This window comes from Pseudomonas sp. 3JA, from assembly GCF_036961705.1.
Taxonomy (GTDB): domain Bacteria; phylum Pseudomonadota; class Gammaproteobacteria; order Pseudomonadales; family Pseudomonadaceae; genus Aquipseudomonas; species Aquipseudomonas fluorescens_Q.
On sequence record NZ_JBAMDJ010000016.1, the window covers coordinates 57,672 to 115,342 of the forward strand.

50 protein-coding genes and 1 tRNA gene (2 of these 51 cut by a window edge) are annotated in these 57,671 nt (G+C 61.3%); 31 read left to right on the forward strand and 20 right to left on the reverse strand.

The genetic code is table 11. The annotated features are described in order from the left end of the window. Nucleotides 1–1,056, forward strand: partial view of a bifunctional diguanylate cyclase/phosphodiesterase gene (locus tag V7773_RS14635; protein ID WP_336073978.1) — the 3' portion only. It extends 2,688 nt beyond the left edge of the window; the window shows 1,056 of its 3,744 coding nt (coding positions 2,689–3,744); its start codon lies beyond the left edge, outside the window; the stop codon is at nucleotides 1,054–1,056. Between the two features lie 15 nt (nucleotides 1,057–1,071). Beyond that, nucleotides 1,072–1,148, forward strand: a tRNA-Ile gene (locus V7773_RS14640). Between the two features lie 182 nt (nucleotides 1,149–1,330). On the opposite strand, the gene V7773_RS14645 is transcribed toward V7773_RS14640, so the two are convergent. Further along, a complete protein-coding gene (locus V7773_RS14645; RefSeq protein ID WP_336073979.1) occupies nucleotides 1,331–1,582 on the reverse strand; it encodes a helix-turn-helix transcriptional regulator in 252 nt (83 codons plus the stop codon). 263 nt (nucleotides 1,583–1,845) lie between these two features. Here V7773_RS14645 and V7773_RS14650 point away from each other — a divergent pair, with 263 nt between their 5' ends. The 11 genes from V7773_RS14650 (at nucleotide 1,846) to V7773_RS14700 (ending at nucleotide 15,248) form a co-directional block, all read left to right on the forward strand. Continuing rightward, entirely contained in the window at nucleotides 1,846–4,281 is a 2,436-nt protein-coding gene (locus V7773_RS14650) for a hypothetical protein (RefSeq protein ID WP_442963487.1), read from the forward strand. Nucleotides 4,282–4,317: 36 nt separating this feature from the next. Then, nucleotides 4,318–4,779, forward strand: coding sequence for an Lrp/AsnC family transcriptional regulator (locus tag V7773_RS14655; RefSeq protein ID WP_018607342.1), 462 nt, complete (start codon nucleotides 4,318–4,320; stop codon nucleotides 4,777–4,779). A 267-nt stretch (nucleotides 4,780–5,046) separates the two neighbouring features. Then, the gene (locus tag V7773_RS14660; protein WP_063324094.1) at nucleotides 5,047–6,729 is read left to right on the forward strand and encodes a flavin monoamine oxidase family protein; all 1,683 of its coding nucleotides are present in this window, start codon (nucleotides 5,047–5,049) and stop codon (nucleotides 6,727–6,729) included. A 12-nt stretch (nucleotides 6,730–6,741) separates the two neighbouring features. Next, complete coding sequence (locus tag V7773_RS14665; RefSeq protein ID WP_063324093.1) at nucleotides 6,742–7,536, forward strand: carbon-nitrogen hydrolase family protein; 795 nt, start codon at nucleotides 6,742–6,744, stop codon at nucleotides 7,534–7,536. Nucleotides 7,537–7,598: 62 nt separating this feature from the next. Then, the gene (gene pqqF, locus V7773_RS14670; RefSeq protein ID WP_336073981.1) at nucleotides 7,599–10,040 is read left to right on the forward strand and encodes a pyrroloquinoline quinone biosynthesis protein PqqF; all 2,442 of its coding nucleotides are present in this window, start codon (nucleotides 7,599–7,601) and stop codon (nucleotides 10,038–10,040) included. Between the two features lie 169 nt (nucleotides 10,041–10,209). Beyond that, on the forward strand, nucleotides 10,210–10,284 hold the full coding sequence (gene pqqA / locus V7773_RS14675; RefSeq protein ID WP_003177660.1) for a pyrroloquinoline quinone precursor peptide PqqA: 75 nt from the start codon (nucleotides 10,210–10,212) through the stop codon (nucleotides 10,282–10,284). An 80-nt stretch (nucleotides 10,285–10,364) separates the two neighbouring features. After that, complete coding sequence (pqqB, locus tag V7773_RS14680; protein WP_336073982.1) at nucleotides 10,365–11,276, forward strand: pyrroloquinoline quinone biosynthesis protein PqqB; 912 nt, start codon at nucleotides 10,365–10,367, stop codon at nucleotides 11,274–11,276. A gap of 11 nt (nucleotides 11,277–11,287) precedes the next feature. Then, a complete protein-coding gene (pqqC, locus tag V7773_RS14685; protein WP_336073983.1) occupies nucleotides 11,288–12,040 on the forward strand; it encodes a pyrroloquinoline-quinone synthase PqqC in 753 nt (250 codons plus the stop codon). Next, nucleotides 12,037–12,312, forward strand: coding sequence for a pyrroloquinoline quinone biosynthesis peptide chaperone PqqD (pqqD, locus tag V7773_RS14690; RefSeq protein WP_336073984.1), 276 nt, complete (start codon nucleotides 12,037–12,039; stop codon nucleotides 12,310–12,312). Before pqqC ends, pqqD begins: the two co-directional genes overlap by 4 nt. Continuing rightward, the gene (gene pqqE / locus V7773_RS14695; protein WP_092146383.1) at nucleotides 12,284–13,453 is read left to right on the forward strand and encodes a pyrroloquinoline quinone biosynthesis protein PqqE; all 1,170 of its coding nucleotides are present in this window, start codon (nucleotides 12,284–12,286) and stop codon (nucleotides 13,451–13,453) included. Before pqqD ends, pqqE begins: the two co-directional genes overlap by 29 nt. Next, on the forward strand, nucleotides 13,419–15,248 hold the full coding sequence (locus tag V7773_RS14700; protein WP_336073985.1) for a S9 family peptidase: 1,830 nt from the start codon (nucleotides 13,419–13,421) through the stop codon (nucleotides 15,246–15,248). Before pqqE ends, V7773_RS14700 begins: the two co-directional genes overlap by 35 nt. A 127-nt stretch (nucleotides 15,249–15,375) precedes the next feature. On the opposite strand, the gene V7773_RS14705 is transcribed toward V7773_RS14700, so the two are convergent. The 5 genes from V7773_RS14705 to V7773_RS14725 all read right to left on the reverse strand — a co-directional run bounded on the left by V7773_RS14705 (nucleotide 15,376) and on the right by V7773_RS14725 (nucleotide 23,164). Continuing rightward, the gene (locus tag V7773_RS14705; RefSeq protein ID WP_003177654.1) at nucleotides 15,376–15,534 is read right to left on the reverse strand and encodes a YqaE/Pmp3 family membrane protein; all 159 of its coding nucleotides are present in this window, start codon (nucleotides 15,532–15,534) and stop codon (nucleotides 15,376–15,378) included. Between the two features lie 345 nt (nucleotides 15,535–15,879). Further along, nucleotides 15,880–17,658, reverse strand: a complete 1,779-nt coding sequence (locus V7773_RS14710) for an acyl-CoA dehydrogenase C-terminal domain-containing protein (protein ID WP_336073986.1) — start codon at nucleotides 17,656–17,658, stop codon at nucleotides 15,880–15,882. A 244-nt stretch (nucleotides 17,659–17,902) separates the two neighbouring features. Further along, on the reverse strand, nucleotides 17,903–19,699 hold the full coding sequence (locus tag V7773_RS14715) for an acyl-CoA dehydrogenase C-terminal domain-containing protein (protein ID WP_336073987.1): 1,797 nt from the start codon (nucleotides 19,697–19,699) through the stop codon (nucleotides 17,903–17,905). A gap of 91 nt (nucleotides 19,700–19,790) precedes the next feature. After that, entirely contained in the window at nucleotides 19,791–21,080 is a 1,290-nt protein-coding gene (locus V7773_RS14720; protein WP_092345332.1) for a GGDEF domain-containing protein, read from the reverse strand. Between the two features lie 278 nt (nucleotides 21,081–21,358). After that, nucleotides 21,359–23,164 carry a phenylacyl-CoA dehydrogenase gene (locus V7773_RS14725; protein ID WP_003206230.1) on the reverse strand — a complete coding sequence of 602 codons (1,806 nt, stop codon included), beginning with the start codon at nucleotides 23,162–23,164 and terminating at the stop codon, nucleotides 21,359–21,361. Between the two features lie 279 nt (nucleotides 23,165–23,443). On the opposite strand from V7773_RS14725, the gene V7773_RS14730 reads away from it, so the two are divergent. Further along, on the forward strand, nucleotides 23,444–24,709 hold the full coding sequence (locus V7773_RS14730) for a hypothetical protein (protein ID WP_092146371.1): 1,266 nt from the start codon (nucleotides 23,444–23,446) through the stop codon (nucleotides 24,707–24,709). Between the two features lie 59 nt (nucleotides 24,710–24,768). Here the strand turns inward: V7773_RS14730 and V7773_RS14735 are convergent, their stop codons facing one another. From V7773_RS14735 to bioB, 6 genes are all read right to left on the reverse strand, one after another. Then, nucleotides 24,769–25,065 (reverse strand): hypothetical protein, encoded by a 297-nt coding sequence (locus V7773_RS14735; protein WP_063324082.1) that lies wholly within the window; start codon nucleotides 25,063–25,065, stop codon nucleotides 24,769–24,771. A gap of 118 nt (nucleotides 25,066–25,183) precedes the next feature. Continuing rightward, nucleotides 25,184–25,864 carry a dethiobiotin synthase gene (bioD, locus tag V7773_RS14740; protein WP_063324081.1) on the reverse strand — a complete coding sequence of 227 codons (681 nt, stop codon included), beginning with the start codon at nucleotides 25,862–25,864 and terminating at the stop codon, nucleotides 25,184–25,186. Continuing rightward, nucleotides 25,861–26,673 (reverse strand): malonyl-ACP O-methyltransferase BioC, encoded by an 813-nt coding sequence (gene bioC / locus V7773_RS14745; RefSeq protein WP_336073988.1) that lies wholly within the window; start codon nucleotides 26,671–26,673, stop codon nucleotides 25,861–25,863. The genes bioD and bioC overlap by 4 nt, the downstream gene beginning before the upstream one ends. Next, a complete protein-coding gene (locus tag V7773_RS14750; protein WP_092345326.1) occupies nucleotides 26,666–27,397 on the reverse strand; it encodes an alpha/beta fold hydrolase in 732 nt (243 codons plus the stop codon). Before V7773_RS14750 ends, bioC begins: the two co-directional genes overlap by 8 nt. After that, a complete protein-coding gene (gene bioF / locus V7773_RS14755) occupies nucleotides 27,390–28,568 on the reverse strand; it encodes an 8-amino-7-oxononanoate synthase (protein WP_092146365.1) in 1,179 nt (392 codons plus the stop codon). Before bioF ends, V7773_RS14750 begins: the two co-directional genes overlap by 8 nt. A 161-nt stretch (nucleotides 28,569–28,729) precedes the next feature. Next, the gene (bioB, locus tag V7773_RS14760) at nucleotides 28,730–29,785 is read right to left on the reverse strand and encodes a biotin synthase BioB (RefSeq protein ID WP_063324077.1); all 1,056 of its coding nucleotides are present in this window, start codon (nucleotides 29,783–29,785) and stop codon (nucleotides 28,730–28,732) included. A gap of 91 nt (nucleotides 29,786–29,876) precedes the next feature. Here bioB and V7773_RS14765 point away from each other — a divergent pair, with 91 nt between their 5' ends. From V7773_RS14765 to rarD, 5 genes are all read left to right on the forward strand, one after another. Next, nucleotides 29,877–30,617 (forward strand): ComF family protein, encoded by a 741-nt coding sequence (locus tag V7773_RS14765; RefSeq protein WP_336073990.1) that lies wholly within the window; start codon nucleotides 29,877–29,879, stop codon nucleotides 30,615–30,617. A gap of 57 nt (nucleotides 30,618–30,674) precedes the next feature. Next, nucleotides 30,675–31,439 carry a TOBE domain-containing protein gene (locus tag V7773_RS14770; protein WP_336073991.1) on the forward strand — a complete coding sequence of 255 codons (765 nt, stop codon included), beginning with the start codon at nucleotides 30,675–30,677 and terminating at the stop codon, nucleotides 31,437–31,439. Between the two features lie 66 nt (nucleotides 31,440–31,505). Continuing rightward, entirely contained in the window at nucleotides 31,506–33,401 is a 1,896-nt protein-coding gene (locus V7773_RS14775; protein WP_336073992.1) for a PhoX family protein, read from the forward strand. A gap of 211 nt (nucleotides 33,402–33,612) precedes the next feature. Continuing rightward, nucleotides 33,613–34,587, forward strand: a complete 975-nt coding sequence (locus tag V7773_RS14780) for a serine/threonine protein kinase (protein WP_092221515.1) — start codon at nucleotides 33,613–33,615, stop codon at nucleotides 34,585–34,587. Nucleotides 34,588–34,791: 204 nt separating this feature from the next. Then, complete coding sequence (gene rarD / locus V7773_RS14785; protein WP_336073993.1) at nucleotides 34,792–35,679, forward strand: EamA family transporter RarD; 888 nt, start codon at nucleotides 34,792–34,794, stop codon at nucleotides 35,677–35,679. Between the two features lie 217 nt (nucleotides 35,680–35,896). Here rarD and V7773_RS14790 read toward each other — a convergent pair whose 3' ends face one another. Further along, nucleotides 35,897–36,415 carry a glycine cleavage system protein R gene (locus V7773_RS14790; RefSeq protein ID WP_336073995.1) on the reverse strand — a complete coding sequence of 173 codons (519 nt, stop codon included), beginning with the start codon at nucleotides 36,413–36,415 and terminating at the stop codon, nucleotides 35,897–35,899. Between the two features lie 514 nt (nucleotides 36,416–36,929). Between V7773_RS14790 and V7773_RS14795 the strand changes: the two genes are divergently transcribed. Then, a complete protein-coding gene (locus V7773_RS14795) occupies nucleotides 36,930–39,107 on the forward strand; it encodes a malate synthase G (RefSeq protein WP_092345320.1) in 2,178 nt (725 codons plus the stop codon). A gap of 228 nt (nucleotides 39,108–39,335) precedes the next feature. On the opposite strand, the gene V7773_RS14800 is transcribed toward V7773_RS14795, so the two are convergent. Next, complete coding sequence (locus V7773_RS14800) at nucleotides 39,336–39,782, reverse strand: response regulator (RefSeq protein ID WP_003206256.1); 447 nt, start codon at nucleotides 39,780–39,782, stop codon at nucleotides 39,336–39,338. Between the two features lie 258 nt (nucleotides 39,783–40,040). Here V7773_RS14800 and V7773_RS14805 point away from each other — a divergent pair, with 258 nt between their 5' ends. The 8 genes from V7773_RS14805 (at nucleotide 40,041) to V7773_RS14840 (ending at nucleotide 49,201) form a co-directional block, all read left to right on the forward strand. Next, the gene (locus V7773_RS14805; RefSeq protein WP_305882106.1) at nucleotides 40,041–41,975 is read left to right on the forward strand and encodes a putative nucleotidyltransferase substrate binding domain-containing protein; all 1,935 of its coding nucleotides are present in this window, start codon (nucleotides 40,041–40,043) and stop codon (nucleotides 41,973–41,975) included. After that, on the forward strand, nucleotides 41,972–42,679 hold the full coding sequence (locus V7773_RS14810) for a 3'-5' exonuclease (protein WP_092146351.1): 708 nt from the start codon (nucleotides 41,972–41,974) through the stop codon (nucleotides 42,677–42,679). The genes V7773_RS14805 and V7773_RS14810 overlap by 4 nt, the downstream gene beginning before the upstream one ends. Nucleotides 42,680–42,849: 170 nt before the next feature. Then, nucleotides 42,850–43,368, forward strand: a complete 519-nt coding sequence (locus V7773_RS14815) for an RNA polymerase sigma factor (RefSeq protein ID WP_046064522.1) — start codon at nucleotides 42,850–42,852, stop codon at nucleotides 43,366–43,368. Next, nucleotides 43,365–44,339 carry a FecR family protein gene (locus V7773_RS14820; RefSeq protein ID WP_336073996.1) on the forward strand — a complete coding sequence of 325 codons (975 nt, stop codon included), beginning with the start codon at nucleotides 43,365–43,367 and terminating at the stop codon, nucleotides 44,337–44,339. The genes V7773_RS14815 and V7773_RS14820 overlap by 4 nt, the downstream gene beginning before the upstream one ends. Nucleotides 44,340–44,516: 177 nt before the next feature. Then, nucleotides 44,517–46,955, forward strand: a complete 2,439-nt coding sequence (locus V7773_RS14825) for a TonB-dependent siderophore receptor (RefSeq protein ID WP_336073997.1) — start codon at nucleotides 44,517–44,519, stop codon at nucleotides 46,953–46,955. A 229-nt stretch (nucleotides 46,956–47,184) separates the two neighbouring features. Then, nucleotides 47,185–48,315 carry a PepSY-associated TM helix domain-containing protein gene (locus V7773_RS14830; RefSeq protein WP_092146345.1) on the forward strand — a complete coding sequence of 377 codons (1,131 nt, stop codon included), beginning with the start codon at nucleotides 47,185–47,187 and terminating at the stop codon, nucleotides 48,313–48,315. Continuing rightward, entirely contained in the window at nucleotides 48,312–48,491 is a 180-nt protein-coding gene (locus tag V7773_RS14835) for a hypothetical protein (RefSeq protein ID WP_063324064.1), read from the forward strand. The genes V7773_RS14830 and V7773_RS14835 overlap by 4 nt, the downstream gene beginning before the upstream one ends. Before the next feature lie 80 nt (nucleotides 48,492–48,571). Continuing rightward, nucleotides 48,572–49,201 (forward strand): glutathione S-transferase, encoded by a 630-nt coding sequence (locus V7773_RS14840; protein ID WP_336073998.1) that lies wholly within the window; start codon nucleotides 48,572–48,574, stop codon nucleotides 49,199–49,201. A 43-nt stretch (nucleotides 49,202–49,244) separates the two neighbouring features. On the opposite strand, the gene V7773_RS14845 is transcribed toward V7773_RS14840, so the two are convergent. The 5 genes from V7773_RS14845 to creB all read right to left on the reverse strand — a co-directional run bounded on the left by V7773_RS14845 (nucleotide 49,245) and on the right by creB (nucleotide 54,057). Beyond that, nucleotides 49,245–49,388 carry a hypothetical protein gene (locus V7773_RS14845; protein WP_336073999.1) on the reverse strand — a complete coding sequence of 48 codons (144 nt, stop codon included), beginning with the start codon at nucleotides 49,386–49,388 and terminating at the stop codon, nucleotides 49,245–49,247. Beyond that, nucleotides 49,385–50,758: a cell envelope integrity protein CreD gene (creD, locus tag V7773_RS14850; protein ID WP_336074000.1), complete on the reverse strand. Its 1,374-nt coding sequence runs from the start codon at nucleotides 50,756–50,758 to the stop codon at nucleotides 49,385–49,387. Before creD ends, V7773_RS14845 begins: the two co-directional genes overlap by 4 nt. Before the next feature lie 54 nt (nucleotides 50,759–50,812). Further along, nucleotides 50,813–51,787, reverse strand: coding sequence for an alpha/beta hydrolase (locus V7773_RS14855; protein ID WP_336074001.1), 975 nt, complete (start codon nucleotides 51,785–51,787; stop codon nucleotides 50,813–50,815). A 171-nt stretch (nucleotides 51,788–51,958) separates the two neighbouring features. Beyond that, a complete protein-coding gene (creC, locus tag V7773_RS14860) occupies nucleotides 51,959–53,377 on the reverse strand; it encodes a two-component system sensor histidine kinase CreC (protein WP_336074002.1) in 1,419 nt (472 codons plus the stop codon). Then, a complete protein-coding gene (creB, locus tag V7773_RS14865; protein WP_063324059.1) occupies nucleotides 53,377–54,057 on the reverse strand; it encodes a two-component system response regulator CreB in 681 nt (226 codons plus the stop codon). Before creB ends, creC begins: the two co-directional genes overlap by 1 nt. Nucleotides 54,058–54,236: 179 nt before the next feature. Between creB and V7773_RS14870 the strand changes: the two genes are divergently transcribed. Next, nucleotides 54,237–55,340, forward strand: coding sequence for an RHS repeat-associated core domain-containing protein (locus tag V7773_RS14870; RefSeq protein ID WP_336074003.1), 1,104 nt, complete (start codon nucleotides 54,237–54,239; stop codon nucleotides 55,338–55,340). Nucleotides 55,341–55,444: 104 nt separating this feature from the next. Here the strand turns inward: V7773_RS14870 and rloA2 are convergent, their stop codons facing one another. Beyond that, complete coding sequence (rloA2, locus tag V7773_RS14875; RefSeq protein WP_092146335.1) at nucleotides 55,445–55,951, reverse strand: retropepsin-like aspartic peptidase RloA2; 507 nt, start codon at nucleotides 55,949–55,951, stop codon at nucleotides 55,445–55,447. A gap of 295 nt (nucleotides 55,952–56,246) precedes the next feature. Here rloA2 and V7773_RS14880 point away from each other — a divergent pair, with 295 nt between their 5' ends. Next, on the forward strand, nucleotides 56,247–57,140 hold the full coding sequence (locus tag V7773_RS14880; RefSeq protein ID WP_336074004.1) for an acyltransferase: 894 nt from the start codon (nucleotides 56,247–56,249) through the stop codon (nucleotides 57,138–57,140). Nucleotides 57,141–57,221: 81 nt separating this feature from the next. Further along, nucleotides 57,222–57,671: the beginning of an RHS repeat-associated core domain-containing protein gene (locus V7773_RS14885; RefSeq protein WP_336074005.1), read on the forward strand. 636 nt of this gene lie beyond the right edge of the window; only the first 450 of its 1,086 coding nucleotides appear in the window; the start codon lies at nucleotides 57,222–57,224; the stop codon falls past the right edge of the window.

The following is a 57,671-nucleotide window of genomic DNA, read 5'->3' on the forward strand; positions in this document are numbered from 1 at the left end:
CTGCAACAGCCCAGCGATGCGGAGCACATCGCCCAAAAACTGTTGAACTGCTTTGCCGCTCCGTTCCAGGCCGGCGAGCACGAGTTCTTCATCAGTGCCAGCATCGGTACCAGCCTCTACCCGCAGGACGGCTGCGACGTCGCCACGCTGGTGAAGAATGCCGACGCGGCGATGTACCGTTCCAAGGCCAAGGGACGCAACCGGGTGGAAAGCTATACCCGCGACCTCACCGCCCAGGCCAGCGAACGAGTGGCCTTGGAGCATGAGCTACGGCGGGCGATTGAACGCAACGAGTTGTCATTGTCCTTCCAACCCAAAATCAGCCTCGTCGACAACCAACTGGTAGGTGCCGAAGCATTGATCCGCTGGACGCACCCCACGTTTGGCGACGTGCCGCCGGAACACTTCATCCCCCTGGCGGAAGAAAACGGCATGATCCTGCAAATCGGCGACTGGGTACTGGAGCGCGCCTGCCGGCAACTGTGTGAATGGAATGACGCCTACGACAGCCTCGGCCCTCTTTCGGTCAATCTGGCCGGAGCCCAGTTGCGTCAACCCAATCTACTGGGGCGCATCGAACAACTGCTGCGAGAGCACCAGCTCGAACCCGGCTTATTGCAACTGGAAATTACCGAAAACTTCATCATGAGCCAGGCCGAAGAGGCCCTGACAGTGCTGCACCAGCTGAAAAAACTCGGCGTGCAATTGGCCATCGACGACTTCGGCACGGGCTATTCCTCCCTGAGCTACCTCAAGCGCCTGCCACTGGACATCCTCAAGATCGACCAATCCTTCGTCCGCGGCCTGCCCGACGACCCCCACGACGCGGCCATCGTACGGGCAATCATCGCCCTGGGCCGCAGCATGCAATTCACCATCATCGCCGAGGGCGTCGAAACCCTGGCCCAACAGCAATTCCTGACCGAGGAAGGTTGCGAACAGATCCAGGGCTACATCGTCAGCCTGCCCCTGTGCGCCGAGGAATTTGCCGCAACGTTTCTTCGTGTGCGCGTATCGGATTTTTCGGATAGCACAGCCGAGAAACCGTCGCTATAATCCGCGACCTACTGAGGGCCTATAGCTCAGTTGGTTAGAGCAGAGGACTCATAATCCTTTGGTCCACGGTTCGAGTCCGTGTGGGCCCACCATACAAAAAGCCGCGCATCGCGCGGCTTTTGCGTTCTTGAGCCTGTTGACTCTTGCGCCCTAGGCGAAGGTCTTCATAAATGGCTCAGCACACTGCCTGATGGCTGCGACCACATTCGGTGCCTGTTCACAAAGTTCAGTCAAGCGGGCCAGCACTTGTTCCAGTGTTTGCAACTGGTCGTCATCAGTCGAACACTCCCTGGATTTCCTCAAGCGTAGGCATCGCAGCCGGTACCACGGCGAACTCACAATCCAGGGCCCCCAGGACTCGTGCATAGGCAAGCATCCCCACCGACGGGTCACCCTTTTCGATGGCAATGACCTTCTGCCGAGTGACACCTGCCAAGGTAGCGAGATTGGCCTGGGTCAGGCCGCGATTGCGGCGGCGCTTGCGAACCTGCTCGCCCAGACGCAGGAGGATGAGGGAATAATCCATGTTATGTATACAAGACAAATAAGATTAAATGTAACGTATACCTAACTTCTCAAAAAATCAAAGCAGATATGCCCTCGAAGTTAACGTGCTCACCTTTCACCGGAACATCCGTCCCCCGAATCGACTTCAAAAGCTCTCCGTTGCTTGACCGCGATAGCAACTTTGGCAACTGGCCGCCCCCTTTCCTTGTTCCTCGACTCACCTGGAAGTAATACTCTGGGGAATTAACGACGGGCGAGGCCCGTTCAACCTCTTCAAGCGAGATCCCCATCATCGCCAGCCCCAGCCTCTCCCGACTGTTTCTCGAACTGTTCTGGCAACTCGGCATCCTGCTGGTGCCGGCTTTTTTCGTCACGATATTGCCGCCCCCATTAGCTTTGTTGGCGGTGTTGTTCTTCGGCCTGCTGATGGGGCTTTCCGCGCGATTCGGTTTTCTGTCGGCCGGGCGAGTCTGTGGCAGGCTGATCGTCGGCGCCGTGTTCGGCCTGGGTTTCAGTGTGGGTCGGGCCTTGCCTGAGTGGTGGGGCATCCTGGCGGCCATCGCCAGCATCGGCGTCGGGCTAGCGTGTGTCAGCACCTGGGAGCGGCGCCTGGGCTTGGTGCCCGTTTCCGGCAAAGGCGCCAGTGCCTGGGGTGGAAGCGAGCCGCAACTGACGCCTGAAGGCGAGCCGATCCGGGTGTTCAACCACAGTGAAATCGCCATGGGTGGCCCCACCTATTGCGACTATCTGTTTCCCGATGGCGTGCTCCTGCAAGGCCTTGGCTCTTCGTCCATGTTCTCCCGCGACGGGCGCTATTTTGCGGCGACAGTACCGTCCCGGCAGAACTGGGGGCTGGTCGTCCTCGATCGTCAACAGCGCCAGGTGTACCGCTGTGCCGACAGCGAACTCTGGGAGTTGGACGCTTTTGATCTCGGCGTGTTGAGCGGACGCCATAGCCCGCTGGTGGACGACAGCGTTCGCGAAATCCGACTGGATGAGTTGCTCCAGACGGCCAGCGTTACCCACCTGGTCGCCTTCGCCGACCTGTGGCTGGACTCCGATTGGCATCCCGAGCAGGTTCAACATACCTTCGAGCGGCGTTCTGCGGACGGCCAGCACTGCCTGCGGGGCGACATTGCCTTACCCGCGACATTTCGCGACCTGGCCCAGCCGCTGGAACCGCTGGTTTCACCGCGCTACGCCATCAGCGTCAACGGGCAACCGTCCGGCCTGTTGATGGCGGCCGATGCGCCGCTGGTATGGAGCAGCGATCAACGCGCCCTGGTGTGTCTGGCCCAGGAACAAACCCCTCATGCAGACGGCGACCAGTATTGGCTGTGGCAGCTGGACCTGGGCTGGCGCGCCCTGCCCTCGCCTTGGGTGAAGAGCGAAACAGAACCGTCCTTCTATTGGCACGAGTTGCTGGGTCTCGACGCAAGCCATGTGCAGATCGGCTCGTACCTTGACTATCCGCGGCCGGGCTCCGGGCGTTATGGCTACCGCTTGGACAGCATCCACGGCGATACCGAGACCCAGATCGGCCACGACGCCCAAGGTCGCGTGCAGGTTGGCGAATTTGCACTGACCCGCATGACCATCGCCATGCCGTTGGACAGCCAAGGCCAGCGCGGCGATTCATCCATCGAAACGCAGCCGATGCAGGACGGGGTGCGCGCGCGGTTGACCTGGCTTGGCGATAATCCCGATGGGCTGGGCGGTTATCGCTGTCAGATCGGCGACTGGCAATTACCTGGCCGCTGGTTGTTGGACCATCGGGTCTCCGATTGCGGGCGTTACCTGGCCCTGCTGCCCTTCGACGGTGCCACGACGGTCGCAACCCACGGGGTGGTCGCCGATCTGAAGGAACGACAGCTGCTGCCGGGGCCCGCGATGTGGGTCGCCCGCCTGCTCGATTTCCGCGCCGGTCGGCTGAGCCTGGCAGTGGTTGCCGGACGTCTTGATCAAGACCTGGAGAGCAGCGCGCTGCAACGCTTCAACATCCCCGCGCCACAGAGCGATAGCGTCCCTTCGTTCTTTCAATCCGACGAACAATCCCGGCTGTTCTACAACACCGTGGAGCTGCAGGTGAGCGATACACACCTGCACAGCGTTGCCCCTTGGCGCCTGGTGGATTGTCCGCAAGTGGCCAACGCCGACGGTGACTTCATCCAGCCTGCCCCCGACCATCAGGATGCCGCCTGGCTGTTCGGCAGCGAAACGGAATATGCCGACAGTTGGGTGCGTGCACAGGCGCCCCGGCTCGGAGGCCATTTGCTGACAGCCTCAGGCTGCGCGTTGGTTGATCTGGCACCGTCGATGATCTGGTCGACGGATAGCCGTTACCTGGCCCTGACCTGCATGGCAACCGATGTGACAGAACAGTGTGGCAGTTATCGAGGCTGGCAATTGCTGCTCCTGGATGTCCAGGAACACACGTTGCGGGTGCATCCGCAGTGGCTGGGCAATCGGCCGCTGTTTGAAAGCTTCGACGACGAACAGCTGCATGTACGCTGCTTTGAGCGCGATTGGGAAGCGCAAGACGATGACGACCCAGGCTCAGTGCAGTCATTCTCACTGGATCTCTTGTTGCAGTTGCCCACCGAACAGTTGGTTTGCCAGGACGGTCTCTGGTTCAGGACTTCACAGGTACACCGGGCGTGCGCCTGGCGCGCACTGGCTTTGCCTGCCATCGACTATTTCTCACATGAGAGCCTGTAACATGCTCGCCATCGAATGCCTGCGCCGGAGCCCACTTTGACTGATACCCGCCCTCCCGTCCTCGACGAAATCGACCGGCAGCTGATTGCGGCGCTGCAAATCAACGCCCGGGAAAGCGTCGCCATGCTCGCCCGGCAATTGGGTATCGCCCGCACGACCGTGACCTCGCGGCTGGCACGCCTGGAAAAGACCAAAGTGATTACCGGATATGGCGTGCGCCTGGGCCAACGAGTGATTGACGGCGGCTTGCAGGCTTACGTCGGCATCAAGGTCCAGCCGCGTTCCGGCAAGGACGTGCTGCGACGCTTGAGCGCCATGGCCCAGGTCCAGCAACTGTGCGCGGTCAGCGGTGAGTTCGACTATGTCGCCTGGTTGCGCACGGACTCGCCGGAACAGCTGGACCAGTTGCTGGACCAGATCGGCAGCGTGGACGGTGTGGAGAAGACCACCACCTCGATCATCCTCAGCAGCAAGATCGATCGAGGCCAGCCGGTCTAAGCCCTGCGTCACTTGACCTGTGTGCGAGCTCGCTCGCGACGGCACTCAGCACCTTCATGCACTGACGCACCGCTATCGCGAGCAAGCTCGCTCCCACAGTGGACAGGTTTCGTCATTATGATTTACGGATAGATCAAAACGACTGCCATGCACTCAAAACGACGACATATTGTGTCTTATTAACGTGTTCCACCCTCCCTAAAATGGCTGGCATCTTTCCTATACTCAGACGCGAACACCGCGTCGAGTCGCCCATCAAGGTCAGCCATGAACAAGAACAATCGCCACCCAGCAGACGGTAAGAAGCCCATCACCATTTTCGGGCCGGACTTTCCTTTCGCCTTTGACGACTGGATCGAGCATCCGGCTGGCCTGGGCAGCATACCCGCCCACAACCACGGCACCGAAGTGGCGATTGTCGGGGCCGGGATCGCCGGCCTGGTGGCGGCGTACGAGCTGATGAAGCTGGGTCTCAAACCCGTGGTCTACGAGGCGTCGAAGATGGGTGGGCGCCTGCGCTCACAAGCGTTCAATGGTGCCGAAGGGGTGATCGCCGAGCTGGGCGGCATGCGTTTTCCGGTGTCCTCCACCGCGTTCTACCATTACGTCGACAAGCTGGGCCTGGAGACCAAACCATTCCCCAACCCGCTGACCCCCGCGTCCGGCAGCACGGTCATCGACCTGGAAGGCCAGACCTACTACGCACAGAAACTGGCGGACCTTCCCGCGCTGTTCCAGGAAGTCGCCGACGCCTGGGCCGATGCGCTGGAGGATGGTTCGCGCTTCGGCGACATCCAGCAGGCGATCCGCGACCGCGACGTGCCACGCCTCAAGGCGCTGTGGAACACCTTGGTGCCACTGTGGGACGACCGCACCTTCTACGACTTCGTCGCCACCTCCAAGGCCTTCGCCAAGCTCTCGTTCCAGCACCGCGAAGTGTTCGGCCAGGTCGGTTTCGGCACCGGCGGCTGGGATTCGGACTTCCCCAATTCGATGCTGGAAATCTTCCGTGTCGTGATGACCAACTGCGACGACCACCAGCACCTGGTGGTCGGCGGCGTCGAGCAGGTGCCCCACGGCATCTGGAACCACGTGCCGGAACGCTGCGCGCACTGGCCGCAAGGGACCAGCCTGAATTCGCTGCACCTGGGTGCCCCACGCAGCGGCGTGAAGCGCATCGCCCGCGCGGCTGATGGCCGATTCAGCGTGACCGACGTCTGGGACAACACCCGCGAGTACGCCGCTGTGCTGGTCACCTGCCAGAGTTGGCTGCTGACCACCCAGATCGAATGCGAAGAAGCGCTGTTCTCGCAAAAAATGTGGATGGCCCTGGACCGCACCCGCTACATGCAATCGTCGAAGACCTTCGTGATGGTCGACCGGCCATTCTGGAAGGACAAGGACCCGGAGACCGGCCGCGACCTGATGAGCATGACCCTGACCGACCGTCTTACCCGTGGCACCTACCTGTTCGACAACGGGGACGACAAGCCAGGGGTGATTTGCCTATCGTATTCCTGGATGAGCGACGCGCTGAAAATGCTCCCGCACCCGGTGGAAAAACGCGTGAAGCTGGCCCTCGATGCCCTGAAGAAAATCTATCCCAAGGTGGACATCGCCGCGCGGATCATCGGCGATCCGATTACCGTGTCCTGGGAAGCCGACCCGCATTTCCTCGGCGCGTTCAAGGGCGCCCTGCCCGGCCACTATCGCTACAACCAGCGTATGTATGCGCATTTCATGCAGGACGACATGCCGGCCGAACAACGCGGGATCTTTATCGCCGGTGATGACGTCTCATGGACACCGGCCTGGGTCGAAGGCGCGGTACAGACCTCACTCAATGCCGTGTGGGGAATCATGAAGCACTTCGGCGGTGAAACTCACGCCGAGAACCCGGGTCCTGGTGATGTGTTCCACGAGATCGGTCCGATCGCCCTGCCCGAATAAAAGGAGTTTTCGATGCGCGTAGCCCTCTACCAATGCCCACCGCTGCCACTGGATCCGGCCGGCAACCTGCACCGCCTGCACCAGGTGGCGCTGGAAGCCAGGGGCGCCGATGTGCTGGTGCTGCCGGAGATGTTCATGACCGGCTACAACATCGGCGTCGACGCGGTGAATGTATTGGCCGAGGTCTACAACGGCGAGTGGGCGCAACAGATCGCCCGCATTGCCAAGGCCGCCGGCCTGGCGATTGTCTACGGCTACCCTGAGCGCGGCGAAGACGGGCAGATCTACAACGCCGTGCAGCTGATCGACGCCCAGGGTGAGCGCCTGGCCAACTACCGCAAGAGCCACCTGTTCGGCGACCTTGATCACGCCATGTTCAGCGCCGGCGACGCCGCATTGCCCATCGTGGAGCTCAATGGCTGGAAGCTTGGCCTCCTGATCTGCTACGACCTGGAATTTCCGGAAAATGCCCGACGCCTGGCCCTGGCCGGCGCCGAGCTGATCCTGGTGCCGACCGCCAACATGCAACCTTACGAGTTCATCGCTGACGTCACCGTGCGGGCCCGGGCCATCGAGAACCAGTGTTTCGTGGCGTACGCCAACTACTGCGGCCACGAAGGTGAATTGCAGTATTGCGGCCAAAGCAGTATCGCCGCACCGAATGGCAGCCGCCCGGCGCTTGCAGGGCTGGATGAGGCCTTGATCGTCGCAGAACTGGATCGACAACTGATGGACGACTCCCGCGCGGCCTACAACTACCTGCACGATCGCCGCCCTGAGCTTTACGACGACCTGCACAAACACTGATTGAGGATTGAGAACGCGGCCTAATCCGCTAGCATGAGCGCATCTTTGTTCTGGAAGCGCTCATGCCGGCCCCCGACTCCCTCCGCCCCCACACTGAAACCCTGGCCAACGGCTTGCGGGTGACATTGCGTCACGTCCCAGGCCTCAAGCGCAGCGCTGCAGTACTGCGAGTCGCGGCTGGCAGCCATGACGCGCCCCTGGCCTGGCCGGGATTGGCGCACTTGCTCGAGCATCTGTTCTTCCTCGGCACCGAGCGTTTTCCCGCAGGGGAGAACCTGATGGCCTACGTGCAGCGCCATGGCGGCCAGGTCAATGCACGCACCAGCGAACGCACCACGGATTTTTTCTTCGAATTGCCACCCGCAACCTTCGCCGAGGGACTGGAACGGCTGTGGGACATGCTCACTCACCCACGCCTGGATGAGGCCGATCAGTTGCGCGAACGAGAAGTGCTGCACGCCGAGTTCATCGCCTGGTCCCAGGATGCAGCTGCCCAGCGGCAGCTTGCCCTGCACGACGGCCTGTCGGCGAGCCATCCGCTGCGGGGTTTTCATGCCGGCAATCGCGACAGCCTCGCGGTGGCGCAAAGCGAATTCCAAAGCGCCTTGCACGACTTCTATCGCCGCTTTTACCAGAGCGGCCAGATGACCTTGAGCCTGGCCGGCCCGCAAAGCATCGACGCCTTGAAAGCGCTGGCTGAACAGTTCGGCAGCCACCTACCTGGCGGCGAAGCGCTTGCCAGGCCGGCACCACCAAGTTTGATGGCATCGTCCCCGACAAGTTATCAACAGGCCCGCGAGGGTTGCCTTGATCTGCTGTTCGCCTTCGAAGATTTACCCGCCGCCTCGCCTCAAGCCCTGGACTTTCTCTGTATGTGGCTGAACTCCAGCAAACCGGGCGGCTTGCTCGCCACGTTGCGTCAGCGCGGCCTGGCTGACAGCCTCAAGGCCACCGCGCTGTATGAGTTTGCCGGGCAGGCGCTGCTGCACCTCGAATTCAAGCACGCCAACGCTCCGGCATCGGCGCAAATCCAGCCGTTGCTGCACGACTGGCTGGGGTTCTTTGCCGCCCAGGACGACTGGGCGCCGTTGCGCCAGGAGTTCACCGCACGGTTGCAGCGCCGGCAGGAGACAGGATCGGCCTTGCAGGTGGCCCGCTGGGACGGTGAAGGACGTGACGGGCCGCTGTTGGCAAACGACCTCGTGAGGCTCAGGGAAATCCTCAGGCAACTGCACCCCGCCGATAACGTCGTGGAACCCTGGCAGTTGCCCGCACCCAATCCGTTCCTGCAAACGCCAAGCGAAGCGCCCCGCGCCGGGCTGATACGCGGCCAGACCAGCGCCCACCGCGGCTTGCGAACCTTCGCCCAGGACCGCTCCCGGGGGCGTCGGGAACGCTCACCCATGCAGTTCAGCCAGGCGCTGCCAGACAACGGTCGTGAAGGCGCGGTGTACCTGCGCTGGCAACTGGCGACCCAGACACCGCAGGACTTTCAATCCAGGCTCGACCGGCACCTGCAGGATGTGCGAGAGGATGCTCGCCAGGCCGGCGTGGATGTCAGCTTCCAACCCTCCGGTCATCAATGGCTACTGAAACTGGTTGGCTTACAGGCACCGATACCGTTGGTGCTCGAACACGTTCTGACGAAGCTTGCGCAACCGCTGCCAATGGCCCAGGCCAGTCACGAACCCCCACCGATGCCGATTCGGCATCTGTTGAAGGCGCTGCCAGATCACTGCCGCCCCAACCGCCAAGCGTCGGCGTTGCCAATGCCCGACAGCGACCAAAGCGTGTGGACAACGGCCCGATGGGACGGGCTGTGCATCGGCCTGTCGGCGGCCACCCAAGGGTCGTTGGGCCCTGCGTTGGCCCGAGTGCCGGGCATTACCGGCGATGAAGCCAGCCTGGCGCCGGCACCTCGCGGGCAACGCCTCTGGCATACGCTCCAGACTCACGGCGAAGAACCGGCCGTGTTGCTGTTTTGCCCGACAGCCACCCCGACGCTGGCCGACGAAGCCGCCTGGCGATTGCTGGCACAGCTGTGTCAGACGCCGTTCTATCAGCGCCTGCGCGTCGAGTTGCAGTTGGGCTATGCGGTGTTCAGTGGGTTGAAGCAGATCGACGGGCAAACCGGGATATTGTTCGGCGTCCAATCGCCCAGCCTTTCGGCGACGCAACTGAGCGCCCACATCGAACAGTTCCTGGCCGAATTACCGGCGTTGCTCCAGCAACTCGATGATGTCTCCCTGACCGGCCAGCAGCAGGCGCTTGCCGCCCAACTCCAGAGCACCGCCCTGCCCTGCGCCCAGGCCGCCGAGCTGCTCTGGCAGGGCAAGCTGGCCGGCCACCCGTCGGATTATCTTGAACAACTCTCCGCCGCCATCGTGTACCTGGATCGCACGCAGCTACAAAGAGCCGCCCAACGTCTGATCGAAGCTGAAGGGGGCTGGTATTGCCTGAGCAACGGAGCCTGTCCGGGAGAGCGCTGGCAAGCGCCGCAGTGATCGTTGCAGCGGCCGTAATGAGCTTTCTTCGAGAATCGCGGCGAACGATCTGTCAGATTTAGTAACATAGCCGCCTAAGCATCTGAACATCTCCGCGCGGAGGTGGACTATATGTATAGGTCTCAACCGTTCCAACTAACGAAAGCATCCCAACCAAAGGAGTATTCCCATGTCCTGGTCCAAACCCGCATATATCGACCTGCGTATCGGTTTCGAAGTCACCATGTACTTCGCCAGCCGTTGAATGCTGCAGGCGGTTAAGCACGCAGCACTACGCCTCGGCCAGCCGAGGCGTTTTTATTTCGGTTTGCAGATGGAGCAGCCATGTTCGTCCAGATTCTAGGTTCTGCCGCCGGTGGCGGTTTCCCCCAGTGGAACTGCAACTGCGCCAATTGCGCAGGTTTTCGCGACGGCAGCCTGCGGGCCCAGGCGCGCACCCAATCGTCCATCGCCCTGTCCGATGACGGTGTGAACTGGGTGCTGTGCAACGCCTCCCCGGACATTCGCGCCCAGCTCCAGGCGTTCGCCCCGATGCAGCCGGGCCGGGCCCTGCGCGACACCGGCATTGGCGCGATCATCCTGATGGACAGCCAGATCGACCACACCACCGGCCTGCTCAGCCTGCGTGAAGGGTGCCCGCACCAGGTCTGGTGCACCGACATGGTCCATGAAGACCTGAGCACCGGTTTCCCGCTGTTCAACATGCTGACCCACTGGAACGGTGGGCTGAGCTGGAACCGTATCGAACTCGACCAATCGTTCACCATCCCGGCCTGCCCGAACCTGCGCTTCACCCCGCTGCCCCTGCGCAGCGCCGCACCGCCCTATTCACCGCACCGCTTCGACCCGCACCCGGGCGACAATATCGGGCTGATCGTCGAAGACCTTCGCACGGGAGGCAAACTGTTCTATGCCCCGGGCCTGGGCAAGGTCGACGAGTCGTTACTGGAGATCATGGCCGGCAGCGATTGTCTGCTGGTGGACGGTACGATGTGGGACGACGATGAAATGCAGCGCCGTGGCGTCGGCACCCGCACTGGCCGGGAAATGGGCCACCTGGCGCAGAATGGTCCCGGCGGGATGCTGGAAGTGCTGGAGCAACTGCCCAATCAGCGCAAGGTCCTTATCCATATCAACAACACCAACCCGATCCTCGATGAAGACTCCGCCGAGCGGGCCGAGCTGGTGCGGCGCAATGTCGAAGTGGCTTACGACGGCATGAGTATTGAACTGTAGGAGCAACCGAAATGACTGACACCCCCCTGTCCCCCGCCGAGTTCGAAGCGGCCCTGCGTGCCAAGGGCACGTATTACCACATCCATCACCCCTATCACGTGGCGATGTATGAGGGCCGCGCGACTCGCGAGCAGATCCAGGGCTGGGTCGCGAACCGTTTTTACTACCAGGTGAATATCCCGCTCAAGGATGCCGCGATCCTGGCCAACTGCCCGGACCGGGAGATCCGCCGCGAGTGGATCCAGCGCCTGCTCGATCATGACGGCGCCCCCGGCGAAGACGGCGGTATCGAAGCCTGGCTGCGGCTGGGCCAGGCGGTGGGACTGGACCCCGATCAACTGCGCTCCCAGGAATTGGTGCTGCCAGGTGTGCGTTTCGCCGTGGACGCCTACGTCAACTTCGCCCGGCGGGCCTGCTGGCAGGAAGCCGCCAGCAGCTCGCTGACCGAACTGTTCGCCCCGCAGATCCACCAGTCGCGCCTGGACAGCTGGCCGCAGCATTACCCGTGGATCGACCCAGCCGGCTATCAATACTTCCGCACCCGCCTGGGCCAAGCCCGGCGTGACGTGGAGCATGGCCTGGCGATCACCTTGCAGCACTACACCACCCGCGCAGGGCAAGAGCGAATGCTGGAGATTCTCCAGTTCAAACTGGACATCCTCTGGAGCATGCTCGACGCCATGAGCATGGCCTATGAATTGAACCGCCCGCCCTATCACAGCGTGACCGACCAACGGGTTTGGCACAAAGGAATTACCTTATGAGTTTCGACCGCAGCCAAACCCCACGCTGGCGCCCCGGCTATCGTTTCCAGTACGAACCGGCCCAGAAAGGCCATGTGCTGCTCTATCCTGAAGGCATGATCAAGCTGAACGACAGCGCTGCGCTGATCGGCGGGCTGATCGACGGTGAACGGGATGTCGCGGCCATCGTCGGCGAGTTGGCGAAGCAGTTTCCCGACGTGCCGGAACTCGGTGACGACATCGAGCAATTCATGGAGGTCGCCCGTGCACAGCACTGGATCGAACTTGTCTGAGACCAACGGGCTGCCGCCCAAGCCTGAAGTCGGCCTGCCGCTGTGGCTGCTGGCCGAGCTGACCTACCGTTGTCCGCTGCAATGCCCGTACTGCTCCAACCCGCTGGACTTCGCCGAACAGGGCCAGGAGCTGAGCACCGAGCAGTGGTTCAAGGTCTTTCGCGAAGCCCGCGAGATGGGCGCCGCGCAGCTGGGCTTTTCCGGCGGCGAACCGTTGGTGCGCCAGGACCTGGCCGAGTTGATCGGCGAGGCGCGCCGGCTGGGTTTCTATACCAACCTGATCACTTCCGGCATCGGCCTGACCGAGCAGAAAATCAGCGACTTCAAGAAGGCCGGCCTCGACCATATCCAGATCAGTTTCCAGGCCAGCGACGAGCAGGTGAACAACCTCCTGGCCGGCTCGAAGAAAGCCTTCGCGCAAAAACTGGAAATGGCCCGGGCGGTGAAAGCCCACGGCTACCCGATGGTGCTGAACTTCGTGACCCATCGGCACAACATCGACAAGATCGATCGCATCATCGAACTGTGCATCGCTCTGGAGGCCGACTTCGTCGAGCTTGCCACGTGCCAGTTCTATGGCTGGGCGCAGCTCAACCGCGTCGGCCTGCTGCCCACTCGGGAACAACTGGTGCGTGCCGAGCGCGTCACCAACGAATACCGCGCCAAGCTGGAAGCGCAAGGCAATCCATGCAAGCTGATCTTCGTCACGCCGGACTACTACGAAGAACGCCCCAAGGGCTGCATGAACGGCTGGGGCAGCATTTTCCTCACCGTCACGCCGGACGGCACGGCATTGCCCTGTCACGGTGCCCGCCAGTTGCCGGTGCAATTTCCCAACGTGCGCGACCACAGCATGCAGCACATCTGGTACGACTCATTCGGCTTCAACCGCTTCCGCGGTTATGACTGGATGCCCGAACCGTGCCGCTCCTGCGATGAAAAAGAAAAGGACTTCGGCGGCTGCCGCTGCCAGGCGTTCATGCTCACCGGCGACGCCAGCAACGCCGACCCGGTGTGCAGCAAATCCGAACATCACGGGGTGATCCTGCAGGCGCGTGAAGACGCCGAGCACGCCACGCAAACCATCGAACAATTGGCCTTTCGCAATGAACGAAACTCGCGCCTCATCGCAAAAGGCTGAGCCTTTCAGCGCCGCCCAGGCCGTTGCCGCCGGCACCGACTTCGCCGAACTGCAGCTCGGGCCTTTGGGCCTGTTCTGGAATGAATACCGCCCCGCAGACGGTGCCTGCCGGATCTGGCATTGGCAAGACGCCATGCCCCGCTGCCTGACACCGGACGGGTTCAGCGCGCGCAGCCGGGTCTATGAATACGGCGGTGGATCATTCTGCCTGAGCCATTACGGTGTGCTGTTCGTCAATGAGGCCGACCAGCAGCTGTACCACCAATCCCTGAACGACGAACGCCCCATAGCGCTGACCTCGGGTGACTGCCGTTATGGGGATCTGAGCTTCGCCGACGGCCAGGTACTGGCGGTGGAAGAACAGGCCAACCAGCATCGCCTGGTGTCGATCGGGCTGGTGGATCATCAGCGACATCTGCTGGCCGAAGGTGCGGATTTCTACGCGTCACCCACCGTGAGCCCGGACGGCCAGCGGCTCGCCTGGATTGAATGGAGCCGCCCGCATCAACCCTGGACCGCAACGCGCTTGATGCTGGCCGAGCGCAACACCGCGGGTTGGGGTGCGCCGCGCTGTGTCGCGGGCAACGGTGAAGAAGAGTCCATCCAGCAACCGCGCTTCGATGCGGCCAGTCGTCTTTATTGCCTGACTGATCGCGGGGGTTATTGGCAGCCTTGGGTGGAGTCGGCCCAGGGCCTGGAACCGCTGCCTGCCGCTCAAGCCGATCATGCCCCAGCGCCGTGGCAACTGGGTGGCTGCACCTGGCTGCCGCTGGACCAACACACGTACCTAGCCAGTTGGACCGAAGCGGGCTTTGGACGCCTGGGCCTGTGCCACGTTGACGATGTCGATGAGGACTTCACCGGCACCCACACCCGCTTTCGCAGCCTGGCGTTGGATGAGCGGTTCATCTACGCGATTGCCGCCTCGCCGACCGGCCCATCGGCGGTCATTGCCATCGAGCGGCATAGTCATGAAGTGGCGGTGCTGGCCGGCGGCGTCGCGCCATTGCCCGTCGAACAGATCAGTCGGCCCCGCACCCTGCGATACCCCTCAGGCTCAAGCGAAGCCCATGGGTTCTTTTATCCGGCCATGACTGCCATCGAGAAACCGCCGCTGGTGGTGTTTATCCACGGTGGACCGACCTCAGCCTGCTACCCCATCTTTGATCCGCGTATCCAATACTGGACCCAACGCGGTTTCGCCGTCGCCGACCTCAATTATCGAGGCAGCAGTGGTTATGGCCGGGCGTATCGACAGGCGCTGCACTTGAACTGGGGGGGGGTGGATGTCGAGGATGCTTGCGCGGTGGTCGCGTATCTGGACGAGCGAGGCTTGATCGATGGTCGCTGCGCATTCATTCGGGGCGGCAGTGCCGGTGGATATACAACCCTGTGCGCCCTGGCGTTCCATGAGGTGTTCCGGGCCGGCGCCAGCCTCTATGGCGTCAGCGACCCCGTCGCCCTCGGCCGCACGACGCACAAGTTCGAAGGGGATTACCTGGACTGGCTGATCGGCGACCCGCAACACGATGCCGAACGCTACCGCGCCCGGACGCCGCTGCTGCATGCCGGGCGGATTCGCGTACCGGTGATCTTCTTTCAAGGCGAGCTGGACGCCGTGGTCGTGCCACAGCAGACCCGGGACATGGTCAGGGTTTTGGAGCAGAACCGCGTTACGGTCGAAGCGCACTACTACCCGGATGAGCGTCATGGTTTTCGCAAGGCGGCGAACCAGGCCCATGCGCTGGAGCATGAGTGGTTGTTTTATCGCAGGGTGATCGATTGCGGTCTATGACAACGGCGCTCATTGTGGCGAGGGAGCTTGCTCCCGCTCGATTGCGCAGCAATCGCAAAAACATTGGGACCGCTGCGCGCTCCAGCGGGAGCAAGCTCCCTCGCCACAGATAAATCCCCTCATGGCCTCAGCGCTTGGCGATGATGTACACCGCATGCACGATGCCAGGGATATAACCCAGCAGCGTCAGCAGGATATTCAGCCAGAAAGCCCCGCCAAAACCCACCTGCAGAAACACCCCCAATGGCGGCAGCAGGATGGCGATAATGATACGAATGAAATCCATGGATGACTCCCTGATCGACGATGGCCAAATTGCCATATAGCTCATTGACCCCAGGCCGCTCGCCAGGGTTCAGTGAAACGCAACCACAAGCAGCTCCGATGGAGGGCGCCTGCCAGGAACAAAAAACGCAGGCAAAAGAAAACCCCGCCGAAGCGGGGCTTTGCAGACTGTTTCCCTGACATCCATTTCACTCCGCCTTCCTGGCAGAATCCTACGTGTCCGTGTTGTTACTTTTGCGCATCCTGCGCGGCGTCCATGTGAAGTAGATTAGCCTTGGATCCAACCTGCCGATAGAGGGAAAACGCCAGCACATTGTGTAAGCGTTTGCTTACACAATGTCAGTTTTTAGAACTGTCCGGGCTCCAGCAAGAACAGCGACTCGCTCCCTGCCTTCACCGAAGCACTCAAAGAGTGAATACGCGGCAGCAGACGGGCGAAATAGAACCGCGCCGTGCCCAATTTGCTCGCGTAGAAATCATCCTGGCCTTCTTTGCCCAAGGCCGCCCTGGCCATCAGAGCCCACATGTAGGCATACGCGGTGTAGCCAAACGCCTGGAGATACTCCACCGACGCCGCGCCGATTTCGTTCGGGTTGCTTTTCGCTCGGTCCAACAACCATTCGGTCAGCTCATCCAGCGTACCGACCGCATCGTTCAGCGGCTTGGTGAACTCCGCCAGGTCGCTGCTCGCGGTGGCAGTGAAGTGCCGGATTTCATCGGCAAACAACTTGTAGAACGCACCGCCGCTGCCGACGATCTTGCGCCCCACCAGGTCCAGCGCCTGGATACCGTTGGTGCCTTCGTAGATCTGGGTGATACGCACATCGCGCACCAGTTGCTCCTGGCCCCATTCACGAATGTAACCGTGGCCGCCGAACACCTGTTGACCATGGACTGTGGTTTCCAGGCCCAGGTCGGTCAGGAAGGCCTTCGCCACCGGTGTCAGCAACGCCACCAGGTCTTCGGCGCGCTTGCGCGTGACTGGATCTTCGCTGAACTTGGCGGTGTCCAGTTGCATCGCCACGTAGGTGGAAAATGCCCGGCCGCCTTCGTTCGAGGCTTTCATGGTCAGCAGCATCCGACGCACGTCGGGGTGGACGATGATCGGGTCGGCGACCTTGTCCTTGTTCTGCGCACCGGTTGGCGAACGACTTTGCAGGCGGTCACGGGCGTATTCGATGGCGTTCTGGTAGGAACGCTCACCCGAGGCCAGGCCTTGGATGCCGACGCCCAGACGTTCGTAGTTCATCATGGTGAACATCGCCGCCAGGCCCTTGTTCGGCTCGCCTACCAGATAACCCACGGCTTCGTCGAAGTTCATCACGCAGGTGGCGGATGCCTGGATGCCCATCTTGTGTTCGATCGAGCCGCAGTTGGCCGCGTTGCGCGCGCCCAGGCTGCCGTCGGCATTGACCATGAACTTGGGCACCAGGAACAGCGAAATCCCCTTGGGGCCTGCCGGCGCGTCCGGCAGTTTCGCCAGCACCAGGTGAATGATGTTCTCGGTGAGGTCGTGCTCACCGCCAGTGATGAAAATTTTCGTGCCGCTGACCTTGTAGGAACCGTCGGCCTGGGGTTCGGCCTTGGTGCGGATGATCCCCAGGTCCGTACCGGCATGAGGCTCGGTCAGGCACATGGAACCGGCCCAGACGCCGGCGTACATGTTCGGCAGGTACGCTGCTTTCAATTCTTCACTGGCGTGGGCATTGATCGACAGGCAGGCGCCGGCGGTCAGCATCGGGTACAGGCCGAAGGACAGGCTGGCGGAGTTGACCATTTCCTCGACCTGGGCCGAAACGGCCTTGGGCATGCCCATGCCGCCGTACACCGGGTCACCGCCGACACCGACCCAACCGCCTTCAGCGTAAGTCTTGTAGGCCTGTGGGAAACCTGCCGGCGTGGTGACGGCACCGTCGGCCCAGTGGCAACCTTCTTCGTCAGCGGCGCGGCTGAGGGGCGCGATGCTTTTGCTGGTGACTTTGCCGGCTTCTTCAAGGATCGCTTCGACCGTTTCGGCATCCACGGTATCGGCCAACACCGGCAATTGGGCCCAGAGTTTCGCGACCTCGAACACTTCATTGAGGACGAAGCGCATATCGCGCAGGGGCGCTTTGTAGTCAGCCATGGCAAACCTCGCAGGATCTAAACAGTTGGTTCGTGAGAAAACGGTTTTTACATGGATCGGAGTGTACCTCAACAACTTTTGCGACACATAGGGTCAACCTATGACTGTTTTGTTATTTTTAGTCAGCATGTAGGCTTGAATGTGATGGTGGCTAGGGAGCTTGCTTCCGCTTGAGTGCGCAGCACTCACAAAAAGGGGCTGCTGCGCAGCCCAGCGGGAGCAAGCTCCCTCGCCACAGGTTCAGTCAGAGGGCAAACAACTCTGCAGGTAGCGTCATCAGGCAGTCGCTCCCGGCCTCGACCGCAGCCCGATGGGCGGTCGTACGCGGCAGCAGGCGCTTGAAGTAGAACTCGCAGGTCGCCAGTTTGGCCTGGCAGAAATCGCCGTCACCGTTGCCGCTGTCGAGTTGCGACTGAGCCACCAAGGCCATGCGCAACCACAGGTAGGCCAGGATGATGTAACCGCTGTACATCAAATAATCCACGGAGGCGGCGCCGACCTCATCTGGATTCTTCATGGCGGCCATGCCAACCCGAGTGGTCAGCTCGCCCCACTGCTGGTTGAGCCCGTCGAGTTGCGCGACGTACGCCTTGAGCTGCGGGTGTTCGGCATTGGCCACGCAGAATTTATGGACGATTTTGGCGAAACCTCGCAGCAATCTGCCCTGGCTGCCCAGCACCTTGCGTCCCAGCAGATCCAGGGCCTGGATTCCATTAGTGCCCTCGTAGATCGGCGCGATGCGGCAATCTCGCACCAACTGCTCCATGCCCCACTCACGAATGAAGCCGTGACCGCCAAACACTTGCATGCCGTGGTTGGTCACCTCCAGCCCGGTGTCGGTCATGAAAGCCTTGCAGATCGGCGTGAGGAACGCCAGCAGGTCCTCGGCCTCCTGGCGGGCGGTTTCGTCCGGGCTCAGGTGCGCGGTATCGAGCAATTGCGCGGTGAAATAGGTCAGCGCCCGATTGCCTTCGTTGAAGGCTTTCATGGTCAGCAGCATCCTGCGCACATCGGGATGGACGATGATCGGGTCGGCGACTTTTTCCGGCGCCTTGGGGCCGGTCAGCGCGCGCATCTGCAAACGGTCGTTGGCGTACCTGATGGCGCCCTGGAAGCTCGCCTCGCCCAGGCACAGGCCCTGCATGCCAGTGCCGAGCCGGGCGTGGTTCATCATGGTGAACATGCAATTGAGGCCCTTGTTCGGCTCGCCGATGAGGAACCCCTTGGCCCCATCGAAATTCAGCACACAGGTGGCCGATGCCTTGATGCCCATCTTGTGTTCAATCGAACCACAGGACACGCCATTGCGCGCCCCTGCCTCACCCCTGGCGTCGGGCAGGAACTTGGGCACGATGAACAGCGAGATGCCCTTGGTCCCGGCGGGAGCGTCCGGCAACTTGGCCAGCACCAGGTGGATGATGTTATCGCTCATGTCGTGTTCGCCGGCGGAAATGAAGATCTTGCTGCCGGAGATCGCATGGCTGCCGTCGGCCTGGGGCACGGCGCGGGTCTTGATGATGCCCAGGTCGGTGCCGCAGTGGGCTTCGGTCAGGCACATGGTGCCTGTCCACTGGCCGGCGGTGAGTTTGCTCAGGTAGGTCTGTTTCTGTTCTGCCGTGCCGTGGGCATGGATCGCCGACATGGCGCCATGAGTCAGGCCCGGGTACATGCCCCAAGACGTGTTGCTGGAGCCGATCATCTCGCTGATGACCAGGCCCAGGGAGCTAGGCAGGCCCTGGCCGCCATACGCCGGGTCCGCCGCCAGCCCATGCCAGCCGCCCTCCACGTACTGTGCGAAAGCCTGCTTGAAGCCTGTCGGCGTGGTGACTACACCGTTGTCGAAATGGCAACCCTCTTCATCACCGGAGCGATTGAGCGGCGCCAGCACGTTCTCACAGAACCTGGCAGCTTCTTCGAGGATCGCGCTGACCATGTCCGGGCTGGCGTCGCTGGCGCCCAGCTCGGCATAGCGGCCATGGAAATCGAAGACGTGATCGATCAGAAAGCGCATGTCGCGCAGTGGGGCTTTGTACTCGGGCATGGTGGTTTTCTCCGGTAGCAGATCGTTTCAACCTACTGCCGGCCACCCAGGCCCACAATCACAGTCCAGACGCTGAATGCGCCGTCATCACTCAACCCGCGGCAGTCTCCATGCGCACCGCACCGCGGCGGTTCTGCCCGAAGGCAATCACACAGTTACGCCCCGCGCCCTTGGCGTTATAGAGCGCCTGGTCGGCGGACTTGAGCACTTCTTCAGGCGTGCGTTGCTCGAGACGTTCCGCGACACCGATGCTGACCGTCACCGAGACGCTGGACGCACCGGCACCGGAGCGACGCTGGCGGCCTTGTTGGTCGTCCTGGGGACGACTGTCAGGGTTGCGCAGTTGGATGGCGTACGTCTCGATGGACTGGCGAATGACTTCCAGATGGGGCATGCATTCGTCGATGGTCTTGCCTGCGAACACCAGGGCAAATTCCTCACCGCCGTAGCGATACGCCCTACCGCCACCGCCGATTTTCGACAATTTGCTGGCCACCAGGCGCAGGACTTGGTCACCCACATCGTGGCCGTGGGTGTCGTTGAATTTCTTGAAGTGGTCCACGTCGCTCATCGCCAGCACATAATTGCGCCCCAGGCGCTGCATGCGTTCGTTCAGCGCCCGACGGCCCGGCAGGCCGGTGAGTTCGTCACGGAAGGCCATTTGATAGGCCTCATGGGCGACCGCCGCAGCGATCATCAACATCACCTGGCTGCACATGATGTTCAGGGTGAACGGCAGGATGAAGGTTTTCGGCAACATCCAGAACAACCCCAGCACCCCCACCAATTGCGCAGCATGCAGTGGCCGGGGGTTGCGCCAATATTGCCAGGCCAGCAGCAGGAACGCGGCGGCGAACATCGGGTAAGACAATTGAATCAGGCTCATCCAGGCACCGTGCAACGCCGGCCAGCGGATCTCCGAAAGCCACAACAGCAAGGCCTGGGGGAAACTCTGCTCCAGGGCCAGCGCCACGCTGCCAAAGACCAGCAACACCGCGAACCGCGCCACCATGTCCTGAAACAGATGGGTACGCTCCTGCCATGCGGCGAACAGCCCGAACAACAACGGCAACAACAGGCAAACGAGATGGAACACCACCGCCGCGTCTTCGCGCACCTTGCCGTTATCGCGATAGAAGTCAGTCTGGGTGTCCAGTAGGAAATAGGCGATGTACACCGTGACCATCAGAAACAGTTCACGTTGACGTCGGTAGACCGCGCAATACGCCCCACCCAGCAACAACACCAGCGTCGGGAGCACGTTGAACAGCGAGGTGAAGAAAACGTTGAGATCCTTGACGTAGGCAGCCGCAAGCCCCGCCAGCAACAGCAGCAATGACGGCAGGAAATGGCTGAAACGTACAGCGGAAGAACGCGGCAAGGGTAAAGCTCCAACCCGGCTGATCAAAGATGGCATTGTGCCTGCAACTGGAGCAGTAAGGCACGCGAGATGTGACAGATGTCACACTGCCATCGCTGTAACGGCAGAGGTGACGGTTTTCTTAGGGTCGAGTTGGATGAATATTGTTTCAGGATCCTGGTTGCCCCTGTGTGCGAGCTCGCTCCCACAAGGGCCTGCGGTGAATACAAATTTGTGGCAGGCATGAAAAAGCCGCTGCTCCCGAAGAAGCAGCGGCTTTTGGAAGAAGCGCGTGAGGCTTAGTAGCCCAGCGCGAAGTCCTCTTCCTTCATGTCCATCAGGTTGTTGGCGCCCGACAGCATGGTTGCCACGTGGGTACGGGTACGCGGCAGGATGCGCTGGAAGTAGAAGCGCGCGGTCTGCAGCTTGGCGGTGTAGAAGGCTTCTTCAGTGGTGCCGGCTGCGAGTTTTTCCGCCGCCAGGCGCGCCATGTCGGCCCAGAAATAGGCCAGGCAGGCGTAACCGGAGTACATCAGGTAGTCCACCGACGCGGCGCCGACTTCTTCGCGATCCTTCATGGCCGCCATGCCGACCTTCATGGTCAGCTCGCCCCATTCCTTGTTCAGCGCAGCCAGGGGTTCTACGAATTCCTTGACCGCTTCGTTGCCTTCGTTGCCCTGGCAGAACTTGTGGACGATCTTGGTGAAGCCCTTGAGTGCCTCGCCCTGGGTCATCAGCACTTTACGGCCCAGCAAGTCGAGTGCCTGGATGCCGGTGGTGCCTTCGTACAGCATCGAGATACGGCTGTCGCGAACGTTCTGCTCCATGCCCCACTCGGCGATGAAGCCGTGGCCGCCATAGATCTGTACGCCGTGGTTGGCCGATTCGAAACCGACTTCGGTCATGAAGGCCTTGGCGATCGGCGTCATGAACGCCAGCAGTGCATCGGCCTTTTTCTTCTCTTCTTCATCCACGCCGTACTTGACGATGTCGACCTGCTTGGCGGTGAAGTAGACCATCGCCCGGTTACCTTCGGCGAAGGCCTTCATGGTCAGCAGCATGCGACGCACGTCAGGGTGGACGATGATCGGATCAGCGGCCTTGTCTGGCGCTTTCGGGCCGGTCAGGGAACGCATTTGCAGGCGGTCGCGAGCGTATTTCAGGCCGCCCTGGAAACCGATTTCGGCGTGGGCCAGGCCTTGCAGCGCGGTGCCCAGGCGTGCGGTGTTCATGAAGGTGAACATACAGTTCAGGCCTTTGTTCGCCGGGCCGATCAGGTAACCGGTGGCCGCGTCGAAGTTCATCACGCAAGTGGCGTTGCCGTGGATGCCCATCTTGTGTTCCAAGGAACCGCAGCTCACCGCGTTGCGCTGGCCGATGGAGCCGTCGGCGTTAGGCAGGAACTTGGGAACGATGAACAGCGAAATGCCCTTGGTACCAGCCGGTGCGTCCGGCAGGCGCGCCAGCACGATGTGAACGATGTTGTCGGCCATGTCGTGTTCGCCGGCCGAAATGAAGATCTTGGTGCCGGAAACCTTGTAGGAACCATCGGCCTGAGGCTCGGCCTTGGTGCGCAGCATGCCCAGGTCAGTGCCGCAGTGTGGTTCGGTCAGGCACATGGTGCCGGTCCATTCACCGGACACCAGCTTGGTCAGGTAAGCCTCTTGTTGCTCAGGCGTACCGTGCTCGGAAATGGTGTTCATCGCGCCATGGGACAGGCCCGGGTACATGCCCCACGACCAGTTGGCTTCACCGACCATCTCGCTGACTGCCAGGCCGAGGGATTCCGGCAGGCCTTGACCGCCGTGCTCGACGTCGTGGGCCAGGCTTGGCCAGCCGCCTTCGACGAATTGCTTGTAGGCTTCCTTGAAACCAGTCGGGGTCTTCACGCCGGACTCGCTCCAGGTGCAACCTTCGATGTCGCCCACACGGTTCAGCGGAGCCAGCACCTGCTCACAAAACTTGGCGCCTTCTTCGAGAATGGCGTCAACCATGTCCGGAGTTGCGTCCTGGCAAGCCGGAAGGCTCTGATAATGCGCTTCGTAGCCAAGCAGTTCGTCACGAACGAAGCGAATATCACGCAAGGGGGCCTTGTAGTCAGGCATAGCGATAAACCTCTGCTGATGTAACCGGGAATGAACGACCGCGTGGATTTGTTGTAGCGATCAAACAGTTGTTTGAAACATACGTTTACGCCGAAATCTTGTCAAGCACCGATCCGTTACCACTCGTCCCTCGTCTTGAAATTGATCGCGCTTGGCGCGGACCAACGCCACGACTGTCAACCTTTACAGGTTCGGCTTTGCGAGAAAACTGGTGTACTGACTCCGAGGCACAGAACAGCGCCGTTTCGGTCCAGACTAGTTCCCAATGGAGGAAAGCACATGGCCACTCAATCCGCAGGAGACAGTTCGAATCGCATACCAGGCGAACTGGACCGGAAATTTGGTACAGATGGCTATATTCAATTCAATGAACGAGGTAGCGCCACCACGATTGCTCACGACAGGGAAGCCAAATTGGTCTTTGCCTTGCAACTCCAGGATCATTTTGCACTGACGCGCTACCTGCCTAACGGGACCAGGGACGAGGCGTTCCAGGAAATTGGTTGGAATTTCCGGGATGGCGACAAGAGCTGGCCGACACGCGTATTGCTGCAAGAGGATGAGAAAATCCTGCTCATCGGAGCTTCGTCAAAAAACAGCGAGTGGAACCCGGCGGCGGTGCGTTTTCTTGCAAATGGCGGTCATGACATCGTGTTCGGTCGTAGGAGCCTCCCTGGCCCCGTCAATGCAAACCATGGGTCGATATGGAATGACAAACTCGTAGATGGATGCCTGCAAAAAAATCAAAAAATATTGATCTGCGCCACTTACTTCCTTTTTCCTGACGAAGAAAAACCAGAAGCATCGCTTAGTCGCCTGTTTTGCCTGCAACCCAACGGGGAACTTGATACTGGCTTCGGCGCAGGCCGCGGCTTCATCGATATCCGATTCCATGACCACGCAAGCTTCGCCTGTAATGTGCAGGTACAAAGGGATAGCAAGATCATTGTGGCTGGCAGTTGGCGACGCCTGGACGAAACCCTGAGGACGCGAACCGTTGCTCGCTACATGCCGACAGGCGAATTGGACCTTAGCTTTGGTAATAACGGTTTCGCCGATATCGTTGTTGAAGGAGAGGCCGCGCAATTGCTGCCTGCAGAGCGCTTTAAGCCGGAGATCGTTACCCGCGTGCTGGTCCAGAATGACGACAAGATTCTCGTCGCCGGCTACGCCAACGCTCCAGACGACCTGCAAAGCGGCTTACTTGTCAGATTGGAAGCGAACGGTGAAATGGATGGAAGTTTCAATAACGGTGAACCGCTACTGATTTCTCGCACTTTAAACAAACTGAGCCACAACTCGATGACTCTGCAACTGGACGGCAGAATCGTGGTGGTAGGTACCGCCGTCTCGGCAGGTGTAAACCTGAGGCAGTACGAGCGCGTGACTCAGAGCGGACAGTTAGAGGGCTTCTTTTTGGCGCAAAGCCCCGGCGACTGTGCAGATGTGACAGTCCAACCCTTGGGGCGGGTTGTTATTGCAGGCAGCTCTGGAGTTGGTAGCGCAATTACCCCAACGATCTGGGGATACATCGGAAGCTCATGAGGCGGGATGGTATGCACTCAAATCGGCATGAAGCGTTGAGTGCATTTGCCTAACGACGTTCAGGCAAACGTATCGATCAACGTACCGAGCATTTCGTCGGATGCCTTGGCGACATTAACACCCAGTTGCACCTGGAACTTGCCCTGGGCCATATCGACCATGTTGCTGGCCACGTCCGATTGCTGGCTACGGTCCACCGAGCGCAGGCGATCGACCTGGACTTCGGACGACTGGCTGGTGACCGAACGCTCGATCGTATTGTTGGCGATCTGGCTGGAGGCCTGATCGACGCGGTTCTGCCCTGTCTGAATCGTGCTCAGACCGGCATAGAACGCGGTACTTCCTGAGATTTCCATGGCAGAGCTCGTCTTCTTGAAGGGTCGACAGTGGCCATTGAATCAGAAGCCCCGGGAAAAGGCCCGACAAAAACACTAATGGCACAGTGCCGCGTCATAGGCAAAACCTTGGCGGGACTCAGTCCAGCAGATCCAGTTGCAGGTGTCCGGCCACGGCTTCGGCCGTCACGCTCTGAATCCGCGCCACCCTGCCCAGGCACGGCGCCGGAAGTCGCTCGGCCAACGTTGCCAGGTTTTCTTCCAGGCGCGAGGTGGCCGGGTCGACGATGTTCGCGACCCAACCGGCAAGCTGCAAGCCATCACGGGCGATAGCCTCGGCGGTCAACAACGCGTGGCTGATGCAACCCAGGCGTACGCCCACCACCAGAATCACCGGCAAGCCCAGCGCGATCGCCAGATCGGAAAGATTGTCCTGGCCGGCCAGCGGCACGCGCCAACCACCCGCGCCTTCGATCAAGGTGAAGTCGGCGCCCAGCGCCAGCACTTCGCGCATCGGGCCGAGTAGCGACTGCACCGTCAACGCAACGCCCGCTTCCCGAGCGGCCAAGTGCGGCGCTATTGCCGGTTCGAACGCCACCGGATTGACCTGTGCATACGTCAACGGTATCGAGCATTCGGCCAGCAAGGCCAAGGCATCGGCGTTGCGCAGGCCCTTGGGCGTCACGTCGCAGCCAGAGGCCACGGGTTTTCCGGCAGCCGTGCTCATGCCAGCCTGTCGCGCAGCATGCAGCAGGCCTGCCGCGACGGTGGTCTTGCCCACGTCGGTGTCAGTGCCGGTAATGAAGTAGGCCTGGCTCATAGCGGTTTCTCCAAAACGGCGTAGACCACCTGGTAAGTCGCCGGCAGTCCCAGCGCCTGACGAAACTGCTCATAGGCTTCAACCAGCGCCAGGATCCGCGCCCTGCCGGTCAAGCCGCCGGGGCGGCCGGGGTTCAGATTGTGGGCGCCCAAGGCTTTCAATTCGTGAGTCAGACTGCGCACGTCGGGGTAATGCAACACATGGGGACGGTTTTCCAGACTGACGACATTCAGCCCGCTGTCCGCGCAAAGGTGTTGATACGTCTCGAACCCACGGAAACGATTGACGTGCACCAAGCCATCCACCTGACGCCAACTGTCGCGCAATTCGTACAAAGTGCCTACACAAAGGCTGGTGAAGGCAAACACCCCACCCGGTTTCAACACACGATGGGCCTCGCTCAGCACCGCGGCAAAATCCGCACACCATTGCACCGCCAGGCTGGAGAACACCAGGTCACAGCTCGCCGCTTGCAAAGGCAACCGCTCAGCATCACCCGCGACAAAATGCGCAGCGCCACCTTGGGGACGAGCATGGTTGAGCATGCCTTCGGCGATGTCCAACGCCAGGCCGGAATCCACGCCAAAACGCGCGCCCAGGGCCCGGGTGAAATAGCCAGTGCCGCAGCCCAGGTCCAGCCAACGTTGTGGGATAAACGAAGACGGCAAGCGCCCGAGCAACTGTTGGCCCACGTCGCGCTGCAGTTCGGCCACGCTGTCATAGCTGGTTGCCGCCCGGGAAAACGAAGCCGCCACCTGGCGCTTGTCGGGCAAGGCACCGGGCAATTTGGGAAGAGACAGATCAGTCATCGCCGGACTCATGCAAAAAAGCCTGGATCGCCCCCGCGACACCGTGCGGGTCCTCCAGAAGGAATCCGTGGCCGGCCTGTTCGATCAGGCCGATTTCGACATCCGGCAGCAAGACCAGCAACTCACCCGCGGCTTCGGCCGGCACCAGGGCATCGAGCCCGGCAAACAGATGCAATTGCGGGCCACGAAAGCGCTGCAATGCGGCGCGAGTGTCCAATTGCGCCAACAGTTCGAGCCCGGCCATCAAGACCTCGGGCGATGTGCCCGGCGCCCCGGCCAATAACAACCGCGACAACCCGCGTGGGTCGCTGCTGCCCTGGGCGCACAGCAAACTGAAGCGCTTGAGGGTCTGGCGTGGATCGGCCGCACAGCCGGCGAGAAAACCATCGAAGGTTGCTCCATCCATCGCACTCGGCCATTGCTCATGGGCAACAAAGGACGGATTGCTCGCCAGGGTCAGCAGGCCGCAGCAGCGCTCACCCCGACGCGCCGCCAGCGCCGAGGCCAGCATACCGCCCAGGGACCAACCGCCCAGCCAGGCATCCTGGGGCACGGTGGCGTCCAATTCTTCGAGCCATTCATCCGGATCGTTCGATAGCAACGCCGGCAACGGTTCGATTTCCACTCGCAAGTGTTCGTCGAGCCCGTGCAACGCTGCCGCCAGCGGCTCCAGCGGTGAAACGCCCAAGCCCCAGCCCGGCAGCAATATCAGTCGGTCACGCATCGCTTGGCTCCGGTCCCAACAGGGCAAAACACTCGGCCAGTGCATTCAACAATAGCTGCACCTGGGCCTCGCTGTGAGCAGCGGTCAGGGTCACGCGCAAACGGGCGCTGCCAGCCGGTACGGTGGGTGGGCGGATCGCCGTGACCATCAGCCCGCGCTCACGCAGCATTTGCGACAAACGCATGGCCCGTCCCGCATCGCCAATCAGGATCGGCTGGATCGGCGTGAAGCTGTCCATCAATTGCAGGCCGATCTGCTCGGCGCCCTGGCGGAACTGACGAATCAGCACCTGCAAGTGCTCGCGCCGCCAATGCTCGCTGCGCAGCAGCTCAAGGCTCTTGAGCGTGGCGCAAGCCAGGGCCGGCGGTTGGCTGGTGGTGTAGATGTAGGGGCGAGCGAACTGGATCAGGCTTTCGATCAGTTCTTCACTGCCGGCGACAAAAGCCCCGGCGGTGCCAAAGGCCTTGCCCAGGGTGCCCACCAACACCGGCACGTCATCCTGGCTCAAGCCAAAATGCTCGACGATACCGCCGCCATTGGCTCCCAACGGGCCGAAACCGTGTGCATCGTCGACCATCAGCCAGGCGCCCTTGGCCTTGGCTTCACGGGCCAGGGCCGGCAGGTCGGCGATGTCGCCGTCCATGCTGAACACGCCATCGGTAACCACCAGGGTATTGCCGGTGGCTTTTTCCAGGCGGCTGGCCAAACTCTGGGCATCGTTGTGCAGGTAACGGTTGAAACGCGCACCGGACAACAGCCCGGCGTCGAGCAGCGAGGCATGATTGAGGCGGTCTTCCAGTACCGTGTCGCCCTGCCCCACCAGCGCGGTGACCGCACCGAGGTTGGCCATGTAACCGGTGGTGAACAGCAACGCCCGCGGGCGGCCGGTCAGGTCGGCCAAGGCTTCTTCCAAAGCATGGTGAGGGCCGCTGTGGCCGATCACCAAATGGGAGGCGCCCCCCCCGACACCCCAACGGAGCGCCCCGGCGCGCCAGGCTTCGATCACTTGCGGGTGATTGGCCAGGCCCAGGTAATCGTTGTTGCAGAACGCCAGCAACGGCTGGCCGTCCACCACCACTTCCGGGCCCTGCGGGCTTTCGAGCAGCGGGCGCTGGCGATAGAGGTTGTCGGCACGACGGGCAGCCAGGCGTGCGGCGAGATCGAAGGGCATGCAGGCCTCAACTGTTTAAAGACTGGCCAAAGCCCCTTGTGGGAGCGAGCTTGCTCGCGATAGCGGTGTGTCAGTCGACATCAATGCGAATGTTCCATCGCCATCGCGAGCAAGCTCGCTCCCACAGGGTCTTGCATTCCAATCCGGGTATCGGTGAGTGGTCAGACAGCGGCGTTATAAAACTGCTCGCTGCTCTTCTGCTCCACCAGCGCCTGTTCAATCGCTGCCTGGTGCACTTCGTCGGCATGTTCTTCGCGGGCTTCGGGCTGGATGCCCAGGCGTGCGAACAACTGCATGTCCTTGTCGGCTTGCGGGTTGGCGGTGGTCAACAGCTTGTCGCCGTAAAAAATCGAGTTGGCACCGGCCAGGAACGCCAGGGACTGCATCTGCTCGTTCATCGCTTCACGGCCGGCGGACAGCCGCACATGGGACTGGGGCATCATGATCCGCGCCACGGCGAGCATGCGGATGAAATCGAACGGATCGACGTCCTCGGCATTCTCCAGCGGCGTGCCGGCGACTTTGACCAACATGTTGATCGGCACCGATTCCGGGTGCTCCGGCAGGTTCGCCAACTGGATCAGCAGGTTGGCGCGGTCGTCCAGGGACTCGCCCATGCCCAGGATGCCGCCGGAGCAGATCTTCATCCCCGAATCACGCACATAGGCCAGGGTTTGCAGGCGCTCGCTGTAGGTGCGGGTGGTGATGATGCTGCCGTAGAACTCCGGCGAGGTGTCGAGGTTGTGGTTGTAGTAGTCCAGGCCAGCCTGGGCCAGCGCTTCGGTCTGTTCCTGGTCGAGACGGCCCAGGGTCATGCAGGTTTCCAGGCCCATGGCCTTCACGCCTTTGACCATTTCCAGCACATACGGCATGTCCTTGGCCGACGGATGCTTCCAGGCCGCGCCCATGCAGAAACGGGTCGAACCGATGGCCTTGGCCCGTGCAGCCTCTTCGAGGACCTTCTGCACTTCGAGCAATTTCTCTTTATCCAGGCCGGTGTTGTAGTGACCGGACTGCGGACAATATTTGCAATCTTCCGGGCACGCGCCGGTCTTGATCGACAGCAGCGTGGAAACCTGGACGCGATTGGCGTCGAAGTGCGCGCGGTGCACGGTCTGCGCCTGGAACAGCAGGTCATTGAATGGCTGGACGAAGAGTGCTTTGACTTCGGCCAAAGACCAGTCATGACGCAGGTTGGCAGTGGTGCTGGCGCTCATGGGCATTTCCTTGATTATGCTTGGCTGGCGCCTGGGGACATGGAATACCCACAGGCGCGACACGGATGTTCGGCATATTTAAGGAAGAGTCATGCGCTGTCAACCACGATACAAAGGACAGGTTTACATCTGGTCAAAAAACAAACAATCCTGCCTGCTGTGCGGCGAAAGCACCGATACGCCGCAGCCTATCTGCACCCCTTGTGAAAGCGAGCTGCCCTGGCTCGGCGATCAATGCAGCGTCTGTGCCTTGCCGCTGCCCATGGCCGGGCTGCGTTGCGGACAATGCGCCGCGCAGCCGCCGGCCTTCGAACGGGTCCTGGCGCCCTGGGCCTACGACTTCCCGGTGGACAGCTTGATCACCCGTTTCAAGCATCAGGCGAAATGGCCCCTGGGCCGACTGCTGGGCGACCTGCTCGCGCAGTCGTTGCAACATCATTTCGACGAAGGACTGGAACGACCCGACGCACTGGTCCCGGTGCCACTGGCGACCCGGCGTTTGCGCCAGCGCGGTTTCAACCAGGCAGCGCTGCTGGCCCGCTGGCTCAGTGGGCCGTTGGCGATCCCTTGCGAAGAACACCTGCTGCGACGCACCCAGGACACCCCCGCCCAACAGGCACTCGATGCCAGGGCTCGGCGGCGAAACCTGCGTCAGGCCTTTGCCCTGGCCCCCCAGGCTGCGTTGCACAACCGTCACTTGGCGTTGGTCGACGACGTGCTCACCACGGGCGCCACCGCCCAGGCGCTGGCCGCCCTGCTGCTCGATGCCGGCGCTGCGCGGGTCGATGTGTACTGCCTGGCTCGCACGCCGAAACCCGGAGAGTCGGCTTGACGCGCCACGCCCAAGGCGCCAACGTCCGCTCATCGACCTTTGCACGCAGTTTCCGTCATGTCCTTGCCCACGCTTCTGACCCAGCACATCGCTCGGCGACCACAACGCATCGCCCTGTTGCAGCACATCGCCGAACAAGGTTCGATCACCCGCGCCGCCAAGAGCGCGGGCCTGAGCTACAAGGCGGCGTGGGATGCCATCGATGAGTTGAACAACCTCGCCGACCAACCGTTGGTGGAGCGCAGTGTTGGCGGCAAGGGCGGTGGCGGTGCCAGGCTGTCGGAGGAAGGCCAACGGGTGCTGCGCCTGTATCTGCGCCTGCAAGCGCTGCAGACACAACTATTGGACGCGAGCGAGGATGCCGGCGACCTGGGCCTGCTCAGTCGCCTGATGCTGCGCACCAGCGCCCGTAATCAATTGTATGGCAAGGTCCTGGGCATCGAGGCCCAGGGGCACAACGACCGGGTACGCCTGGAGCTGGCCCGGGGCCTGGTCATCGAAGCCCAGATTACCCACGACAGCACGCTGCGCCTGGAGCTGGATGTCGGTACCAACGTGGTGGCGCTGATCAAGGCCGGCTGGCTGGAATTACACCCTGTCGAGCAAGTGGAAAAACCGCGGATCAATACGCTGCGCGGCATGATCGAACAGGTCGACGCCGCCGAAGACGGCCCCAGCGAAGTGCGCATCAGCCTGCCCAACGGCCAGACGCTGTGCGCCCTGGCCGACCCGCTTGAGCTACAAAAGCAGCATTTGGAAGGCGGCTCAGCGGTGCAAGTGACGTTTTCAGCGACAAATGTGCTGCTCGGCACACCGCTGTAGCGTGTTGCAACAATAGTTTCATCGACCCGCTTTAAGGTGACTGCCAAAACCAGCAGGGAGCCTGAGATGAGCCTATTAGAAGAAAACCAATCCACCGACCTGGAAAAGATCGTCGGCCTGAGCCGGCGCAGTTTCATCAGCGCCGGCGCCCTATGCGGCGCGGCGATGTTCCTGGGCGGCAACCTGCTGAGCCGCAGCGTGCTGGCCGCCGCCGTGAGCGAAGGCAACAGCCGGCTGCTGGGCTTCAACAGCATCGCCGCCGCCACGGCCGACACCATCACGCTGCCGCCAGGCTACAAATCCTCGGTGCTGATCAGTTGGGGCCAGCCCCTGCAGAAAAATGCACCGGCGTTCGACCCCAGTGGCAACGGCACCGCCCGCGCACAGGAAGTGCAGTTCGGCGACAACAACGACGGCATGAGCCTGTTCCCGTTCCCCGGCGACAATAACCGGGCGCTGATGGCGATCAACAACGAATACACCAACTACCAATACCTGTTCCCTCACGGCGGCCAGCCACAGTCGGCCGAAGACGTACGCAAGGCCCAGGCCAGCGAAGGCGTCTCGGTGATCGAAATCCAGCGTCGGCGCGGCCAATGGCAATTCGTCCAGGAATCGCGCTACAACCGCAGGATCCACGGCAACACACCGATTCGCCTGCGTGGCCCAGCTGCCGGGCACGACCTGCTGAAAACCAGCGCAGACAAGAGCGGCAAGAAAGTGCTGGGCACCTTCCAGAACTGCGCCAACGGCATGACGCCTTGGGGCACCTACCTGACCTGTGAAGAGAACTTCACTGACTGCTTCGGCAGCAGCAAGTCGGACCTACAGTTCGACGCGGCCCAGAAACGCTATGGCGCCACAGTCACCAGCAGTGAAATCAACTGGCACTTGCACGACCCGCGCTTTGACCTGGCGAAGAACCCCAACGAACTCAATCGCCACGGCTGGGTAGTGGAAATCGACCCGTTCGATCCGCAATCCACCCCGGTAAAACGCACCGCCCTGGGCCGCTTCAAACACGAAAACGCCGCCCTGGCGCAAACCAATGACGGTCGCGCCGTGGTGTACATGGGCGATGATGAGCGTGGCGAATTCATCTACAAGTTCGTCAGCCGCGAGCGCATCAATCACAAGAACGCCAAGGCCAATCGCAACCTGCTGGACCATGGCACCTTGTATGTCGCGCGCTTCGATGCCGGCGACGGCAACCCGGATCATCCCAAAGGCCAAGGCCAGTGGATCGAGCTGACCCATGGCAAGAACGGCCTCGACGCCAGCAGCGGTTTTGCCGACCAGGCCGAAGTTCTCATCCATGCACGCCTGGCCGCCAGCGCCGTTGGCGCCACCCGCATGGACCGCCCGGAGTGGATCGTGGTCAGCCCGAAAGACGGCCAGGTCTATTGCACCCTGACCAACAACTCCAAACGCGGCGACGCCGGCCAACCGGTGGACGGGCCTAACCCTCGAGCCAAGAACGTCTACGGGCAGATCCTGCGCTGGCGCACCGACCGCGACGATCACGCCGCCAAGACCTTCGCCTGGGACCTGTTCGTGGTCGCCGGCAACCCGGCGGTACATGCCGGCACGCCAAAGGGCGGTTCCTCCAACATCACCCCCCAGAACATGTTCAACAGCCCCGATGGCCTGGGCTTCGACAAAGGCGGACGCCTGTGGATCCAGACCGACGGCGACTCGAGCAACGCCGGGGACTTCGCCGGCATGGGCAATAACCAGATGCTCTGCGCCGATCCCAACAGCGGTGAAATCCGTCGTTTCATGGTCGGGCCGGTGGGCTGCGAAGTGACCGGGATCAGCTTCTCGCCGGACTACAAGGCTATGTTTGTCGGTATCCAGCATCCCAGCGGCGGCTCAACCTTCCCCGAGCACCTGCCCAACGGTAAGCCGCGATCGTCGGTGATGGTGATTACCCGCGAAGACGGCGGGGTCATCGGCGCCTGACCCTTGTCTGGACCGGGGACATAACACTTCGTGGCGAGGGAGCTTGCTCCCGCTGGGTTGCGCAGCGCGCCCTTCTTCTTTGGGCGCTTCGCACCCAAGCGGGAGCAAGCTCCCTCGCCACAACGGTGCAAGTCTCACCGATCAATCCAGGCTGCTTTGCGCTACCATGCTGGGCCGGACGCGGCAGCCCTGCCGCTGCGCAGGAGTCAGCATGTCCCATCCGTTTGAAACCCTCACGCCCGACCTGGTACTCGATGCCGTTGAAAGCATCGGTTTCCTCAGCGACGCCCGCGTGTTGGCCCTCAACAGCTACGAGAACCGCGTCTATCAGGTCGGCATCGAAGATTCCGAGCCGCTGATCGCCAAGTTCTATCGCCCTCAGCGCTGGACCAACGAAGCGATCCTGGAAGAGCACAGCTTCACCTTCGAGCTGGCCGAATACGAAGTGCCCGTGGTCGCGCCACTGATCCACAACGGCACCAGCCTGCACGAACACGCCGGGTTTCGTTTCACCCTGTTTCCCCGTCGCGGCGGTCGTGCACCGGAGCCGGGCAACCTCGACCAGCTCTATCGCCTGGGGCAATTGCTCGGGCGCCTGCACGCAGTCGGGGCGACCCGTCCGTTCGAGCATCGTGAAGCCTTGGGTGTGAAGAACTTCGGCCACGATTCACTGGCCACTGTGCTGGCAAGCGGCTTCGTCCCTCGTAGCCTGCTGCCGGCCTACGAGTCGGTCGCCAGGGATCTGCTCAAGCGTGTCGAAGAGGTCTACGCCGCCACGCCCCACAAGAACATCCGCATGCACGGCGATTGCCACCCCGGCAACATGATGTGCCGCGACGAGGTGTTCCACATCGTCGACCTGGACGACTGCCGCATGGGCCCGGCGGTGCAGGATTTGTGGATGATGCTCGCCGGCGATCGCCAGGAATGCCTGGGCCAACTGTCGGAACTGATGGACGGCTACCGAGAGTTCCACGACTTCGACCCGCGAGAACTGGCACTGATCGAGCCACTGCGGGCACTGCGCCTGATGCACTACAGCGCCTGGCTGGCGCGGCGCTGGGACGACCCGGCCTTCCCCCGCAGCTTCCCGTGGTTCGGCAGCGAACGTTACTGGGGCGACCAGGTATTGGCGTTGCGCGAGCAACTGGCGGCGCTCAATGAAGAGCCGTTGAAGCTGTTCTGACGACCACCGCGGATCCCCTGCGGGAGCGAGCTTGCTCGCGATTGCGATCGAACATTCGACGCCCTTGTCGACTGATCCACCGCTATCGCGAGCAAGCTCGCTCCCGCAAGGAATTGCAGTGAAACGCTCACAAAGGTTCACAGCACGACCCGACAAATCTCCTTACAATCACGCCTTTGTTAGCTGCCTAAGCAAGGATTCTGCATGCAAGCCGCCAACCCGCGTCGCGGGTATATCCTGGGCCTGAGTGCCTACATCATCTGGGGTCTGTTCCCGATCTACTTCAAGGCCATCGCCAGCGTGCCGTCGGTGGAGATCATCATCCATCGGGTGCTGTGGTCGGCCCTGTTCGGCGCGGCGTTGCTGCTGGTCTGGAAACACCCGGGCTGGTGGCGCGAACTGCGGGACAACCCACAGCGCCTGGCTATCCTCGCCCTGAGCGGGACGCTGATCGCAGCCAACTGGCTGACCTACGTCTGGGCGGTGAACAACGAGCGCATGCTCGAAGCCAGCCTGGGTTACTACATCAACCCGCTGGTGAACGTATTGCTGGGCATGTTGATCCTCGGCGAGCGCCTGCGCCGCATGCAATGGTTGGCGGTGGGTTTGGCGACGGTCGGCGTGGCGCAGCAGGTCTGGCAAGTGGGCAGCCTGCCCTGGGTGTCACTGGTGCTGGCGCTGACCTTCGGCTTCTACGGGTTGATCCGCAAGCAGGCACCGGTCAAGGCACTGCCTGGGCTGGTGGTAGAAACCTGGATGCTGGTGCCGATCGCCATTGCCTGGTTGCTGTTCAATCCCACGGCCACCAGTGCCCAGGCGGCATTCTGGACCACCTCCGAAGCCTGGTGGCTGGTGGCGGCTGGCCCCGTGACGCTGGTGCCGTTGGTGTGCTTCAACGCCGCAACACGGCATTTACCCTACACTACCATCGGTTTTCTCCAGTACATCGCGCCGACGCTGGTGCTGCTGCTCGCCGTGATGCTGTTTGGTGAGCACCTGTCGTCCAGCACACTGGTGGCGTTCCTGTTTATCTGGGCCGGGCTGGCGGTGTACAGCGTCGATGCGGTGATCAGCATGCGTCGGCGCAGCTGATCAAAAAACGCACAAACCTCTACAGGCCACGTCTGGCGTGGCCTGCGCTCATCCTTCCCAAGGTTATCCACAACGTGATCCCCGCCGTTTGTGCACAAGCCCTTGAAAACTGATGATTTTTTGAGCATTCCTCGCCGAGGCCCGGCGGGCTTGGGCTGGAGCCGGGTCTCTACAGGTTATCCACAGGCAGGCGCAGTTTTTCCTTGGATAACCTTCGTCACGCTTCGTCGCTGAGCTTGAGCTCCACCATCAACTCATCGGCCAGGGTCTCCAGGCGTTCCTGCAACGTCTCCAGCGACAGGGCCAAGGGCACCCCAAGGATCGCTTCGGCGTGGAACAGCAGCTCGCTGCTCATCGGCGCCGGCCGGACGTAAGTCACCAGACGCTCGACATTGACGCCCTGCTCGCTCAACAGCCGGGTGATGTCCCTCACTATGCCGGGACGGTCGTTGCCCACCAGCTCCATGGTGATGGGTTTCCAGGTGCAGGACTCCTCGAGGGCGCTTTCAGCGATCAACACGCGGATGTCGTAAGTCGATAACCCCTGCAAGGCTTCGATCAGTTCCTCATGGGCCTCGGCGGGGGCGCCGATTCGCAAGATCCCGGCAAACTGCCCAGCCAGGCGCGACATGCGGCTTTCCAGCCAGTTACCGCCGTGGTCGGCGATGCAATCGGCAATGCGCTCGACCTGCCCGGGCTTGTCCGGGGCGAAAACAGTGATGACGAGGTGGTCCATGGCGCAGTCCTCTTGTTGGGGAAGGGACAGTATAGGCAAGCCATGAATCGGCACCGCCCTGCTTTCGTGGCGAGGGAGCTTGCTCCCGCTGGGCTACGCAGTAGCCCCCCCTAAATAGGGGAGCGCTTCGCACTCCAGCGGGAGCAAGCTCCCTCGCCACGGTAAATGTGTACATTAATTAGATTTATCTGGAACAATGATCCGTTTTTTTGAGAACATCCGCTACCGCGTCGTGACTGTACTGCTTTAGTCGGTCGCGGAACGACGCAATTAGTCTAATTTTCACAACCGCAATTGATCATGTAGTATGCCGCAGCGAGCACTACATAACGTTGTACCGATGTCTGCTTAAGGCGCAGTCGCATCCCTGAAAAGCCCCGTCAGCAAGGCTTACCACCCAGCCGCCAGCGATGGCATGTACTGGTTCCGGGGTTTGTGCTTTAAATGTCCCGAGGCTTCATTGTCAAAATCGAAGAGCTGAAAAGCGAAATAGCTGAGCAGAGTGAGGCAAGCAATGACTGAACACGTTCAAGTCGGTGGCCTGCAGGTCGCCAAAGTCCTGTTCGACTTCGTGAATAACGAAGCCATTCCCGGAACCGGCCTCACCGCCGACGCGTTCTGGGCCGGTGCCGACAAGGTCATCCACGACCTGGCGCCGAAGAACAAAGCCCTACTCGCCAAACGCGATGATTTCCAGGCGCGGATCGATGCCTGGCACCAGGCCCGTGCTGGCCAGGCCCACGACGCCGTGGCTTACAAAGCCTTCCTGCAAGACATTGGATACCTGCTGCCAGAAGCGGCGGATTTCCAGGCTACGACCCAAAACGTCGATGACGAAATCGCCCGCATGGCCGGCCCGCAGCTGGTGGTGCCGGTGATGAACGCCCGCTTCGCCCTCAACGCATCGAACGCCCGCTGGGGTTCGCTGTATGACGCGCTGTACGGCACCGATGCCATCAGCGAAGCCGATGGCGCGGAAAAAGGCAAAGGCTACAACAAGGTCCGCGGCGACAAGGTCATCGCCTTCGCCCGTGCCTTCCTCGACGAAGCCGCGCCCCTGGCGGCCGGCTCCCATGTCGACTCCATTGCTTACAAAATCGTCGACGGCAAACTGGTGGTCACCCTCAAGGGCGGCAGCAACAGCGGCCTGCGTGACGATGCCCAGTTGATCGGCTTCCAGGGCGATGCCTCGGCACCGACCACCGTGCTGTTGAAACACAACGGCCTGCACTTCGAAATCCAGATCGATGCCAGCACCCCGGTCGGCCAGACTGACGCCGCTGGCGTCAAAGACATCCTGATGGAAGCCGCGCTGACCACCATCATGGACTGCGAAGACTCGGTCGCCGCCGTCGATGCCGATGACAAAGTGGTGATCTACCGCAACTGGCTCGGCCTGATGAAAGGCGATCTGGCTGAAGAAGTCGCCAAAGGCGGCCAGACGTTCACCCGCACCATGAACCCCGACCGTGTCTACACCGCCGTCGACGGTTCGAGCGTGACCCTGCACGGCCGCTCGCTGTTGTTCGTGCGTAACGTCGGCCACCTGATGACCATCGACGCGATCCTGGACCAGCACGGCAACGAAGTGCCGGAAGGTATTCTCGACGGCCTGATCACCAGCCTGGCAGCGATCCACAGCCTCAACGGCAACACCAGCCGTCGCAACAGCCGCACCGGCTCGGTGTACATCGTCAAGCCGAAGATGCACGGTCCGGAAGAAGCTGCGTTCACCAACGAGCTGTTCGGCCGTGTCGAAGACGTGCTGAACCTGCCGCGCAACACCCTCAAGGTCGGGATCATGGACGAGGAACGCCGTACCACGGTCAACCTCAAGGCCTGCATCAAGGCCGCCAGCGAGCGCGTGGTGTTCATCAACACCGGCTTCCTCGACCGTACCGGCGACGAGATCCACACCTCCATGGAAGCCGGCCCGATGGTGCGCAAGGCCGACATGAAAGCCGAGAAGTGGATCGGCGCGTATGAGAACTGGAACGTCGACATCGGCTTGAGCACCGGCCTGCAAGGCCGTGCGCAAATCGGCAAGGGCATGTGGGCGATGCCGGACCTGATGGCGGCGATGCTCGAACAGAAAATCGCTCATCCGCTGGCCGGCGCCAACACCGCATGGGTTCCCTCGCCGACCGCCGCGGCCCTGCACGCGCTGCATTACCACAAGGTCGACGTGTTCGCCCGCCAGGCCGAGCTGGCCAAGCGCGCGCGCGCATCGGTGGATGACATCCTGACCATCCCGCTGGCCGTCAACCCGAACTGGACGCCGGAGCAGATCAAGAACGAACTGGACAACAATGCCCAGGGCATCCTTGGCTACGTGGTGCGCTGGATCGACCAGGGCGTGGGCTGCTCCAAGGTGCCGGACATCAACGACATCGGCCTGATGGAAGACCGTGCGACGCTGCGTATCTCCAGCCAGCACATCGCCAACTGGCTGCGCCACGGCATCGTTACCCAAGACCAGGTGATGGAAAGCCTCAAGCGCATGGCGCCGGTGGTCGACCGCCAGAACGCCAGCGACCCGCTGTACCGTCCGCTGGCACCAGACTTCGACCGCAACATCGCCTTCCAGGCGGCGGTCGAGCTGGTGATCGAAGGCACGAAGCAGCCTAACGGCTACACCGAGCCGGTGTTGCACCGTCGTCGTCGTGAGTTCAAGGCAGCCAATGGGTTGTGATTGAGCAGCCGTGACAACGAAAAAAGCCCTGATCGAAAGATCAGGGCTTTTTCATTTGCAAATACATGAGCGCTTTTGTGGCGAGGGAGCTTGCTCCCGCTGGGCTGCGAAGCAGACCCTTTTCCAGCGTTCGGAATCTTATTGACCTGCACTGCGGTCGCTGCGCAACCGAGCGGGAGCAAGCTCCCTCGCCACAAAAGCACCCGATAGCGCCATTCTCACGACAGGCTAGAGATCCATCCCCAACTCATGCTTGACCAACCCCAACAACTTGTCGGTATCGATCGGCTTGAGCAGAAAGTCCACCACGCTCAGGTGCATGGCTTCGATGGCGTCCTTCACGTCGGCATCGCCCGATACGATGATGATCGGCAGCGCCGCCCGCGGAGACTCGCGCACCAGGCGAATAAGTTCCAGCCCATCAACATTGCCCATCCGCAGGTCGGTGATCAACAGGCCGATCGATGGCTTGGTTTCCAGCATCTTGAGTGCCGTTTCACCACTGGCGGCGGTCATGCAGTGAATCCCGTCCAACGCCAGGATCTCCGACAGCAGCTCACGAGCGTCCTTGTCGTCATCGACGATCAAGACGCGCTGCGGCGGCAGGTCGGGTTCCAGCATGACGGCACTCAGCGCCTCGCGCTCGGCGTCACTCAAAATATCGTGGTCGGACATGGTGCTCTCTACGTTCTTTAAATCGATCCCCTGGCACAGTGGTCAGACATCGTTCTGCGGCGCTTCAATGTGCACTTCGTCGGATTTTTTTCCAAGAACATTTAATGAAGATTTTTCTGACGCCTGGCGTAGGTTTTTTCCGTAAGTTCACCCCTAGGCCGCGACCTAGACTTACGTCCAATGGGCACCCCGCTCTGAGGGGCCGACCATGGGAGAACAGATCGACCACAACAATTCAAAAAAGACTGCGTAATGGTTATGAAAAAAGCGGACGCCTTCACCCAGGCAGGGAAAACCGCGGTGTTGCAAAACATCCAGGGGACACTGCAGTTTCTCCAGCGTTTCCCACCGTTCAACCAGATGGAAAACGCTCACCTGGCCTATCTGGTGGAGCAATGCCTGCTGCGTTTTTATGCCCCGGGCGAAACCATCATCAAACCAGCCGACGGCCCGGTGGAGCACTTTTACATCGTCAAGCAAGGCCGAGTGGTAGGTGAACGTCCGCATACGGCCAAGGGTGGAACCGAGACGACCTTCGAAATCACCACCGGCGAGTGTTTCCCCCTCGCCGCGCTGCTGGGCGAACGGGCCACGCGCACCGAACACCGGGCCGGCGAAGACACGTTCTGCCTGCAGTTGAACAAACTGGCCTTCATCAAGCTGTTCGCCCTGTCCGGCCCATTTCGCGACTTCGCCCTGCGCGGGGTCAGCAGCCTGCTCGACCAGGTCAATCAACAGGTCCAGCAAAAGTCTGCGCAAACCCTGGGCACCCAGTATTCCCTCAACACGCGACTGGGCGAACTGGCGATGCGCCATCCAGTCAGTTGCAGCCCGGACACGCCGCTGCGCGAAGCCGTGAAGCTGATGCACGACCAGCAGGTCGGCAGCATCGTGGTGGTTAATGAACAGAAAGCTCCGGTGGGAATCTTCACCTTGCGCGACCTGCGGCAGGTGGTGGCCGATGGGGCCGGGGATTTTTCCCAAGCCATCGTAGGACACATGACTCAGGCACCGTTTTTCCTCTCGCCGGACCACAGCGCCTTCGATGCGGCCATCGCCATGACCGAACGGCACATCGCCCACGTCTGCCTGGTCAAGGACCAACGCCTGTGTGGCGTGGTGTCGGAGCGCGATCTGTTTTCCTTGCAGCGCGTCGACCTGGTGCACCTGGCCCGGACCATTCGCAACGCGCCCAAGGTGGAAAACCTCGTGGCCCTGCGCGGCGAGATCGGCCAACTGGTGGAACGCATGCTGGCCCACGGCGCGTCATCGACCCAGATCACCCACATCATCACCCTGCTCAACGATCACACCGTATGCCGGGTCATCGAGCTGACCCTGATCGACAAAGGTGACCCAGGCGTGCCGTTCAGTTGGCTGTGCTTCGGCAGTGAAGGCCGACGCGAACAAACCCTGCACACCGACCAGGACAACGGCATTTTGTTCGAGGCCCGGGACGCCGCCCATGCCGCGCAGATTCGCGGCCTGCTACTGCCCATCGCCCAGCAGATCAACCAGAGCCTGGCCTTGTGCGGCTTCACCTTGTGCAAGGGCAACATCATGGCCGGCAACCCCGAGCTGTGTCTGTCCCGAGCTGAATGGGCCCGGCGTTTTTCGGCATTCATTCGCGAAGCAACCCCGGAAAACCTGCTGGGCTCGAGCATCTATTTCGACCTGCGGGTGGTCTGGGGCGATGAGCAAGGCTGCGAGCAGTTGCGCCGGCAGATCCTCGATCAAGTGGCCGATAACCGTTTGTTCCAACGCATGATGGCCGAAAACGCCCTGCGCCACCGCCCGCCCGTGGGCCGCTTCCGGGATTTCGTGCTGAGTCGCAAGAACGGCGAAAAAGCCACCCTCGACCTGAAAGTGCAAGGCCTGACGCCCTTCGTCGACGGCGCCCGTCTGCTGGCGCTGGCCAACGGCATCGAAGCCAACAATACCCTGGAGCGCTTGCGGCAATTGGTCGACAAGCAAGTGATCGAACCGCTCGATGGCGCAGCCTACGAAGAGGCCTATCACTTCATTCAACAGACCCGCATGCAGCAACATCAATTGCAAACCCGCGAGAACCTGCCCTACTCCAACCGCGTCGACCCCGACAGCCTCAACCATCTGGATCGACGCATCCTGCGCGAATCCCTGCGCCAGGCCCAACGCCTGCAAAGCAGCCTGACGCTGAGGTATCAGTTGTGAGCATTTTTTCCTGGTTGCGCCCAGCCCAACCAATGTTGTCCGAAGAAATGCAGAGGCGCCTGGAACGCCTGCCGGCGGCCTCAGCCTTGGGTGAATGCGATCTGCGGGAACAACGCTGGGTCGTGCTGGACCTGGAAACCACCGGATTGAACCTGAACAAGGACCAGGTGCTGTCCATCGGCGCGGTGGTCATCGAAGACGGCGCCATCGACTTCAGCCAGCAGTTCGAACGCACCTTGCAATGCGATAAACAGAAACTCGGACCCAGTGTGCTGATCCATGGCCTGGCGCCCAGCGCCATTGCCGCCGGCAGCGACCCGGCCGAGGCGCTGCTGGCGTTCATGGAGTTCGTCGGCGACAGTCCGCTGCTGGCCTTTCACGCGCCGTTCGATTCCCACATGCTCGGGCGCGCCTTGAAAGACTACTTGGGCTATCGCCTGCAGCATTCATTCCTCGACGTGGCGGACCTGGCCCCGATGCTTTGTCCCCAGGCCAACCTGCGCAAGTCGGGCCTGGACGAGTGGATCGACTGGTTCAAGCTGCAAGTCTTCGACCGCCATAACGCCAGTGCCGACGCCCTGGCCACGGCAGAACTGGCGCTGATCCTGTTCAGCCGCGCCCGCCAGCAACAGATCCTGAGCCCGCTTGACCTGCAACAACGGCTGAGCCAATGGAAACGGCGGCAGCAAGCGCCTTCGCTTTGACTCACCTTGAAGATGAACACACTACCCTGTGGGAGCAAGCTCGCTCCCACGCAGAACCCGGCCTCAATTTCCTTATCCCACGCCGCCCGACCAGCGCCAATTGCTTTCCCGCCCCCGCCTCTGACACAATCGCGAACAATTCTCGTTACTTAAAACATCGGTGATGCTCCGTGTCGTCAGTCCCTAGCCCCCACAGTGATCTGGTTGGTGCGTTATACCGTGACCATCGTGGTTGGCTATTGGCCTGGCTGCGACGCAACGTGGCGTGTTCGCAACGGGCCGAGGACCTGAGCCAGGACACCTTTGTGCGCTTGCTGGGTCGCGAAGAGCTAAAGGCGCCCCGCGAACCGCGGGCGTTTCTGGTGGCCATCGCCAAGGGCCTGTTGTTCGATTATTTCCGTCGAGCGGCATTGGAGCAGGCCTACCTCACCGAACTGATGCTGATTCCCGAGGCCGAGCAGCCCTCGGTGGAAGAACAGCAAATCATCCTCGAAGACCTCAAGGCCATCGATCGCCTGCTTGGCAAACTGTCGAGCAAGGCCCGCGCAGCCTTCCTCTATAACCGCCTCGACGGCCTCGGCCACGCCGAAATCGCCGAGCGCCTGGGGGTTTCGGTGCCGCGCGTACGGCAGTATCTCGCCCAAGGCATCCGTCAGTGCTACATCGCACTTTATGGTGAGCCGACATGAGTCAGGCCCATGCCAAACCGGTCTCGGCCAGCGTGCTGGATGCCGCCATTGCCTGGCAGTTGTCCCTGGACTCGAGCAGCGCCCAGGAGCGTGAAGCCTTCGCCCAATGGCATGCCGCCGACGAAGAACACGCCCGGGCCTGGCGGCAGCTGGGCATGCTTGACCAACGCTTCAGTGTGGCCAACGGGCCGGCGCGCGCCGCGTTGCTGCAATCGCGGGTGAGCATTCGTCGCCGGATACGCAAGGTCGGCAGCGGCCTGGCCAGCGTTATCGCGGCCATCGGCCTGGCGCTGTTTGCCGGCGATCGTTACCTGCCGCTGGATTACTGGCTGGCCGATCAGCGCACCGCGACAGGCGAACAGCGCACCCTGCGCCTGGACGACGGCACGCTGATCAACCTCAACACCCACAGTGCCCTGGACGTGCGTTTCGATGACAAGCAGCGTCGCATCGTCCTGCAGGAAGGCGAGATCCTGGTGGAAACCGGTCACGACGACCCGCGTCCGTTCATCGTCGAGACCCGTGAAGGCCGCCTGCGCGCCTTGGGCACACGATTCCTGGTCAAGCGTGAAGACGAAGGCACGCGCCTGAGCGTGTTGAAATCCGCTGTGGCGGCGCATCCCCAGGCCACGGACCAGGAACAGATCCTGCGCGAAGGCCAACAAGTGCTGATGCGCCGCGACGGCCTCGGGCCGACCCTCGCCTTGAACCCCGGCGCCGATGCCTGGACCCGCGGCATGCTGGTGGTGGATAACGCCCGTCTTGAAGATTTGGTCCATGAGCTGGGGCGCTATCGTCGCGGCTACCTGGGTGTGGAGTCGCAAGTGGCGGATTTACGCATCACCGGCAGTTTCCCGCTACACGACACCGACCTGGCCTTGACCGCCCTGCTGCCGACCTTGCCGGTGCAGGTCGAGCATCACACGCGGTGGTGGGTGGTGGTGGGCCCCCGGGCTGAAGCCAAGCCCTGAATGGCTTTGTGGTGAAGCGAATGGCCTCATCGCGAGCAAGCTCGCGATGAGGCCATCACTGATACAAAGCCACTACCCGCAAAACGAATCTAAATTATTTTCATCCAGCCCTATCACTTTTCAATTTTCATCCGGCACCCAGGCAATTGAGAAATATTTCCATTCAGGAGCCGCCGTATGTCCCGCCCGCTAGACACCCTGTTGCGCCCCAGCCTGTTGGCAATCGCCATTGCCTTCGCCACTCCCTTCGCCAGCGGCCCGCTACTGGCCGCCGAACAGGCCTCGAGCGTGCGCACCTACAACCTGCCTGCCGCGCCACTGGCCAGCACCTTGAACCAGATCGCCAGCCAGGCTGGCCTCGCCCTGAGCCTGAATCCGTCCCTGGCCTCGGGCAAGACCTCGGCCCCGGTCCAGGGCCAGTTCGACGCCACCGGCGCATTGCGCCAGGCCCTGCGCGGCACCGGCCTGCAACTGGAACAAAGCGGCGCCGGCACCTACAGCCTGGTGGCTGTACCTGAAGGCGTCATGGCCTTGCCGGAAACCAGCGTGATCGGTGCAGGCCTCAGCGAAACCGCGTGGGGCCCGACCGAGGGCTACGTCGCCACCCGCACCGCCGCCGGCACCAAGACGGATACGCCGATTGTCGAACTGCCGCGCTCAGTCTCCGTGGTTACGCGCCAGCAGATGGAAGACCGTTCGGTCCTCAACCTCAATGACGCCCTGCGCTACACCGCCGGTGTGCAGAGCAGCGGCTACGGCTCGGACTCGCGCAACGACTGGCTGTTGGTCCGTGGCTTCATCCCGACCCAATTCCTCGATGGCCTGCCGCTGCCCAAGGGCAACTACATCACGCCGAAAATCGAGCCCTGGAACCTGGAGCGCATCGCCGTGCTGCGTGGCCCGGCCTCGTCGGTCTACGGCCAGACGCCCCCCGGCGGCATGCTGGACATGGTCAGCCGTCGCCCGCAGGCCGAAAGCAGCCATAAAGTCGAGTTGCAGGCCGGCAGCTACGAACACAAGCAGATCAATTTCGACAGCACCGGCAAGGTCGATGACGAAGGTCAGTTCCTCTATCGGCTCAGCGGCACCGTACGTGACAGCAACTCCCAGGTCGATCACATCCCGGACAAGCGCTACAACCTCGCGCCGAGCCTGACCTGGAACATCAACGACGACACCCGCCTGACGTTGCTGTCCCAGTACACCCGCGACGACACCGGCATCACCGGGCAGTTCTTGCCGTTGCAAGGCACCAAGCTGTCTTCGCCAGCGGGCAAGATTTCCCACCACAAGAACCTCGGCGATCCGGATTGGGAATTCTACGACCGTACCTACTACGCGCTGGGCTACAACTTCGAACATCGCCTGAACGACACCTGGCAGTTCCGCCAGAACCTGCGCTATACCAAGAGCGACCTGGAGTTCCAGGGCATCTCCGCCGGCGGCTCGTTTTTTCCGGACGGTCCAGACGAATCGGTGAGCGCAGACGGCACCGTCAAACGCAGTGCCAGCATCGTTGACGAAGACATCAGTCAATTTGCCGTGGATAACAATTTCCAGGCTGACTTCCAGACCGGAGCCTTGAGTCATACGTTGCTGCTGGGACTGGACCACCAACGCTCCAACAGCAATGCCCGTTGGAAGTGGGGCTCTAGCGGTGTGCCTACCAGCAACGTCAACAACCCGACCTATGGGCAGGACTTCTCCAACGTCCAGTACTTCACCATGTACGACTACAACCAGAAGACCAATCAGACGGGCCTGTACATCCAGGACCAGATCGCCCTGGACAACTGGCGCCTGACCCTCGGCGGCCGTGAAGACTGGATTCACACCGGCACCGTGTTCCACAACCAGAATGATGCGACCAACACCCAGCGCGACAAGAAATTCAGCGGCAACGCGGCACTGAGCTACGTCTTCGACAACGGTGTGACGCCTTACATCTCCTTCGCCCAGTCGTTCCAGGCGGCGGCAGGTTCAACCGTCAACAGCACTGACGCGTTCAAGCCAACCGAAGGCGAACAGTACGAGGCGGGCATCAAGTACCAGCCGCCGGGCACCAAAACCCTACTGACGGCGGCGGTGTTCGACCTGACCCAGAAAAACAACTCCGTCACCGAAAACAACGTCACCCGCCAAGTGGGAGAAGTCCAGGTGCGCGGCCTGGAACTGGAAGCCTCGGGCGACGTGACCGACAACCTGAAGCTCATCGGTTCCTACACCTACAACGACAGTGAAATCACCAAAGGCACGACGGCGGAAAAAGGCAAGCGCATGGCCCAGGTGCCGCGCAACCAGGCCACCGCCTGGGCGGACTACACCTGGCATAACGGCCCGCTGGATGGCTTCGGTGTCGGCGCCGGTGTGCGTTATGTCGGCGACACCTACGGCAACACCACCAACACCGACTGGGGCCATGTCGGGTCCTACACCGTGTACGACGCCTCGGCCCATTACGACTTGGGCCGTTTGAACAAGACCCTCAAGGGGGTCACGGTGGCGGTGGACGCGAAGAACCTCTTCAACAAGGACTACCTGTCCACCTGCGACGGCTTCTACTGCTACTACGGCGACCAACGCAACGTCGTCGCCAGCGTGAATTACAAATGGTAAACGGTTAGCATTTGCAAAATCTTTTGAGGGCACGCCGCTCAGTGCAATGTTGCTCGTCGAAGTGAATGAATCCGTGGCGAGGGAGCTTGCTCCCGCTTGAGTGCGCAGCGCTCATCCAAGAGGGGCTGCTGCGCAGCCCAGCGGGAGCAAGCTCCCTCGCCACAATGGATTAGCGCCTTGAGTCAATAGTGTGCTCGCCGCAAGCGGCCTTTTTGCATTTGGAACCATCATGAAAAGCAAAACCATCCGCCGCTGGTCCTTCGTCCACACCTGGACCAGCCTGATCTGCACGGTGTTCCTGCTGATGCTGGCGATCACCGGGCTGCCGCTGATTTTCCATCATGAAATCGAGCATCTGCTGGGCGACGCCCCCGAGTTCCGGGAGATGCCGGCCGACACGCCACACCTGGACCTCCAGCAATTGGTGGAAAAGGCCAAGGCCCATCGTCCGGGTGAAGTGGTCCAGTATTTTGGCTGGGACGAAGACGAGCCCAACGGCATCTTCACCATCATGGCGCCGACACCGGACACCGAGCCCAATTCCTCCCATACCTTCATGCTCGATGCGCGCACCGGCGAGGCCCTGGAAATGCCCTCGGCCAACGGCGGTTTCATGATGGTCATGCTGCGCCTGCACGTGGACATGTTCGCCGGCCTGCCGGGCAAATTGCTGCTGGCGTTCATGGGGTTGCTGTTCGTGATCGCCATCGTTTCCGGGGTAGTCCTGTACCTGCCGTTCATGCGCCGGTTGAAGTTCGCCACGGTGCGCCAGGACAAATCCACACGCCTGCGCTGGCTCGACCTGCACAACCTGATCGGCGTGGTGACGCTGGTCTGGGCGCTCACCGTTGGCGTCACCGGCGTGATTGCCGCGTGCGCCGACCTGATCATCGCCGCCTGGCGCAACGACAGCCTCAGCGCCATGGTCGAACCCTATCGCAACGCCCCGCCACTGACGCAATTGGCTCCGGCTACCCGCTTGCTCGACATCGCCAAGGACGTCGCGCCGGGCATGGAACCGAGCTTCATTGCCTTCCCCGGCACATTGTTTTCCAGCCAACACCACTACGGCGTGTTCATGAAAGGCGGCACCCACCTGACCTCGCATTTGCTGACACCGGTATTGATCGATGCCAGCACCCTGGAGGTCACCGCCGTGGCCGAGCGGCCGTGGTACATGGATGTCATGAGCCTGTCCCTGCCACTGCACTTCGGCGATTACGGTGGCCGGCCGATGCAAATCTTCTGGGCCACCCTCGACGTGCTCACCATCATCGTCCTCGGCAGCGGCGTCTACCTGTGGCTGGTGCGGCGTAAAGCGGCCAAGCGCGCAGCCGTCGGCACGGAGGTCGTCTCGTGAGGCCTCGGCAGTCGAGTTTCTGGAAGGTGTTTGGTATTCCCGTGGTGATTGGCGTACTGAGCGCAGCAGGGTTGTTTTCGGCGCTGCTGGGCGATGGGATGTGGGATGCAGTGGCCTGGGTGGGCCTGGGGGTTCCGACGGTGCTGGGGACCTGGGGATTGCTCAAGCGCGGATAAGCTCAGCCGGACGCGGCCACTCGCCAGCCGCACCGGAACTGTCTAGGCTAAGTCCTGCCCGCCAATCGAGGAGACTTTGCATGTCCACCCCCAGCATGACGCTGTTCCACAACCCCGCTTCGCCTTTCGTTCGCAAGGTCCTGGTGCTGCTGCACGAAACCGGTCAGCAGGATCGCGTGGCATTGCAGCTCAGCCAGCTCACGCCGGTCAAGCCGGATCGGGCGCTCATCGATGACAACCCGTTGAGCAAGATCCCGGCCCTGCGCCTGGCCAACGGCAGTGTCATCCACGACAGCCGGGTCATTCTCGATTACCTCGACCACCAGCACGTCGGCAACCCGCTGATCCCCCGCGAGGGTGCGGCCCGCTGGCGGCGCCTGACCCTGGCCTCCCTGGCCGACGGGATCATGGATGCGGCGGTGATGATCCGTTACGAAACCGCGCTACGCCCGGCGGAAAAGCACTGGGACGAATGGCTCGAGGCGCAGCGGGACAAGATTCGCCGCGCCTTGGGCATGCTCGAAGCCGAGGCGATTGCCGAACTGGCCTGCCATTTCGACGTGGCCTCCATCAGCGTGGCGTGTGCCTTGGGCTACCTGGACCTGCGCCATCCCGACCTGGAATGGCGTAGGGCCCATCCACAACTGGCGGCGTGGTTTGCCGAGGTCAGTTTGCGGCCATCAATGCTTGAAACAGTGCCCCGGGTCTAACGCTGCACAAGCTGTGCCGGCCTCATCGCGAGCAGGCTCGCTCTCACATAGAATCGTGTTGCACCTTGTGGGAACGAGCCTGCTCGCGATAGCAGCGCACCGGATCCAGCGGGAACAACCCGGCAATGCGCATCACCAACACTTCGCGCACTCGCTGATCCTCACGCAACCCCAACGACCGGCTCATTTCACCTCTCCCAGATCGAAGGCCATTGCAGCGGCCGGCTTCGACCCCACCCCATACCAGTCCAGCTTGCGGGTCAGCACCATGAACACCCCCAGCAGGCCGAACAGCAACAGCGAACCCATCAACAACGCGTAGTCCTCTGCGCTCAACAAGCCGTAGAGCAAGCCGTACAACCCCGCCAGCCCCGCCGAAAACCCCAGGCCATGGCTGACGCTGCGCAGCACATGGCAGACATAGAAGCCGATCAGCAACACACAGGCACTGGCCGACGCCAGGTAGGCCAGGGCGAAGCCAATGTGCTCCGACAATGACAGCAGCAACAGGTAAAAGAACGCCAGCGCCACGCCCACCAAGGCGTACTGGACCGGGTGCACCGCCAGGCTCTTGAGCACTTCGAAAAGGAAGAAGCCGGCGAAGGTCAGGGCGACGAACAGCAACGCATATTTGATCGCCCGGTCGCTCTTGAGGTACTGGTCCACCGGGTCGATGAAACTCACTCCGAAGGCCCGGCTGCGGAACGCTTCACAACTATCGCTTGGTTCGCAGGCTTGCAGTGTTTCCAGAAGGTTGGTGGAGAAAAACGACGTCTGCCAGTCGGCACTGAAACCCTGCTCATTGATCTCACGATTGGTGGGCAGGTAGTTGCCAATGAAGCTGGGATGTGGCCAGTCGGCCGACAGGTGCACCTTGGTGGATTTGCCCACTGGCAGAATCTGGAACTCGCCGGTGCCTTGCAGGCGCAGGTCAAAACCGAAGGTCAGCTCAGGGCCGCCCTGGGCGGTGATCATTGGCAGCGGCACGTGCACACCCTGCCCCAGCCAGCCGAGCCGCGAGCCAGGCAGGAAGTCAACGGTCTGTTGGTTCAGCGTCAGCGCCAGCGCATTCTCGATGCCGCGAATATCGCTGATGCCAACGCTCAGGTATGGCTCGTCGAAGCGGTAATCGGCAAAGTCCTTGGCAGCGACACCGTAGCGCTCAGGCACCTTGAAGCGGCCATCGATCCGGTTATCGGCATGGAACAAGCGCGCTTCGTAGATGCCCCGGGCACGGGTTTCGGTGCGGATTTGGCCGTCGAGTTCAAACTGCTCCGGTAAAAAATACAACTCACCTGCTCGCTCGACGGTTTCCAGGAAACGCACGCCGGTCTTCTCGTTGGTATTCCAGACCTTCACGCTCTTGCGAAACGGCACCACGATCATCGGCCCGATCAGTTGCTGGTTGTAGCTGGAGCTGCGGGCGATGTCCTGCAGCACACCGTCACGCAGTTCCTGACGCTCATCAATGAGCCCGTTGATCATCAACAACGGGATCATCAACAAGAGAATCAATAGGGCGATCATGCCCAGTTTTATGGCGAGACTGCGGTTCATGTGGGGCTCTCCCTGTTCGAATGAGGGAGAGTCTGGGGTGGCTGTGTGTTGGGCTTATGGAGCGATTGTGGAGATTGTGTGGAGACTACCCTCGTCGTGCTGGGCGCGAACGCCGGCCTCCGCCACATCCACGACCTGAAACGCTTCGCGCAGGGAATCTTCCATCAGTTGCCAGGCCTGCTCGGCCGACTCGTCCGGCCCCAGGTGGGTGAACATGTGGTCGCAGCCTTCAAACATTCGCAACCGCACTGGCACGCCGGCCTGACGCAACTTTTCGGCGTAGGCCTCGCCCTCGCCACGCAAGATATCGTACTGCGCGGTGATCACCGTGGCCGCCGGCATCCCCACCAGCGAATCGACCGGCGACAGCAGGGGCGACGCCAACGGATCGAGCGCCTGTGCCGGATCGCTCAGGTAACAGCGCATGAAGAAGCGCATCAGGCCGACACCGAGCAAGGGACGGGCAACGGTGGAAGTCTTCAGCGCCGGGTCTTGGGCCAGGTCCAGCGCCGCATAGTCGATCAATTGATGCACCACCTTCAGTGTTCGATGCCCCCGCGCCAGGCCCGCCACCACCGCGGCCAGATTACCGCCGGCGCTATGACCACCGACGGCGATCCGCTGGGGATCGATACCCAACGCTTCGGCCTGGCCCGCCAACCACTCGAGCACCGCAAAACATTGCCGCGGCGCTGCGGGAAAGACCTGCTCTGGCGCCAGCGCATAGTCCAGGTTGACCACCAGGCAATTCAGGTTGTGGGCCAGTCGACGGCAATAGCTGTCGTCATGCTCGGGCGTTCCGGCGACAAAACCACCCCCGTGGAAATTCAGATACACCGGCAGCGTCGTCGCGGTCTGGGAATGGGGCCAGTAGAACAACGCCCGCGCGGGTCCCCATGGGGTTGCAATGGTTTGTTCGGCCACGGCGCGCAACGGAAACCGCGCGGGGTCATAGGTGAACTTCGCCTTCATTCGTTTGGCGAAGGCGCGCAGCAACTTGGCCTGCAATTTTTGCCAGAGGCTTACCATGCTCATGCTCCCGGTTGTGTAGCCACGAATAGGACCAACGAACCGAAAGCCATCTCGCCGTAAGGCGGGGCGTGCTGACAGGTCTAGTTATTGTTCGTCAGTGCTGAGCGAAAACTAAACCTAAAAAATGATTATGTAAATTAACCAATAACAAAATTAACCAAATTTTTCTCAAGGCAACCGCAGCACCACCTCCACCCCACCCTCGACGTTGCCAATCCTGAATTCACCGCCATGCAACTGCACCACTTCCTCCACGAAGTTGAGCCCCAGGCCCGTGCTCTTGCGACCGCTGTCCGGGCGCGGCAGGGAGTAGAAGCGCTCGCTCAGGCGTGGCAGGGCGTAGTCGGGAATCGGTTCGGCCTGATTGAACAGGCGGATCTCGACGTGGTTGTCGATTCGTTCGGCGCTGATGCGCAGCAATCCATGGGCGGGAGTAAAGTCCAGGGCGTTTTCCAGCAGATTACCCAGGGCCTGGCGCAACAAAAATGCCTCACCCGTTAGGGTCAGGTCGGCGGCAATACGTTGCTCGACCTTTAGCTGACGACTTTCGATCCAGCCACCGCGCGCTTCCAGCAACTCATCCAGCAAAGCCACCAGCGGCACAGCGACCACGTCCTCCAACCCCTGTCGTTGCTCGATCTGGGCCAGGTTAAGCAAGCGTTCGATCAACTGCTGCATGCGCACGCTTTCACTCTCGATGTTGCTGACGAAGCGCTGGTGCTGGGCCGCCGGCATATCATTTTGCAGCAGCTCGGCAGCGCCGCGGATCGCCGCCAGCGGGCTCTTGAGCTCGTGGGTCAGGGTGTGCACGTAACGCTCGACGTAGGCCTTGCCTTCGAGTTGGGTGCGCATGTGCTCCACCGCCCCCGCCAGTTGCTCGAACTCGCCGCCGCGATAATGCGGCACTTCCACCCGGCGTCCCTGGCTGACCGCCTGGGCGTAGCTCGTCAAACGGCGCAATGCTGCGCTGAGCCACCATGACAACAGAGCCCCTAGCAGCAGGCCGAGCACGATCAGCCCCGCGCCGTAGGCCAGCAGGCGCCGCTCCGTGCGGTCGACATAGGGCTGCAGCGAACTGTTGGGCTTGGCCACGGTGACGACACCGATGATCCGGCCGTTGTCGCGGATCGGCGCGCCGACGTGCATCACCGAAGACGTTGGGTCATCGGCAACGCTGCGAGTCGAACGGGCGCCGTAGTGGCCACGCAAGGTCAGGTAAACGTCGTTCCAGCGCGAATAATCCTGGCCCACCGCCACGCCACTGGAATCGAGCACCACGATGCCCTTGGCATCGGTGACATAGATGCGATGGCTGACCTGGTTTTTCGGCAAGCCCCAGATCGTCGCCGCCGGCTGGCGCTCGCCGTAGGCCTTGAGCAACTGCGGCCAGCGATTCTGGTTGAGGGTGCCGGCCTTGAAATCGTCCCGCAGGATCTCGGCCATCAGGTTGGCCGTGTCCACCAGGGTTTCTTCGGTGGACTGGCGCACGCCGGGGCGGATTTCCTCCATGACCGTGTTGAGCACGAAATACCCGGTCAGACCGATAAACAGCACATAGACCAGGAAAATCCGGATCCCCAGCGACATCAGCTGTGCCCCGGGCTGTAGCTGTAGCCCAGGCCCCGATGTGTCTGGATCGGTTCGGCCTCGGCCCTCACCAGGCGCAACTTGGCGCGCACGCTCTTGATATGGCTGTCGATGCTGCGCTCATAGCCGGCATCACTGGCCACGCCCAGGGCGTCGAGCAATTGTTCGCGGCTGAAAACCCGCTCAGGTTGCTCCAGCAGACAATTGAGCAGGCGGAACTCGTGTCGGGTGAGGTTCAACGGTTTGCCGCGATAGTTGATCTGCACCCGGTCGCTGTCCACCTGGAACAACGCTGTGCTTGAGTCCGCCGCCGGTCGCGGCGCCACGCGCTTGAGAATCGCCCGAACCCGGGCCGCCACCTCGCGGGGGCTGAAGGGTTTGACCACATAATCGTCGGCACCGATTTCCAGGCCCACGACCCGGTCGATCTCGCCATCCCGGGCTGTCAGAAAGATGACCGGAACGTCGCTGAAACGTCTGAGATTTTTACACGTCTCGAATCCGCTGATATCCGGCAGGCCCACATCGAGGATGATCAGGTCGGCCGGGGTGTTCTTCTGGTGATCGAGGGCGGCGGCGCCAAGGCTCAGCCAAGTGGTGTCGAACCCCTCCCCTTGCAGGGCAAACACCAGCGTATCGGCGATGGCAGCTTCGTCTTCGACAATCAGGATATGAGGCATGGCTTGCGAGCCCGGCAATAAAGTTGCCGGAACGGTGCCGCAAGGCTGGGGGCACGTCAATGGCAGTTGAGTTTGTCGGTGGCTGGTCGTTGTGCCTACCAGTTCTGATAGTGGCCAACCGCTGACAAGCGGCTGATGCTAAGGCGAGTTATTTTCGGACTTCAGATGGAGCTCAGTCGATGCCTGCCTCCCCTCGTGAAACCGTATTGTGCCGCTACCGCTACGACCCGCTCGATCGCCTGGCCGATTGTAAACCGTCCACCGAGGCCAGCATTCAGCGCTTTTACTGCCAGAGCCGATTAGCCACCGAAATACAGGGCGCAGTGCAACGTAGCGTCCTCCAGTATGACGACCAGTTGTTGGCGCAACTTCGACGCGAAGATGCAAAGGTCGAAACCACCCTACTCGCAACCGATCAACAGCGCTCGGTATTGAACGCCCTCGATGCAAGCCGGCTTCATCCCCTCGCCTATACACCTTACGGTCATCGCCCGGCGGAAAACGGCTTGCTCAGTTTGCTCGGGTTCAATGGTGAACAGCCGGATCCTGTGACGAGACATTATTTGTTGGGGGATGGGTATCGGGCGTTCAATCCGGTGTTAATGCGATTCAACAGTCCGGACAATTTAAGTCCGTTTGGCGAAGGAGGGTTGAATGCTTATGGGTATTGTTTGGGGGATCCGATTAATTGGACGGATCCTACGGGGCATGTTCGCACTTTGCCAATGCCAAAGCCAATGCCAATGCCAATGCCAATAAAGCCAAAGATGGAGTTATTCATAAAAAACTTGGTAAATGAAGCATTTGGATTACCGATAGAACGATCGATACCTACCCCAGCTCGTCGCAAAGCTCAAGCCACGGCTTACATGAAAAAATACCGTAAATCAATAAGATCCAAAGTAAAGCTTATAAAAGAAAATGAAAAACTTTTAAAAGACCAAACTAGCTACACCATAACCAACCGCATACGGGACCTGAAAGACAGCTTGATAGCATTCAAAAAAGCACAATTCGGATATGTCTTTGAAAACCATCCAGATGTAAACGAAAAATTTATAGATCCAAAGACCGGACTGCTCGACACGACTCCTTATGAGATAGAAATTTCTAAATCTCTAAATTTAGCGAACTCTGTCAAGGTAGACGAATTCAACCGTACTAACCCTGGTACGCCAATCAAAAGACTTAACCAAGATTATGTTAATAGCGCAAGACTTCGTCGCGCGAAGTACATTAAAGAACATACCGGCATCGACTTATTGAAAAAGATTCGCCAATAGCCCTCGCCGCATAAAATCAAACTTATACGCAACACTACAAAACATCCAGCCCCGAAAAGCATCGTCTATTTTTCGGGACCATGTTCGGCATGTGGGCTACACCATCAACAATCCGGCTTATCCGCCGTAAACCGCCGCGCCGGATTCACCGCTGCGCCAAACTCACGCAGGGCCTTGGCACCAATCAACAACGGGTAATTGAAACTGCTGCGGTCGGTCAGGTTGACCTCCACGGTGCGCTTGACGTTACCCAGGCACAGCTCCAGATCCACCACCGGGCGCTTGGTCGGCGCGATTTTTTCGTCGTCGTCCTCGTCTTCCTCAGAGCGGGTCTTGATCTTGCTGATGCGCGCAATCTTGTGCTCGTAGAGTTTATTGCTCGCACCTTTGGTCGCCAGGCGGAACCGCACCCAGTCATCACCGTCGCGGGTGAACGTTTCGATGTCCTTGGCCGACAGAGAGGCGGTCAGCGCGCCAGTGTCCATCTTGGCCTTGAGCACTTCACCACCGATTTCCGGCAGCGCGATGTATTCGTAGCGCCCGTACAGGGTCGGCTCGGCGGCCAGCACTGGAAGGGCCACCAGGGTAAGCAGGGCTAGAACTGATTTCATGTAGTCAGGGCTTCCATTGTGGGAGTGGGGTTTTAGACCGTTGCTGATGAATTCGTTCGGTTAAACATCCCTGTGGCGAGGGAGCTTGCTCCCGCTCGGCTGCGCAGCAGTCGCAAATCGGTCTGGCCATCGCCGCCAATTGGGGGCCGCTTCGCAGCCCAGCGGGAGCAAGCTCCCTCGCCACAAAAGCCCATCCAGTTTAGCCAAGCCCAAGTGAAACTTTCGTCCACGCCGATTTGGCCTGCCGCCGGAAGCTGCTTATCATGGCCCGCCCACCCGCTTGCAAGAGTCATGTATGCGCCGCCTGCTCACCGGCTGTTTCGTCACGCTGCTGTTGTTGCTCAACACCCTGGTGCTGTTCGGGCCGCTGATGGTGTTCGCCCTGCTCAAACTGGTCCTGCCCGGGCGCTTTCGCGACTACGCCTCGTGGGCGGTGATGTGGATCGCCGAGACCTGGGCCGAAATCGACAAGCTGATCTTCGCCCTGTGCATCCCCACCCGCTGGGACATCCGCGGCGGCGCCAACCTGCGCGGCGATACGTCTTACCTGGTAATCAGCAACCACCAATCCTGGGTCGACATCCCCGCCCTGGTCCAGACCCTCAACCGCCGCACGCCGTTCTTCAAGTTCTTCCTCAAGAAAGAACTGATCTGGGTGCCGTTCCTGGGGCTGGCCTGGTGGGCGCTGGATTACCCGTTCATGAAACGCTACACCAAGGCCTTCCTGGCCAAGAACCCGGAACTGGCCGGCAAGGACCTGGAAATCACCCGCCAGGCCTGCGAGCTGTTCAAGCGCCAGCCGGTCACCGTGGTCAACTACCTCGAAGGCACGCGCTTCACCGCCGCCAAAAGCCAACAGCAACAGTCACCCTTCACCCACCTGCTCAAACCCAAGGCCGGTGGCGTGGCGTTCGTGCTGGCGGCCATGGGTGAACAACTCGATGCCGTACTGGACGTCACGGTGGTGTACCCGCAGGAACGGATTCCCGGGTTCTGGGATTTGATCAGCGGCGCGGTGCCCCGGGTCATCGTCGACATCCAGACCCGCGAGCTGGACCCGGCGCTGTGGCAGGGGGATTACGAGAACGACCCGGTGTTTCGCCAGCATGTGCAGGATTGGGTTAACCAGCTGTGGACTGAGAAGGATCGGCGGATTGCGGCGTTGCGTAGCGAAACAATGGATTCCTAACAGTTCTGATAGTAGGCAGCAGCGGGAAAACCTCCGAAACTGGAGGTCTGGATTTTTGGCCCCTTGCACGGAGCCCGGCGTATGCCTACCGCCCCTGGCGAAACTGTATTGTGCCGCTATCGCTACGACCCACTCGATCGCCTGACCGATTGTGCGCCCTCCGCCGAGGCCCGCACCCAGCGCTTTTATTGCAAAAGCCGATTGGCGACCGAGATACAGGGGACGGTGCAACACAGCGTCTTTCAACACGACGACCAACTGTTGGCGCAACTACGGCGCGAGGATGCAAGGGGCGACACCACGCTGTTGGCGACTGATCAACAGCGTTCGGTATTGAATGCGCTCGATGCAACCCGACCTCATCACGTCGCCTATACGCCTTATGGTCATCGCCCGGCAGAAAACGGCTTGCTCAGTTTGCTTGGGTTTAACGGCGAACGGCCGGATCCGGTGACGGGGCATTATTTGTTGGGGAATGGGTATCGGGCGTTTAATCCGGTGTTGATGCGGTTTAATAGTCCGGACAGTTGG

Excerpts from the sequence above, each read along its gene's own strand:
- V7773_RS14645 (WP_336073979.1), bottom strand. The coding sequence starts at position 1,582 with ATGGATTATTCCCTCATCCTCCTGCGTCTGGGCGAGCAGGTTCGCAAG.
- V7773_RS14660 (WP_063324094.1), top strand. The coding sequence starts at position 5,047 with ATGAACAAGAACAATCGCCACCCAGCAGACGGTAAGAAGCCCATCACC.
- V7773_RS14665 (WP_063324093.1), top strand. The coding sequence starts at position 6,742 with ATGCGCGTAGCCCTCTACCAATGCCCACCGCTGCCACTGGATCCGGCC.
- pqqF (WP_336073981.1), top strand. The coding sequence starts at position 7,599 with ATGCCGGCCCCCGACTCCCTCCGCCCCCACACTGAAACCCTGGCCAAC.
- pqqB (WP_336073982.1), top strand. The coding sequence starts at position 10,365 with ATGTTCGTCCAGATTCTAGGTTCTGCCGCCGGTGGCGGTTTCCCCCAG.
- pqqC (WP_336073983.1), top strand. The coding sequence starts at position 11,288 with ATGACTGACACCCCCCTGTCCCCCGCCGAGTTCGAAGCGGCCCTGCGT.
- pqqD (WP_336073984.1), top strand. The coding sequence starts at position 12,037 with ATGAGTTTCGACCGCAGCCAAACCCCACGCTGGCGCCCCGGCTATCGT.
- V7773_RS14700 (WP_336073985.1), top strand. The coding sequence starts at position 13,419 with ATGAACGAAACTCGCGCCTCATCGCAAAAGGCTGAGCCTTTCAGCGCC.
- V7773_RS14705 (WP_003177654.1), bottom strand. The coding sequence starts at position 15,534 with ATGGATTTCATTCGTATCATTATCGCCATCCTGCTGCCGCCATTGGGG.
- V7773_RS14710 (WP_336073986.1), bottom strand. The coding sequence starts at position 17,658 with ATGGCTGACTACAAAGCGCCCCTGCGCGATATGCGCTTCGTCCTCAAT.
- V7773_RS14715 (WP_336073987.1), bottom strand. The coding sequence starts at position 19,699 with ATGCCCGAGTACAAAGCCCCACTGCGCGACATGCGCTTTCTGATCGAT.
- V7773_RS14725 (WP_003206230.1), bottom strand. The coding sequence starts at position 23,164 with ATGCCTGACTACAAGGCCCCCTTGCGTGATATTCGCTTCGTTCGTGAC.
- V7773_RS14730 (WP_092146371.1), top strand. The coding sequence starts at position 23,444 with ATGGCCACTCAATCCGCAGGAGACAGTTCGAATCGCATACCAGGCGAA.
- V7773_RS14735 (WP_063324082.1), bottom strand. The coding sequence starts at position 25,065 with ATGGAAATCTCAGGAAGTACCGCGTTCTATGCCGGTCTGAGCACGATT.
- bioD (WP_063324081.1), bottom strand. The coding sequence starts at position 25,864 with ATGAGCCAGGCCTACTTCATTACCGGCACTGACACCGACGTGGGCAAG.
- bioC (WP_336073988.1), bottom strand. The coding sequence starts at position 26,673 with ATGACTGATCTGTCTCTTCCCAAATTGCCCGGTGCCTTGCCCGACAAG.
- V7773_RS14750 (WP_092345326.1), bottom strand. The coding sequence starts at position 27,397 with ATGCGTGACCGACTGATATTGCTGCCGGGCTGGGGCTTGGGCGTTTCA.
- bioF (WP_092146365.1), bottom strand. The coding sequence starts at position 28,568 with ATGCCCTTCGATCTCGCCGCACGCCTGGCTGCCCGTCGTGCCGACAAC.
- bioB (WP_063324077.1), bottom strand. The coding sequence starts at position 29,785 with ATGAGCGCCAGCACCACTGCCAACCTGCGTCATGACTGGTCTTTGGCC.
- V7773_RS14765 (WP_336073990.1), top strand. The coding sequence starts at position 29,877 with ATGCGCTGTCAACCACGATACAAAGGACAGGTTTACATCTGGTCAAAA.
- V7773_RS14770 (WP_336073991.1), top strand. The coding sequence starts at position 30,675 with ATGTCCTTGCCCACGCTTCTGACCCAGCACATCGCTCGGCGACCACAA.
- V7773_RS14775 (WP_336073992.1), top strand. The coding sequence starts at position 31,506 with ATGAGCCTATTAGAAGAAAACCAATCCACCGACCTGGAAAAGATCGTC.
- V7773_RS14780 (WP_092221515.1), top strand. The coding sequence starts at position 33,613 with ATGTCCCATCCGTTTGAAACCCTCACGCCCGACCTGGTACTCGATGCC.
- rarD (WP_336073993.1), top strand. The coding sequence starts at position 34,792 with ATGCAAGCCGCCAACCCGCGTCGCGGGTATATCCTGGGCCTGAGTGCC.
- V7773_RS14790 (WP_336073995.1), bottom strand. The coding sequence starts at position 36,415 with ATGGACCACCTCGTCATCACTGTTTTCGCCCCGGACAAGCCCGGGCAG.
- V7773_RS14795 (WP_092345320.1), top strand. The coding sequence starts at position 36,930 with ATGACTGAACACGTTCAAGTCGGTGGCCTGCAGGTCGCCAAAGTCCTG.
- V7773_RS14800 (WP_003206256.1), bottom strand. The coding sequence starts at position 39,782 with ATGTCCGACCACGATATTTTGAGTGACGCCGAGCGCGAGGCGCTGAGT.
- V7773_RS14805 (WP_305882106.1), top strand. The coding sequence starts at position 40,041 with ATGAAAAAAGCGGACGCCTTCACCCAGGCAGGGAAAACCGCGGTGTTG.
- V7773_RS14820 (WP_336073996.1), top strand. The coding sequence starts at position 43,365 with ATGAGTCAGGCCCATGCCAAACCGGTCTCGGCCAGCGTGCTGGATGCC.
- V7773_RS14825 (WP_336073997.1), top strand. The coding sequence starts at position 44,517 with ATGTCCCGCCCGCTAGACACCCTGTTGCGCCCCAGCCTGTTGGCAATC.
- V7773_RS14830 (WP_092146345.1), top strand. The coding sequence starts at position 47,185 with ATGAAAAGCAAAACCATCCGCCGCTGGTCCTTCGTCCACACCTGGACC.
- V7773_RS14840 (WP_336073998.1), top strand. The coding sequence starts at position 48,572 with ATGTCCACCCCCAGCATGACGCTGTTCCACAACCCCGCTTCGCCTTTC.
- V7773_RS14845 (WP_336073999.1), bottom strand. The coding sequence starts at position 49,388 with ATGAGCCGGTCGTTGGGGTTGCGTGAGGATCAGCGAGTGCGCGAAGTG.
- creD (WP_336074000.1), bottom strand. The coding sequence starts at position 50,758 with ATGAACCGCAGTCTCGCCATAAAACTGGGCATGATCGCCCTATTGATT.
- V7773_RS14855 (WP_336074001.1), bottom strand. The coding sequence starts at position 51,787 with ATGGTAAGCCTCTGGCAAAAATTGCAGGCCAAGTTGCTGCGCGCCTTC.
- creC (WP_336074002.1), bottom strand. The coding sequence starts at position 53,377 with ATGTCGCTGGGGATCCGGATTTTCCTGGTCTATGTGCTGTTTATCGGT.
- creB (WP_063324059.1), bottom strand. The coding sequence starts at position 54,057 with ATGCCTCATATCCTGATTGTCGAAGACGAAGCTGCCATCGCCGATACG.
- V7773_RS14870 (WP_336074003.1), top strand. The coding sequence starts at position 54,237 with ATGCCTGCCTCCCCTCGTGAAACCGTATTGTGCCGCTACCGCTACGAC.
- rloA2 (WP_092146335.1), bottom strand. The coding sequence starts at position 55,951 with ATGAAATCAGTTCTAGCCCTGCTTACCCTGGTGGCCCTTCCAGTGCTG.
- V7773_RS14880 (WP_336074004.1), top strand. The coding sequence starts at position 56,247 with ATGCGCCGCCTGCTCACCGGCTGTTTCGTCACGCTGCTGTTGTTGCTC.